We start from the raw sequence: 57,671 nt of genomic DNA, 5'->3' as shown, positions 1-57,671 counted from the left end.
AAAACATACGACCCGTCTGGAATTTCAGCCGCAAAAACGTCACCCTCGATACGTGTCAAAGGTGCCTCCGTGTCGCCCACAATCGCGACCACATCAACAGCATCAGGTTGCAATGTCGTAACCCAGCGCCGGCCGCCGCTTTCATGCGCCCCTAGCACGCCAAACGGATCAGGATGATTGCCAGCATTCAACATTTGAATTGCATCCACCGTCAAAAACGCAGGAAGAGCCGTTGTCGTCACTGGTGCCTTAACCATCTCGCGCCTCCCCTTAACCTCTCGTTAACGTCTCGCGCAAAAATGTTAGCGTTAACAGCAGAAAACATCAATGATATTGCGCGCCCAATGCGTCGTCCAATCCCTACTCTCCCCCGCGCACTCGCCGCAGAGCCGATAATCTTTTGCGTATCTCCAAGTGTTGGTGAAAACCTTGCCCACTGCAAGAAAATATCCGCACCAGACATCGCCAATGCTCTGTCCCGCACAAAACCTTATCCACGGATAAGGTTTTCTCACCTCACTTTCATTGATGACAAATCCGGTATCAACGTGCCCGAGACAACAGCTTATTCAGGCGGCCGCTGGTTAGCGATTGCTTGGCGCAGCTTGGCGAAATGCGCTGTCGTCCCGCGAGAATCGCGCATTGCCAAAAACGCATCTAACGCTGGAAAACTCGCGATTGCTTTGTCGGTATCAGCATCACTCCCGGCGACATATAGTCCCGATTTCACCATCAATGACGCGCGATCATATTGCCCCAAAAGATGCCTGCCCTGCGCAATCAATCCGTTTTCCAGATCACTTGCTGCTTCCGGCAGTGATCTGGACACAGACCGCAGCAAATCAATCGCCGGAAAACGCCCACGCTCCGCAATTTCCCGATCCAGAACAATATGGCCATCCAAAACGCCACGCAGCATATCTGCTACCGGCTCATCCATATCCGAACCGGCCACCAATACACAGAACACGGCGGTGATATCCCCCGCATCACCAGCCCCCGGACCTGCACGTTCACAAAGCGCTGCAATCGCTGGCCCCGTAGACGCAGGGTAGCCACGCAGGTTTGCATTCTCCCCACCGGCCACAGCCAGTTCCCGATGGGCCTCACAAAATCGCGTGACCGAATCCACGAGCAATAGCACCTGCTGGCCCTGATCCCGAAAATACTCTGCAACGGCCATTGCACTAGATGCACAACGCCGCCGCACTTGCGGCGCCTGATCGGACGTTGCGGCAACAACGACAGTGCGAGACATGCCATCCACGCCCAGAATTTCCGTGACAAAATGTTGAAGCTCGCGCCCCCGCTCACCAACAAGCGCAACGACAATGACATCTGCCTGCACCGTTTGAGCAAGATTTCCCAATAAAGTTGACTTCCCGACACCCGAACCAGCGAAAAGACCGATTCTTTGCCCCCTCACAATTGGCAAAAACGTATTGAACACAGCGAGGCCGGTTTCCAAACGCTTTCCCAATTTTCGACGCGCGTGCGCTGGCGGCGCGGCCGTCTCTACGCGAACCCGGGTTAAGCCAGGCAATAATGCGCGACCATCTAAGGCATTTCCATTTGGATCGATCACTCGCCCAAGCCACGAGTCGTTGGGTGCAAAAAACTCGTCTCCATCGGTGCGAACCCTATCGCCAATGGAAACTCCCGTTGCACCTAACTCTATAAGAACAAACACCGAATTTCTGTTCAATTTTACAACTTGGCCGATTTGCGCACCTTGGGATGTTTGCACGACGACACGGCTCCCTAGACTCGTAGCGCCCGCCAAACCCGTGACTTCGACCGTACCGCCAGAAATCTCGACGACACGCCCCATCTCAAAAACAACGCTCTGGCGAGAGATGTGTTGTGCCGCGCATTCACTAATATTTTGAATCATTTTTGCCCTGACTTGGTTAACTACAACCTCTTCTTAAGGAATCACCCTTAATGCTTTGTTGAAGCCGATGAGGAAGACCCCGAAATGTACCAAAATATAAATATTTTTCAGACATCTGTTTCCATGGCGAAACATGCCGGCGCGCGGCAAGCCGTTATTGCGAGCAACATCGCAAATGCTGACACCCCTGGGTATCGCGCGCGCACAATTGAAAATTTCGCCACGACTTATAACGGCGGGCTTGAGACAGGTGTAAAAGCGACGCGTGCAGGGCACCTTGCTCAGGACACAAATGCAGCGACACAGCGCGCCATCACATATTCTACTGCCGAACCGGCCCCAAACGGAAATTCGGTTTCGATTGAAGAAGAACTGCTTAACGCTGTCTCTGTATCGCGAGAGCATGATCGGGCTTTAGCGATTTACCGGCACGGGCTTAACGTCATCCGCACAGCATTGGGACGTTAATATGTCAGATTTCAGCAATGCAATGACAGTCGCCACCAGCGGTATGAAAGCCCAGTCAGCCCGTTTGCGGCATGTCTCTGAAAACATCGCAAACAGCGACACCCCCGGTTACCGGCGCAAAACGATCTCCTTTAGCGAAATCGTCAAACAAGGCGACCAAAGTGGAGCCGTTAAAACAGGTCGCGTGCATCTGGATCAATCATCGCTTTCGGAAATTTACGACCCGTCAAACCCGCTTGCCGACGGCACCGGTCACTACAACGGATCAAACGTGAAACTTCTCGTCGAAGTCGCCGACGCCCGTGAAGCGCAACGCAGTTATGAAGCAAACCTCAAGATGTTCGATCAAATCAGGCAAATGTCGACTGCCCTGATGGATTTACTTAGAAAATAAAGGATAACTAGAATGGATATTCAAACCAACCTTGTCGCACAGAACTATGCGGCTGGAAAAATGGCGATTGCGCCGACAGAGGCCTCTGGAAACGGATTCCTGAATGTCGCCCAAGATTTTCTGTCAACGCTGCAAGCATCTGAAAAGACAGCAATGTCTGCAATGACATCAGGCGCTGATCCGCATGCGTTAGTGCAGGCATTGGCACAAACGGAACTGGCTGTTCAGACTGCGGTGACAGTGCGCGATAAGGTCGTCGAGGCCTATCAGGAAATTCTGCGTATGCCAGTCTAATGTCAGAATCCGAATTTTATGACGTGATGCGGCAAGGGCTTTGGATTGCTTTTGTCGTATCAATTCCGATTTTGACTGTCGCTTTGATTACGGGCCTCACGATCGGCCTGTTTCAGGCGCTGACGTCGGTGCAGGAAATGACACTCACATTCGTGCCAAAACTGGCATCAATTATCGGAATTTTCTGGATCACAATGGGCTTCATGTCCGAAACGCTTGTCGGGTTCTTTCAGAACACGCTTATTCCACTCATCGCTGGAGGGTAAACGATGGAAAATGCCACCTACGCTGGAATCACCCGCCAACACGGTCTGATGTCTGAAATGCGTACAATTGCCAACAATATTGCAAACGCGTCCACCACTGGGTTCAAGGCCGAAGAGGTCGTATTTTCAGAACACGTCAGCCGTCTTGGTGGCGACCACGCGTCACTTTCGATGGCGACAGCGAATGTCCGAAATACCGTCCTGTCACAAGGTGGTTTGGCCCAAACTGGTGGTCCGTTTGACCTTGCTATTGAGGGCGAAGGGTTTTTTCTTATCGACACGCCAAACGGTGAACGCCTCACGCGCGCGGGCGCTTTCACGCCCAGCGGAAATGGCGATTTGGTCACAATGGATGGCCATCCGGTTTTGGACGCGGGTGGTGCACCGGTTTTCATTCCGCAAGGAGCCGGCGCAATCGGGATTGCGCCCGACGGAACCATTAGCGCGGGCGGTAACCCGATAGGTCAAATCGGCCTCGTTGTCCCTACTGATCCACTTAAAATGATCCGTGAAGGTGGCACCATGTTTAACCCGCAAGGGGACTATGACGCCGCAATCGACGGTCGCATGATGCAAGGCTTCCTCGAAGAATCGAACGTCAATCCAATCACCCAAATCAGCCGCATGATTGAAGTGCAGCGCGCTTATGAACTTGGTCAAAGTTTTATGGAAAATGAAGACGAGCGTATTCGCGGCGTCATTCAGGCCGTCGGCCGTTAACCAACAGGAGAAATCTCTATGCGTGCTTTAAAAATCGCAGCGGCAGGTATGACTGCACAACAGATGCGGGTCGAGGTTATCGCGAACAACCTCGCGAACATGAACACGACCGGCTACAATCCCCGACGCGCCGAATTTGCGGATCTACACTACCAGCAACTCGCCCGTTCCGGCACGATAAACGCATCGGACGGGACGGTTTTACAAACAGGTGTTCAGCTAGGCCTCGGTGTTCGGGCCAGCTCGGTTTCCGTTATGTTAGGCCAAGGCTCGCTCGGCCAAACAGGTGGCGATCTGGATCTGGCAATTGAAGGGCAAGGTTATCTCGAAGTGACACTTCCCAATGGCTCTGCCGCGTTCACTCGTGACGGCGGCCTCAAACGAACTGGTGACGGGTTAATTGTGACATCTGACGGTTTCCCTGTCGTGCCTGACATCACTATCCCGAACGATGCACGCTCTATTTCGATCAACGCCGAAGGCGAAGTCTATGCATATTTCACCGACCGCGTGCAGCCCGAACTCTTGGGACAATTCACGCTTTCAGGCTTTACCAACCCCAAAGGGTTAGAGGCGATTGGTTCCAACCTTTTCCTTGAAACGCCGGCATCGGGACCGTCCGTGGTAGCAACGCCGGGTCAGGATGGTCTTGGCGTTTTGCGGCAAGGTTACTTAGAGGATAGCTCGGTCGATCCGGTGCGTGAAGTCACCGACCTGATCGAGGCCCAGCGCGGTTATGAGCTAAACTCAAAAGTCATCACCGCCGCCGATCAAATGCTCAGCTCTATGGTGCAAATCCGATGATCCGCATTATTTTCGTCCTCGTCTTTTTAGGCTCGACTGCGGTCGCCGACACGGTTGTTGCCGCGCGCACTATTCCGGCCCAAACAATCATTTCGCCCGAAGATATCGTCGTACGAGAAGGGACAATTGCAGGCGGCGAGGCTGATCCGCTTTTGTTTGTCGGCATGGAATCCCGCGTTGCCCTATATGCTGGTCGACCTATCAGAGCAGCGGACGTCGGTTTTCCAGCCGTGATAGAACGCAATCAAATCGTGCCTTTGATATTTCAAAACAGTGGCCTCAGGATTGCGACCGAAGGTCGGTCACTAGGGCGCGCAGGGCCCGGCGAAATCGTGCGAGTAATGAACCTTGAATCACGAACTACCGTAAGCGCGCGTATCGGCGCCGACGGTATTGCCTATGTATTTCAGTAAGGATTTCTCATGCGCTATATTGCATTGATTTCAAGCCTCTTTCTTTCCGCTTGCTCAAGCACACCGATAGGTCGGCCGCCGGAAATGACGCCGATCGAGGCAACCGCAGACCGCGCGGCAATGATCACATACGGTTTGCCCGACCGAGTTGAGACATCGGGCTTACCGATTTCGGCGTCATCTTCGCTTTGGACGCGTGGTCGCGCTTCATTGCTTGGCGATAGGCGGGCGATGCAGCGAGGTGACATTTTGACCGTCGTCATCGAAATTGACGACAAGGCTGAAATTTCAAACTCCAGCGATAGGGGGCGAACGGCCAGTCAATCGATGGCAGTACCACAGTTATTAGGCATCCCACAGCGCGCCGATGCTCGTTTGCCTGACGGAGCAAGCATGTCCACAGCGGTTGAACTCAATTCAAGCAGTTCTTCTGAAGGCAACGGATCAGTGCGGCGCAACGAAAAACTGACGCTACGTGTTGCTGCAACGATCATGGACGTCTTGCCAAATGGTGTCATGTCCATTGCAGGGCAACAGGAAGTGCGCGTCAACTTTGAGCTAAGGGAACTCTTGGTTAGCGGCTTTGTCCGCCCAGCAGATGTCACGCGACAAAACGAAATCACTTATGACAAGATAGCGTCTGCGCGAATTTCTTATGGTGGCCGCGGTCAAATAACTGACATGCAACAGCCGCGTTACGGACAGCAAGCGGTCGAAGCTATGCTTCCGTTCTAATAAAACAAAGGGTCACCACGATGAAGAAAATTCTATTACCTCTCGTATTACTGCTCGTCGGTGTCGGCGGGGGCGTCGGCGCAGGTTTGTTTCTCTTGCCTGATGAGGCTGGTCCGACCGAAACACTTGCGGCAAATCCATGTGGTGAAGCACCACAAGACGGTCACGCAAGGCCAGTAAGTGCAGCTGCGGTTGATAATCATGGTGACCCAATCGTGAATGAGTATGCCAAACTGAACAATCAATTCATCATCCCAATCGTAGATGACGGAGCCGTTAGCTCACTCGTTGTGATCGCATTAAGTGTCGAAGTCGGACCAGGTCAGAAAGAAGACGTATTCTTGGCGGAACCTAAATTACGCGATGCATTTCTTCAGGCAATGTTTGATCATGCAAACATCGGCGGATTTTCAGGAAACTTTACAAGCGCGCAAAATCTTCGCCCGTTACGCGAAGACCTTGTGCGGCGCGCAAAGTCGATTATTCCCGGTATCGCAAAAGACGTGTTGATCATGGATATAGTGCGTCAGGATGTATAATCGGCACGGCGGGCCGCGTCTTTCTTCGCGCCCGCCTTGCGTGCACGCTCCAACGCAGCGACGGCCTGATCCCGCCCAAACGCACGTCTTACCGCCTGAAGGCAGCGATCTTGTACGACTAAACAACGAGCCAATTCCGAGTTGATAAGCCGCCTGCGTTGCTCGACCCATATGAGCCACTGACTGTCTGCACCTGCGACCAGAGAGGTGTCAGCCAGACCAAGGGTGGCAACAGCCCGCGCATTTCGAGACAAATAAAGAGATTTCAGCGTCGCTCGCAACTCTGTTTCGCGGGCTTTAGCCACAGCCATTTCGCTCTGTGCGGCAAGCAAGGCGACCGAGGTCAAGCGCGACAGCTGTGCCAGATCCTTCTTCATTGTCATATGTGCCGCGCCTTTTCACGCATGCTTTCTGCAAACCGGATGGCGGCTGCAACCGCAGCGTAATCGTCCGGCGCAATCTCTGAACCGATATCAACGGTGGCATATAGTGATCTTGCCGTAGGAGGATCAGAGTGAATTGTAACACCATGCTGCATCGCAGTTTCACGAATACGCGCCGCGATCTCGTCCACACCTTTTGCAACACAAAGTGGCGCGCCGATACTGTTTCTATCCCATTTCAACGCAACTGCGTAATGTGTCGGGTTCACAATCACAACATCTGCTGTCGGCACATCCGCAAGCATTTTGTTCATGGCAAGCTCGATACCTTTCTGGCGCCTTTGTTGTTTAAACATGGGATCGCCCTCGGACTGCTTCATCTCGTCCATCATCTCTTTTCGCGACATCCGATGTTTGCGTTGATGCTCTGCAAACTGCCAAACGTAATCTATAATGCCGATGGTGGCTGAGACGGCCAAAACGATAAGCATCAGCCCGACTGTAAGTCGCCCCAACTCGACAACAATCATGCCTGGCGCGAGGTGCATTGTCGCAATAATCCTGTCCATCTGACCTGAAAGGTAGATCCCAAGAACGACACCATAAATCACGAGTTTGGCAAAACTTTTCACAAATTCAAAAAGGCCCTGCCGCCCAAATTTGTTTTTAAACCCCGATATTGGTGAAATCCGCGAAAGCTTTGGAACAATTTTATCCGGCGCAAAGATGATTGCGCGTCGCGCGATCAGACTGAGCAAAGCAAGCAAAGCGGGAATTACAAACCATGGCGCCATATTCATGGCAACCGAAGCCATGATTCCAATCAGAAGCGGGCCTGGGTTTCCCGAAAACATTGATAGGGCAATTGCGTCTGCTTGATCCAGAAGTGTTTTGAGCGCAGAACCCGTTGCAATCAGTGTCCCCCCCCCCAATGCAGCTACAGCAATAACCATTCCTCCATAACTTGCGGCGGTTGTCAGGTCATTGGACTTGGCTGTTTCACCCTTTTTACGGGCGTCATCCAATTTCTTTTGGCTGGCTTCAAATTGCTTGTCATCATCTGCTTCTTCGCTCATCAGCCTGCCTCAAATGGGGCGACAATAAATCCGCTTAGCGCCTCCATCCAGATCGACAACAAGACTGGCGACGCAATCAACATCAACAATAGCCCCCCTGCGGTAATTGCGGGTGCGCCAACAAATGAAACCATCAACTGTGGCATTGCCTTATTGATCACACCAAGCGTCACATTATAGATCAAAGATGCCACCACAAATGGTCCGGCAAGCGTGAATCCCAAAGCAAAGGTGCGCGATACCTCCTGCACACCAACAGTCATCATCAACTCTGGCTCTAGCAAAATACCAAACGGCAGCATGCGGTAGCTTTCAAGCATATAGGCGGCAAATTGAACGTGTAGTCCCAGTAATGTTGCAAGCGCCAGTCCACCAACCACCAAAATCCGACCCATCGCTGGTTGCGGATCGACGCCCGCGGTGCCGCCAAAAATTTGCGACAACGATGTCGATTGCGCAGCAACACTGCCAGCTATTTGCAATGCAAAAACAAAAAACCGCAAGCCAAGCCCAAAAAACAGTCCAGCAATAACTTCGGGTCCAAGCAACTGAAGATAGGCAAATAGACTGTCGGGCCGCATCCCAACCTCGATATCCATTGCGGGTGCAACAATCATCGTAAACGCGAAAGTAATCCCCAACCGAAGTCTTAACGGAACTGATTGTTCACCAAAAACGGGCAAAACTGCCATCATGGCGCCAATTCGGACAAAGACAGCCAGACCAAGCCATAATGTCGCTTGGGTCAATGGCACGATGCTTGCGAGGTCTGATATCATGCCGCCGGCACCAGCCCGACCAGCGCGGGCCTTGCGTCGATGCCGATTTCCTCAAACGATAACACGGGGTTCATGATGCCTTTGGCAGTCATAACGGTTCGTAAAAATCTACGCCGACGCATGGACGTGACAACGGCAGCGTATGTGCCAGCACTTGCCGCCTGCCCAAGTTTGGCGGCGATTCCGTCAGCAAGTTCGTTAAACCTATCAGGGGGAAGTGCGACATCGCCGCCACCCCGATCAGATCGAATTTCATAAGTAGAGAATGTATCTTCCCACTCCGGCGCAAGTTGTACCAAAGGAATTGTTCCATCAGCACGACGCATTTCAGCAACAAGTTGAAAACCCAAACGCTGGCGAACGTGCTCGGTAATGCCGTCCACGTTTTGATGTAACTGGCGACCTTCAGCGGTTGCCTCTAAAATCAACGCCATATTACGCACGGAAACGCGTTCTTCCAGAAGTAACCTCAAAACAGCTAACAAGACATCAACTGGCACTTTGTCCGGAATCAATTCATCCAGCAGTTTTCGATTTGCTTCTGCCCGATCAGGGTCCGACAGGTTTGTCATCTCGTCTAGCCTGCGACGCAACGCTTTATGGGTCATCAATCTGGGGAAATTTCGTTTCACCACTTCTAAAAGATGTGTTGCAAGGACTTCTGCTGGTTGCACTGTCGTGAGACCTGCAATTGCCGCAGATTCTTGAGCAGATGAAGGAATCCGACGCGCTGGCGCGCCATAAACAGGCTCGTTTACGTTGTCACCGGGCAAGTCTAGCGTTGAATCGTCACTCAGCAGGACCAGAATTCGTTCTGGCATCAAACGATCCCGTACTTGCTCTACCCCATGGACCCGCACGACATAATGCCCCGGCGGCAATGTGGCGTTATCGGTGAGACGTATTCGGGCAACAAAACCCCAAAAGCGATTGCAACATGGTTGCGCATATTTGCAACCCTAGCGTCCAATCCGGTGCCTGGATCAAGCACCATTTCCACCAGATCCGGTGCAAATTCAACATGAATATCATCCAGATCCAGCATATCACCCATTGACGTTTTTACGGGCTGGGCAGCCTTGGGTGCGTTCTCTATGGCTGTCGCGGCGGCGTCTCGCTTGGTCGCATTACTCGCCGCATACGCGCAACCACCCAGCGTTAACGCGCCCAACATGAAGGGTAGAAACGGAAGGCCGGGCACTAAGGCAAAAAGACCCATTAAAATCGCGACGGTTGATAACGCGGCTGGATGTCTGCCGAGTTGAGCAACAAGCGCCAGGTCCGTAGCGCCGGTTGCACCGCCACGCGCCAATAACAAAGCAGATGCAATTGAAATGATGACCGCGGGAATTTGGGAAACAAGCCCATCCCCGACGGTTAAAACCGCATAGGTTTCAAATGCTTGGCCAATTGGCATGCCATGCATCGTCACCCCGATTATCAAGCCCATAATCAAATTTAGGGCCGTAATCAGCAATCCTGCAATTGCATCACCTTTTACAAATTTTGATGCACCATCCAGCGAGCCGAAAAACGTTGTTTCCGCTTGTTCGGTTTCGCGCCGGCGTTTTGCTTCGGCATGGTCAATTGCCCCTGCGGACATATCCGCATCAATCGCCAATTGCTTTCCAGGCATAGCATCTAGCGCAAATCGTGCACCGACCTCTGCCATGCGCGTGGCACCTTTGTTGATCACAACAAAGTTTACGATCAACAAGACACAAAATACCACCAAGCCAAGCAAAACATTGCCGCCCATGACAAACATTGCGAAACCTTCGATGACGTCACCAGCCGCACCTGTGCCTGTATGTCCGTCACCAATAATTAACTTTGTCGATGAAACATTAAGCGACAGCCTTAACATCAACGAGGCCAAAAGGACCGTTGGAAAGGCCGAGAAATCTAACGGCCGCTCAATAAATAGTGTCACCGTGAACATCAAAATTGCCAAAGCAAAAGACGCGGCGAGGCCGATATCCAAAACCCACGATGGAACAGGTAAAATCATCATGACGATGATCGCCATCAGCGCCAGAGCAAGCAGGATCGTTGGCTGAAAAATTTGTCCGAAGGCGTTTTTTGTCAAAGTGAAATGCCATTTAGGCCAATGCCATTTGCATTTCGGATAACTTGTCGCCTTACCGACGCCCAAAATTGGATCTTAAAAACTCGAATGCCAAACATGATTCCGCGCCTTCTGCTGCGATTTGTTTACACTTTAGTTTCCAAGTCTTTAAAAAGTGTAAGCAACAAAATTTGCACGGACACGGACGCCACCATCGAAGCAGAAAGAGAGGTGCTGATAGTCACGGTCAAACGCAGGCTCAGTTCAATGGATGTGCTCGATGCTTTGACCACCTCTTCATTATCTGCGGCCTGTCTGCGTTCAAAAGATCGGCCAATGGCGTGAAATTTATCGCGTAGAGGGATAGGGGGTCCCTCTCGACAGAATTGCCCTGCAATTCGCCTGCCGGACAACAGTCGGGGCTAAAGCTGCGCTCATCGCCCCGGGTTCACCGTGGGAAAACGGCTATTGTGGAAGCTTCAGTTCCAGACTTGGAGATGAACTGCTCAACGGCGAGGTATTCTGTACGTTCCGCTCAGATAATATCCGCCTCCTTCGCTATCTTGACGGACAGGTCATCTCGTTGCGGGACGGTCTGGCGTTCAATCATGCGGTGAACTAAAGGGGCGCCCTCTCCGCGATGCAGAGCCCTCAGACGTTCCCCAAGGGCTGTGTCCGCGTTTGTGCGTCGTTCATTGTGACGCACATATTCGCCCCATGTAGGGACGTGATAGCTCTCGCTCCAATGCTCGGGATTATGGAGGTCGCGCAACAGGGCCCATCGCTGCGCCCCGTCGCGGATACGCACCCGTCTGCGCTGGCTCATCACCGTCAAAAATTCAGGAACATCAGATTGGGCGATTTCATAATCGACCATGACGAGCACCGGGCCGCTTCGGTATTTTAAATCAAAGTTGGTTGGTGGCTCTTTGAACCTGTTTGAGGGGTCAAGATCAAGACCAGCAAACTCTGGTAACGGCAGCCGGAGCCCGATCAACGCACCAATAACGAGCAGACCTGCGGCAATCATTAAGGCGGTATCTGCGCCAGCAGTTTGTGCAATCGAGCCCCAAATCAGACTGCCCATTGCCATGCCGCCAAATGCACCGGTTTGATAAAGTGCGAGCGCGCGCCCAACCACCCAACGCGGCGTCGAAAGCTGGATAGTTACGTTGAACATTGATAAGGCCAGCACCCAGCACCCACCTGACACCATCAGGGCAATGCCCGAAATTGCGACTTGTGTGCTGAGGGCAAGCGTCAAACATGACGCGGCAAAAAGCGTGAAGGCGCCCCTGGCGATAATCTCGTTGTTAAACCTGCTTCGCAGGCCTGCGTTCATGAGCGCACCACCGACCGCCCCCAGTCCAAAGCAGCCGAGCATAATCCCATAGACAAAAGCGGTTGAATTAAGGGTTTCGCGAACGACAACTGGCAACAGCGCCAACAGGACGATGGCGCACAGGCCAAACCAGAAACCGCGCAGGATGACCCGCAGCAGGTTTGGCGACATCGCAACGTATCGCAGGCCCGCCGAGAACGCAGAGCCAAAAGGTTCGCGTGGCAAATGGGTGTCCAGCGGTGGCGATTTCCAACGTAATAAGACAAAAATAATCGCGATATAACTTACCGTGTTAACCGCAAACGCCGCTGCAGCACCCGCAATTGCCACGATTGCACCACCTGCCGCGGGGCCGATACTACGCATCAGGTTAAATCCCATGCTGTTCAGCGATACTGCCGAGGGCAATTCCTCGCGTGATACAATATCGCCCATCGTCGCCTGCCATGACGGGTTATGTAGGGCAGTGCCGCAACCAATAAGGAACGTAAACGCCAGCAATAGCCACGGCGAAAGCCAGCCTGTGAATGCCATGATTGTCAGGACTACGGACACCACAAACATAAACACCTGTGCGATCAGCATCACCCGCCGCCGGTCAAAATTGTCCGCAAACACACCCGCCAAAAGCGAGAAAATCATAATAGGCAGAGCAACAGACCCTTGCACCAATGCGACCATATTTTGCGAATCCGACAGTGATGTCATCAACCATGCCGCACCAACCGCTTGCACCAAGCCGCCAAAGTTCGACACCAAAGCGGCGATCCAAAGCGATCGAAATGTTTGATTTTTGAATAATTTGAGTGGTGAGATATGGTCTGACACGTGGCACCCGACTGACATTGCTTCCGTCGTTGGTAAGACTTTTCCGCCTTACCTGTCGAGGTTTGTTTTTAAAAGGGAGCTCAATTTGCCAATAATGTGAGACCAAGATTGACCGGTGCAGCAGTGGATAGATTTACATGCCCCTCGGCCGAGCATCCCGATCTGTGTTTCCCACTTTTGCTGCACGCCCGCCTTGGTTTGCTGACGATCTGAAAATGCGTGCGCCGTCGGATTTGATGCGTTGTAGGGCGATCGAGGCGTGAAAACGCGGTTGATACGCTATCGGTATGTTTGGCGACCCCGCGTTAGGTTTCTTTTGTTTCCCTTTACGAAAGGTCGCCGCAGTCATTACTGCTCGACACACCTTATGACGGGGTGCCACCGTTTTCGGGGAAAAAGCATGCGGCAGAATGGGTGTCAGGTGCTAGATCGGGACGCATTTTGCGGCATTTATCCTGCACTTTCCAACAGCGCGGTGCAAACGGGCAGCCGTCAGGAATAGCCAGCGGCGAGGGCAATTCGCCTTCCAGCTTGATCCGCTCTTTCTTTTTACGTGGATCCGCCTGCGGCGTCGCAGATAACAATGCCTTGGTATATGGGTGGAACGGCGCACTGAAAATTGCATCGCGACTACCGCGCTCGACTGCACGGCCCAGATACATCACAATCACCTCGTCAGCGACATGGCGGACGACGCTTAGGTCGTGCGAAATAAACAAATAGGCCAGTTGCAGCCGCTCTTGCAGGTCAAGCAGCAGGTTCAACACCGAACTCTGGATCGACAGGTCTAGCGCCGACACAGGTTCGTCCAGCACCAGTACTTTGGGGTCCAGCATCAGCGCGCGGGCGATGGCGATCCGTTGGCGTTGCCCGCCCGAAAACATATGTGGGTAGCGCTCGAAATGCTCGGGCCGCAACCCGACCAACCCCAACATCTCGCGGGCTTTCGCCGTGCGCTCGCCGCTGCTCATATCGGGGCGATTGATCTTTAGCGGTTCTTCCAGAATGGTCCCGACCCGTTGGCGCGGATTCAGCGATCCGTAAGGGTCCTGGAAAACGATCTGCACCGATTTGCGCAATGACGCCCAGTCCTCCGGCACAACCGGTTTCCCATCCAAGGTGATCGACCCTGCTGTCGGTTCTTCGATCATCGTGACCAATCGCGCCAGCGTGGATTTTCCGCAGCCGCTTTCGCCCACAACGGCAAGGGTTTTGCCGGGATAGAGGTTGAAATCCACCCCCGCGACGGCCTTGAGCGTGCGCGCCTTGCGGAACAATCCGCCGCTGACGGCATAATGTCGCTCGAGTGCTGTTGCTGTCATTACTGGATCTGTCATGACGCAGCCCTCTTATTCATATTGAGCGGATAAAAGCACCGCGCCTCATCGGTGTCGCCGCGCAATGGCGGCGGGGCTTCAGCCTTGCATCTGGCATCAGCAAACTGGCAACGCGGCGAGAACAGGCATCCGGCAGGACGGTCAAATTGGCCCGGCACAACACCGGGGATCGTGGGCAAGCGGCGCTCTGTTGCGCGTTCCGGCAGGGCGTCCAATAGCGCAGAGGTATAGGGGTGATGTGGTGTCTCGAACAACGGCACAACCGGCTGTTCTTCGATCTTTTGTCCCGCATATTGCACGCTGACACGTTCGGCGGTTTCGGCCACAACGCCCATGTCGTGCGTGATCAGCACAAGGCCCATGCCAGTCTCATCGCGCAAGGATGCCAACAGGTCAAGAATTTGCGCCTGAATAGTCACATCAAGCGCAGTCGTGGGTTCGTCCGCAATCAACAACTTGGGCTTGCAGGCAATCGCCATGGCGATCATCACGCGCTGGTTCATGCCGCCTGACATCTGGTGCGGAAACGCTGACAGCCGTTTTTCCGGGTCGGGGATACCGACCTGTTCAAACAACTCGATTGCGCGCGCGTGCCGTTCGCGCCGCCCCATACCCAGTTGCACACGCAGCGCCTCGCGAATTTGCCAGCCCACGGTAAAGCATGGGTTGAGCGACGACATTGGCTCTTGAAAGATCATTGCCAGATCGTTGCCGATAATCTTGCGGCGGGCTTGCGGGCTGATTGTCAGCAGGTCATGCCCGTCAAACATCAACTCGTCGGCAGTCACCGTGGCAGTCCATGGCAAGAGGCCCATCAAGGCGAGCATCGATACGGATTTGCCAGAGCCACTTTCGCCCACAATTGCCAGAATTTCGCCGTTGTTCACGTCTTGATCAACACTATCCACGGCACGGAATTTGCCGGACGCGGTGGCGAAATCAACACTTAGGTTTCGGATGCGTAATAGGGTCATGAACTAGCTCCGCTTCAGTTTCGGATCAAGCGCGTCGCGCAGCCCGTCACCCATCAGGTTAATCGCCAGCACTGTTACCAGAATGGCAATACCGGGGAATGTAACGACCCACCAAGCACGCAGGATGAATTCGCGGGCTTCGGCCAGCATTGTGCCCCATTCAGGTGTCGGCGGCTGCGCGCCCATGCCAAGAAACCCAAGAGCCGCCGCGTCCAAAATCGCGGTCGAAAACGACAGGGCAGCCTGCACGATAATCGGCGCCAGACAGTTGGGCAGCACGGTGACAAACATCAAACGGATAACGCCAGACCCCGCCACGCGGGCAGAGGTGACATAGTCTTTCTGACGCTCGGATAGCACGCTGGCGCGGGTCAAGCGCACGTAATGTGGTTGCAACACAATCGCGATGGCGATCATCGCGTTGGTCAATGACGGGCCTAAAATCGCGACCAGGACCAGCGCGAGCAATAGCGATGGAAACGCCAGCACAATATCCATGATCCGCATGATGATGCTATCAAGCCAACGTGGTGCAAAGCCCGCGATCAGACCGATAATAATCCCGCCTGTCGCCGCAATGCTGACCACAACCACGCCAACAAAGAACGAATAGCGCGCGCCAACAATCAACCGTGACAGCATATCGCGGCCCAGCGGATCGGTGCCTAGAATATGGGTCCACGACCCGCCCTCTTGCCAAACCGGCGGCTGCAACGTGGCACTGCGGAACTGCGTCGTCGCATCATGTGGTGCAACCCAAGGGCCGAAAAATGCAAGGAAAGTGAAAATTGCAAAGATCCACAATCCGATTACCGCACCGCGGTTTTCGCGGAAATAAAACCAGAACTCACTTAGGCGACCGGGCCGCGCGTGAATGTCAGGTGTTTGGTCAATATCGGTCATTCTAACGCTTCCTGATCTTGGGGTTGATGACACCGTAAAGCATATCAACGGTAAGGTTCACGACCATCACCATCACGGCAATCAAGAGCAAGCCGCCTTGCACAACGGGGTAATCGCGGCGGAAAATACTGTCGACCATCCATTTGCCAATGCCTGGCCAGCTGAAAATAGTCTCGGTCAGGATCGCGCCAGCCAGCAATGTGCCAACCGACAGGCCAATCACTGTAATAACAGGGATCAGCGCATTGCGCAGCGCGTGCACGCCATTGATGCGAGTGGGCGACATGCCTTTGGCGCGGGCGGTACGGATGTAATCCTCGCCCAAAACCTCTAGCATCGCAGAACGGGTCTGACGCGCGATCACCGCCAAGGGAATCGTGCCAAGTACAATCGTTGGCAAAATCAGATGCCGGACAGCCGAGATAAATGCACCCTTTTGCCCCGAGGCAATACTGTCGATGAGCATGAAGCCAGTCGCATTTGGGAAATAGTAAATCAGGTCAATGCGACCCGACACTGGTGTCCATTGCAGGTTGCCTGAGAAAACGATGATCAGCAAAAGCGCCCACCAGAAAATTGGCATCGAATACCCGATCAGGGCCGTCGACATCAACGCGCGATCTGCGAATTTGCCACGGTTGACGGCCGCGATCACGCCAGCAGGCAAACCTAGCACCACCGCAAAAATCATCGCACAAATCGACAGCTCAAGCGTCGCAGGGAATAGGGCGAAAAACTCGTCCCAAACAGGGCGCTTAGTGACAAACGACGTGCCAAGGTCGCCTTGCAGCACCCCTGTGAGATAATCCCAAAACTGCACATAAATCGGCCGGTCATAGCCAAACTGCGCGGTCAGCTCGGCGTAGCGTTCTGGTGATACACCGCGTTCGCCGGCCATGACTTGAATAGGATCACCGGGCAGTGCGCGGATAAAACTAAACGAAATTAACGTAACCCCGACGAATGTCGGGATGAAGGTCAGCAAGCGGCTTAGGACATAATTCAGCATGAGAGGATCATAAGCTCCTTAGGGAAATGGGTCAGTGTCTCGTACCCATTTTCTGTAACTAACACATCGTCTTCGATTCGCACGCCGAAATTACCTATTTCATATAGGCCCGGCTCGTTGGTGTAGACGGTGCCAGCGGGCAGCGGCATGTGATTGCCGCGCACGATATACGGGGCCTCATGCACATCGCGGCCCAATCCGTGCCCGGTTTTGGTGCGAATGCGGTCGGCAAAGGGCGAGGCCTCTAGCACCGACGTCACAACATCATCAATCTTATGGGCGGTCACACCGGCACGGGTCACGGCCAAGCCTGCCATATTGGCGGCGAGCACGGTCTTGTAAACTGCGCGACCTTCGTCTGTCACATGGCCCAGAAAAACCGTGCGGGTAATATCAGCGGCAAAGCCGTTCTTTCGCGCGCCGAAATCAACCAGCAACGCATCGCCTGCTTTGACATGATAGTCTGGTCGCGCATGGGCATGGGGCATCGCAGAGGCATCACCCGCCACGACAATCGGCGAGAAAGCCAAGCCGTCCGCGCCCTCGTCAAATAGCGTCTTGATCAGCATTTGCTCGATCTGCGTTTCAGTTTGGCCGAGTTTGACGCTGGCTAACGTGCGGTGCAACGCGCGTTCGGAAATATCTATGGCCTCTTGCATCGCGGCAATATCGGCGCCGGTCTTGATCATGCGCAGGCCGGAAATTTCGCGTTCTGCGTCGGTAATTTTCAGCGACGGTTGGGCCGCCAACAAGGCGTGGTGCACAAATACGCGCATGACCTGACCCTCGACGCCCAACGAGGCAATGCCTAAATGATCCATCAGCGCCGCAAAGGCATCGGCATACCCGGTCTGATCGCGCCAGTCGAAAACAGCACCGTCAAAACCGACTGTATCCCAACTGCCCAATTCAAGGTTCGGCACCAGTGCCGCCGCAGGGCCATCCGCAGGCACAACCAGCAGAAACGGACGCTCGTGGCTCATGAAATTATGTTCAATGGCACGGGTGAAATTCGGACCGGGCACCAGTGCTACGGCATCAATACCCAAATCAACGGCCACACGGGCATAGTCGGACAGACGATCATTTAATGACTTTGACACGGGCATCGGCTCCATTCGGATTTCAAAACAGGTGAGGGCGGCGCATGACACGCCGCCCTCGAATTTACCAGCCGCTTATTGCGACAGGCCAACCTGATTGAAGATATGGCCACCCAGCGGGTGAACAACATAGCCTTCAACTTCCGGACGCATGGTCATGTAAACGACCGAATGTGCAATCGTTGCCCAAGGCGCCTGATCCTTGAAGATTGCCTGCGCTTCTTCGTAAAGTGCAGTACGCTCAGCTTGCGTTGGCAGAACCTTGGCTTGCTGGATCAGCGCGTCGAACTCTTCGTTACACCATTGCGCACGGTTGGCAGCACCAACCGAATCACAGCCCAAAAGAACTGCAAGGAAGTTATCGGGATCACCGTTGTCACCTGTCCAACCAAGCAGCACGGCACCGTCACGATCCAGCTCGCTAGAACGGGACAGATACTCGCCCCACTCGTAGGATACGATCTCGACTGTGACGCCAACCTTAGAGAAATCTTCCTGCATCAATTCGGCCATACGGCGTGCGTTGGGGTTGTATGGACGCTGCACAGGCATTGCCCAGATTTTCAACGTCAGATCGGTAACGCCTTCAGCCTCAAGCGCGGCTTTTGCGGCTTCCGGATCGTAAGCGTCGTCAACGGTGTTTTCATCGTAAGACCACATTGTTGGCGGGATCGGGTTCTTGGCGATTTCGCCAGAGCCTTGGAAAACCACGTCAATGATCGCCTGTTTGTCGATTGCCATGTTCAGTGCTTTACGCACGTTGGCGTTGTCGAAAGGTGCGACTTGGGTGTTATACGCAAGGTAGCCGACATTCAGGCCTTCCTGCTCCATGACGACAACGTCTTCGGCGTCTTTCATCGCCTGAACATCTGCCGGGCTTGGATATGCCATTACATGACATTCACCAGCCTGCACCTTCTGATAGCGCACAGAAGCATCGGGCGTGATCGCAAAGATCAGGCTCTCGACCTTGGCTGCATCACCCCAATAGTTGTCGTTACGCAGATAGCGAATGACCGCGTCTTTTTGGTAGGCTTGGAACGTGAACGGACCAGTGCCGATTGGCGCTTGGTTCAACATTTCAGGTGTGCCGGCTTCCATCATCGCGTCAGCATATTCCTTGGACACGATAGACGCAAAATCCATCGCCATGTTGGCAATGATCGGTGCTTCTGGACGAGTCAGGTTGAACACAACGGTGTAATCGTCAACCTTTTCAATGCTCTCGATCAGCTCTGGCATCGACATGCTGCCATAATATTCATAGGTGCCGCCGGAAACCTCAAAGTAAGGGTTCTCGGAATTGCCCTGACGATCAAAGCTGAAAATTACGTCGTCCGCGTTGAAATCGCGTGTCGGCGTAAACTGTTCATTTGAGTGAAAGCTGACGCCTTGACGTAGATTGAACGTCACGGTCATGCCGTCCTCGGACACGTCCCAGCTTTCTGCGAGACCTGGAATAGTCTCTGTTGTGCCGGTTTTGAACTCGGACAAACGGTTGTAAACCGGGTGGCTTGATGCGTCAAATGTGGTTCCTGACGTATAAAGCGCAGGGTCAAACCCTTCAGGCGAACCTTCCGAGCAATAAACCAGCGATTGCGCCTGAGCTGCAACGCCGAGCGTGCTAAGTAGCATGCCGGTGGTCATGATTTTTTTGATAGACATAATCAGTTCTCTCCTTGTGAACGTGTGTTAATCTGCAACGGTTAATCGTGCGCCGTTGCAGTGAACGGGTATCAGCGCCGAAGTGGCAGCATTTCATTTGATTCAGCAATAGAGGCGGCACCTGCCAACGCAATATCGCCCGATTTATCGTAGTGCATGCGGCCAACCCATAAGATACGCGCAGGTGCTGCCGTCTTGTTGGACCAGCAATGCGGGGTCGTGCCTAAATAGTGTAGACTATCGCCCGGACCCATCAGGTATTCACGTTCGCCAACGACCTGTGAAATTTCACCCTCTAGAATATAGATGATCTCTTCACCGACATGATGCACCACCTCGGACGCGTAACCAGAAGGCACGTTAATCACAAACGACGTCAACTCGTGACCCGCATGCTCCGCACCGATCTGCTCGTATTGTATCGAAGAGCCGGTGACCGCAAACTTGGGACGTGCGCCACCACGGGTCAAACTATCCACGGCGCGGGCAGTGTGAATAAAGTAGCCGGCATCAACATCCAAGGCTTCGGCGATCTGGCTTAACGTGCCTAGAGTGGGTATCGCATTTCCGCGCTCGACCTGACTAAGGTAGCCCACCGAAACGCTAGAAGTCGTCGACAATTGCTGAAGCGTCATCGACAAACGATGGCGCAGCTTGCGCATACGGACACCCAGCCCGTCAGCCGTTTCCGGCGCAATCGTGTGCGTGACGTTTTCTGACACTTAAGCCCCCCAAGGACATGCTTGTGCAGCCCTACGCGCAAGCTTGGCTTGATCGCAGCCTTGGGTCAACAATAATAATTATTCTCACGGCGTAGAATTGTTCTGGCACGAGCACAGCGAACCAACACAATCCGACCCACGACAAGCAACGCTTCAAAAATAATATACCTGCTTCGGACACGGAGCGGAGGGGATGAACGAAGGAAGCCCAGCTGGGCCGCAGGACGGCGGGCAAACTGCCCTCACCAACCCGCGAGATGGGCGCATGTGCTCACAGATTTAACCTCAAGGCCCCTGCAACACTGGAGGGCGCTTGGGGCACAGGTCAGTCGACGGGGCGGGATACGTTATCAGTCACGAAGGTGCGATTTCTAACGGTCAGCCACAAGATTACACAGATTGTACCTATCACGACCAGTAGAACGCCGTAGTTCCGAATGAGTTCGTGCGAATTATACGTCACGATTTGAATTCCAACGGCCCCCATGAGGGTTCCACTGAACTGAATTAGGGCGGCCGCAGACCCAGTGTCATGCTCCTGTTGGTCAAGCAACAAATTGGCCCCCGGAACGCGCACAACGATCACCGCAATTGTTGTTGTCGCGGCGACAGCGGCGAAAATGAAGGGCGATATGTCCGCGAATGACAGCATTGCGACACCACCCAGAACGATGACCCCGAAGCACCCAAGAATAACAGTTTGCACCGCAATTACCCGAGAAAGTCGCAAGTATAATACAGGTCCAATCATCGCGCAGGCCGCGTTGAAAGCGAACATAAAGCTGAACATCTGTTCCGACATACCGAACCCGTCGACATAGACGTAGGCCGCAATCCCGATGAAGGACAGAAGGCACATCGGCGCTGCGGAAAAGACAACCAATAGGTAAGCGAACTTTGGGTTGACCAACACCACCCCCAGCCGATTCCATGATTTGAGGAACGACCCTGTTGATTTTTTTTCAAGTGTCTCGCGGTATTGCGTGACAAGCACAGTCACGAAACCGCCGAACACAGCCAAGGCCACAAACATCATGTGCCAGGATGCTATTTTGAGCAGAAACGCCCCCAAGATCGGCGCAACCATGGGTGCGATAAGCACCAGTGACATGACGGTTGCCATAACACGCTCGCGTTCACGACCATCGAAAAGATCCTTCACAATAGATGTTCCGACAACCGTGATGCCCCCGCCAGCGAACCCTTGCGGAATTCTGGCGGAGATAAGCGTTTCGACATTGAAAGACGCCGCGCAAAGCAAGCTGGCGGTGACGTAAATCCCAAGGGCGGCAAATAGGATCGGTTTACGGCCCGCTCGTTCACTGAGTGGCCCCCAAAACAACATACCGATGGCAAAGGCGATCAAGTAGGCTCCAAGGGTAAGGTTGATCAAGCTGCGATTGGTCGAAAATGTCTCGGTCATTTGGGGCAAAGCAGGTAGGTAAAGGTCCATCGTCAACGGCGGAAATGCCCCGAGGACAATCAATAGAAAGAGCATGCCTTTCTTACCAAGGTTGGGCTGTTCAACGTTCATCGTCTATGTCCTGTCGTGCTGGCCGGATATTGTGCCAGATATCTAAAATTCATGATCCATTATATGGGGCCGATGCATCACCCACCCATGCGCGGCAGGGCGTCATCATGTTTAATCAGATGGTGCCAAACGAGCGCCATAGCGATATGTCCAGCAACCAAAAGGGCAAGCGTCCATGTCATTGTGCCGTGCCAGTCCTCAAGAGTTTTAGTCAAAGCGATCGCTGTTTCTCGCGCAGGGAAGATTTGTATCCGAAGATAACTGAAACCGCGCGTTCCGCCTGCTGATGCAATAAGCATGATCGCAGGAACTGCAACCATCAACAGGTAAAGTCCAACGTGACCACTAATCCAGCGCGACCCAATCTGCCCGACTGGGGAGGTCGGCGCGACATGTTTATCAAGCCCCAGATACCATGCAGCAAAACCAACAAGAAAAGCGTCGTTCCCAACGTCGCATAAGAACTCCATAGGGCATCACGCAGTGTATTTTCACGTGGTAGCGCCCAATGTGGACCCGCAGATAGAAGTTGCGCGGCGAACAGCGCTGCCATCCCCCAATGTAGGGTTCGGCTGACCAGGCCATAACGGATCGAGTTATCGTATAGGTTGGTCACAAAACTCTCCATTATAGTTGATCTGTAGACCCTTGCCGCATTGGACACACGATATGGTGCTCGACATATGCTGCCTTGTGATTTCGAACAGCATCGTCGTCGGCCTTGAAATAATTTACCCTAAAAACGCTTCGATGAACGTGCGAATGCGTGCGGCGTTCACGCCTTGATCACTGCGCCCGACACGGGACACACTGCGCAGATCGACGCGGCTGCCGTCGGCTTGGGGTGTTACAACCAGAACAATGTCATCAGCGAAATAAAACAGTTCTGTGCGGGCCGTTGCCTCGAACCTTAGGCTTTCGGGCGCGGACGACGCAATATGCCACCCCATGTCTTCGGCAATAATTAGGGCACGACTAAACGCATCCTCAGCCGACATATCCGTTACAATTGGGGCTATGTCTGGATAGGCGCTTTGCTGAATTCCGGCAATTTCTTGGCCGCCATAGACGAGGCTGTTTGTTGCGTCCGGACGCGTGTCATCCAGCACCATAAATTTCGGAGGGTTCTGCATATCTGTCGTGATATCGTGAATAGGCGCGGCGCGAACGGGCGGATCAAGTGTCGCCCCGATCCATGGCACAAGCAAAGCCGCGCCCATGACGAATGCGGTGCCGGATTGCAGGATGCCACAGCGTTCTTTTCTGACAATGTGAACAATGAGGGCCAAAAAGCCAACGCCTACCGCGATGAACGCAATCAGGTAAAATAACTGCGATAAAAGCCGAACCCTTGAATAGGTGCCCAAAGCCCAAGCCGTGCGCCGAAAACAATGAGTAGCTCAGCCGCGACAGCCAAGATCGCAGCACTCAGCGCTATCTTTCCGAAATGAGTGGAAGTACCTGTGTTATCGTGGTGCGGGGCGTTCGTTTGCGTATTTGTCATTTGTCGCGTCCTATTGGAGTTGATTGCATATTATCTAGTATTGTTAACTGACTTTGCCGTCGATTAGCATGCTAACTATTATCGTGACAACACATGAATTCAATTTACACTTTCTACTTCATTTCGCGGTTCTTATCGAAGAACGGCTTCGCCAGTGCCTCTTGTCTGACGTAGGCGCCTATGAAGCCAAATTGGACCTGTCACGGTTGTGTGCCGCCTCTGGCGCTCGTTTAAGCTACCATCCGTTTGAAAGAGACCGGGCCTTTACAGTCCAGTGCTGAGTGATGTCGTCGCGGATTGTAGAAGCTGTTGATGTATCCGAAGATTGCCATCTCTGCCTTCCTGCGGGTTTCCCATGTATCGCGCCAGATCAATTCCGCTTTGATGGTTTTGAAGAACGTTTCAACGGCCGCATTGAAGCTCCTATATTCGTCAAGTTGCGATTTGATCTGTTTTCGATACACAGAGCTGGCTGTAGATTTCGCGGACGATGTAGCGTTTCAGGCATCGAATTATCTCGCTTTTGCTCTTCCCGTCTTTCGTGCGTTTCTTGACATATGCAAGTGTCGGTTGGTGGCTTCGCATTCTAACGATAGCAACACGATAGAGTGCTGCGTTGGCCTGTCGATTGCCGCCTCTGTTTAACCGGAAGCGGTGTGTTTTGCCGCTGGAAGCTGGGATTGGGCAAACACCGCAGAGCTTTGCCAATGCTGCTTCCGAACGGATGCGCGTTGGGTCGTCGCCAACGAGGATTAGCATCTCTGCGATTGTCAGTGTTGCTATCCCATGAGATGCCATCAGGTCTGGTGCGCGTTCGGTGACAAGGCGTTCCAGTTCCTTGTCGTGGGCAATAATTTCTTCATGCAGCCACAGCCACCGGCGCGCCAATGCCCGCATGGCGGCTTTTGCTGAGGCCAATGGCGTGTCGATATCGCCAGGCCGAAAGGCCGCAATATGCCGGATCAACGCGACTTTCCCTCGAATTGGATCCAGTGTTTCCCGAAGATCAGCAGGTGCATTAATGATCAACGTCTTCAGCGTTACCATCGCCTGTGAGCGTGATTTAACGCCAGTATCGCGTGCAATCTTCAAATGTCTGATCATTTCGGATGACCCTGTTTGTGTCTTGGGTCGCGCTGTTGCCTGCCCAGAAAGAACGGATCGTGCAGCGCCCTCTGCGTCCAAACTGTCTGTTTTACCTTGCGTGTATCGCAGCTGTCGGTTTGGTCGTGTGACCTCAATGACATTGTGGCCTTGAGCCAACAAAGACCGGGATAGGCCCGCACCATACGAACCAGTCCCTTCGATTCCGAATGCTAGAACGCCCCCAAAAGACTGTGACCAGCGTTCCAGCTCCAAATACCCTTTGGGATTGGTGGGTATAGATAATGCGGCCAAACGGGTGCCTTGCGTATCGATTGCGACGGCAACATGTGTTGCTTTGTGTGTGTCGATGCCAATAATGATTGGATGTGTAGTCTTCATGATGCCCTCATTGCTAAGAATGCCCAGGCACCGATCCGAGGGGACAGGACTGTGATGGTACGCTGACCGTCAGGCTCCTATAAAGTCACATCTCGCCCGTTGCCGGGGCGACTTGACGGTCGACACGTCAACGCAATGACACGCAGTCAATCGTAGCATGGGTCAGGCCATCAAGCCACAATACCATACTCACAATCATAGCAGTTGCCTTTTCCACTCATCGATACCTTGAAGCCGCGCTGGCGCAAGATCTTGAACAGCGTTACGATCCGCGGTCCGTGTGGTTATTGCAGCCTTTGGGTAGTGACCTGAATGCAATGACCAGCGCTGAGATCGCCAGATCACGCTTGATGCGGTTACTCACCGCCTAGCCGATGACGCGGCGAGGATCAAATCTAAGATCACAGCCAGATACAAGCACCCTTTGCGCATCCAGATATAGCTAATGTCAGCTGCCTACTTTTGGTTTGGTTCGCTTGCAGTGAAGTTTCGATCCAGCAGGTTTGGCGCAGTGAGACAGTTTCTGAAAACGATCCGACGGATCGTTTTCTTGTCGAACGCGGTCCCTCGAAACATTCAACCATGGCGAGCTCGCTCCTGCGCGTGACACGGTGATTGCGGCAGCGCGTGCTCCAAAGGTCAGCGGTTAAACTCGGCATATTTTTCTGGCTTGGAGCGATCTCTCCGTCGCTTTGGAAAGAACGCATCATTGGCAACTATTTACCCAACATAAATGTGCAAATACGGATCAATCGGCCAGATATTTACGCAGCGCAGCCTCTGTTCCATCTGCCCAGATCAGGTGCAACCAGCGCGTAAAGCTGTTGGAAAATCGCGAATTCTGGGCTAGGTCGCCGTAAAACTGGTGTTGATCGAGCCATGTTTGCGGGTCACGCTTTGCGGTTTTCGCAGTTGCTGTTAGCGCGTCCCAAAACGGGTCGTTGGGTGCGATCGCACTTGCATCCTCGCGGGTGCCAAAACACATCCGCGCCCAAAGCGCTTCAATGAGCGCTACGCCGTCTAGCGGTGTGTCATGCGCAATCGCATCGCGTATAATCGGATGCAAGAATCCTGGATGACGCGATGATCCATCAAACGCCACACGGCGCGTAGTGTCGTGGATTTCAGGGTTTGCAAGGCGGGTTTCGATTAGATCGACATAGGCCTCCGGTGACATATCCGGCACGCCGCCCACATGTGGTACGATTTCTTCAATTTCTATTTTGCGGAATAGACCCCTTATTAGCGGGTTCGCCATCGTACCTGCGATTGTATCAATCGACATCAATTCACCTGGTGTCGCAATGATCTGGTGACCGGCGTTCAAAATGCGCAGCTTCATCGTTTCATATGGGTGGACGTCATCGGTGAAGGTCGCACCTGCTTTGTCCCAATCCGGACGTCCGGCGCAGAATTTATCCTCGATGACCCATTGGCGAAAGTTTTCGTGTGTGACGGGCGCGGCATCTTCGATGCCGAACTCGCGGGCCAGCGCCAGTTCTTTGGGTCCGGTTGCGGGAACGATGCAATCGACCATAGAATTGGGGAACGTAGCGTGTTCGTCAATCCACGCAGCCAAGTCGGGATCGGACAGACGGGCGAGTCCCACGACTGTTTGGCGCAATACATCGCCGTTGCCTTGCACGTTGTCGCAGCTTTGACAGGTGAAGGGCGCAACCCCGTTATCGCGGCGCATACGCAGCGCTGCGACAATCGCACCAAAGGCGGTTTTAGGGGTTCGTGGATTGGCCGTATCAAACGCTATATCGGGATGATCTGCGTCGAATCCACCCGATATTGATTGGTAATAACCGCCTTCGGTCACTGTCAGTGCCACGATACGAATGGCTGGTTCTGATATATGGGCGATCAGCGGTGCGTTGTCGGTGGCAACAGGAATAAAGCCGATCATCGCACCTGTGACTTCGGCTGATTTTTCATCAGGGCCAAGTTCAATTAGCGTCGTAAGGCAATCTTGCGCGAGAATTTTTTCGCGTTGCAGTGCATCTGCGGGGCGCACACCCGCGCCCAGGATAGCCCAATCGTGGGCAAGGCCGAGATCCATCAGGCGATGCAAATACCATGCTTGATGGGCGCGGTGAAAATTGCCCAGCCCGATATGCACGATCCCTGCCGACAGTTCATCATGCGCATAGGCTGGCACACGCACATCATCGTGCAAATTAGACAGGTTTTGCAGGGTCAATTTCATCAGTTCATCCACTGTCCGCCATCGACGTTATACGTCTGTGACACGATATAATCAGAGTCAGACGAGGCGAGAAACACGGCCATGCCTGTCAGGTCAGCGGGCACCGCAAATCGGCCCGCTGGCACGGAGGCTGCGACTTCTGCTTTTTTCTGTCCGGGTTTTTTGCCTTCTAGCTTGGCAAACATCGCATCGACGTGATCCCAATGATCGCCGTCAACTACGCCCGGTGCGATGGCGTTGACGTTGATACCGTGTCTGATCAAGTTCAGCCCCGCCGATTGGGTCATGGAAATAACGGCTGCTTTGGTCGAACAATACACCAGCACCAACGGTTCGCCCCGTCTGCCGGCCTGCGATGCCATATTGATAATTTTGCCGCCATGGCCCTGCGCGATCATCTGCTTTGCTGCCGCTTGCAAGGTGAACAAAGTGCCTGCCACGTTGACGGCATATAGCCTGTCGAAACTTTCACGGGTGATGTCGACCGTTTCTGACGCATCGAACAACGCCGCGTTGTTAACGACGATATCGATTTTTCCCGCGTGCGACACAACGGATGTAATCGCGGCATCAATGCTGGCTTGATCTGACACATCTATCTGGACTGGATAGGCGCCATCGCCCAATTCTTGCGCCGTCTCAGTCGCAGCTTCGAGATTGATATCTGCGATTGCCACGATAGCTCCTTCGGACAGGTACCGTTCCGCAAATCCGCGCCCGATACCGCGTGCCGCCCCTGTAATCAGGGCAGATTTTCCATCAAGTTTTTTCATACCTGACGCAGTCCTTGTGCGTCGAATTTATGCATCTTGGTCATATCGGGTGTCAGATAGATGATGTCGCCATGTCGCGCCGCAATGTCGCCGGAAATGCGCACGGTCATCATATCCATAAGGCCGGTTTCATGAACGTGGATAAACGTGTCAGAACCCAGATGTTCAGCCACACCAACTGTGCCTTTCCACATGCCCTCGGACTTGGACACGCTGATATGTTCGGGCCTCACACCAATGGTCGTGGCCCCGTGTTTTTGCGCCTCTGCACCTTCGATCAAGTTCATCTTAGGTGATCCGATAAAACCGGCGACGAACTTGTTCCTTGGGGCGTGATACAGATCCAGCGGGCTGCCGACCTGTTCGATCACACCAGCTTGCAGCACGACAATTTTGTCAGCCATGGTCATAGCCTCGACCTGATCATGAGTTACATAGACCATTGTTGTCTTTAGTTTCTCATGCAGCTCCATAATCTCAAGTCGCATGCCGACGCGTAACGCGGCATCAAGGTTCGATAGGGGTTCGTCAAACAGGAACGCCGCCGGTTCGCGCACAATTGCACGGCCAATAGCCACGCGCTGACGCTGACCACCTGACAATTGTCCGGGCTTGCGGTCAAGGTAATCTGTCAGGTTCAGCGCACTGGCCGCAGCGTCAATTTTGGCATCTTGGGTGGCCTGATCAAGCCCTGCCATCCGCATTGGAAACGCAATATTTTTGCGCACGGTCATATGCGGATACAATGCGTACGATTGGAAAACCATCGCCAATCCGCGTTTCGCGGGGGCCAGCTGGGTCGCATCCTTATCGTCGATGCTGATATGACCCGACGTCGTATCCTCAAGCCCCGCGATAAGCCGCAAAAGCGTGGATTTACCGCAACCCGACGGCCCGACAAAGACCACGAATTCACCTTCGTTGATTTCAAGGTCCAGTGGCGGAATAACTTGGACATCGCCAAAGCTCTTGGTGACTTGGTTGAGTTTGATCTGGCCCATTATTTTACCGCTCCGAATGTAAGCCCGCGCACGAGCTGCTTTTGTGAAAACCAACCCATGACGAGGATCGGCGCGATGGCCAGTATCGATGCAGCCGAAAGTTTTGCGTAAAACAAACCCTCCGGTGCAGAAAAGCTGGCAATGAATTTGGTCAAAGGTGCTGCATCAACCGTGGTCAGCAAAATAGTCCAGAACGCTTCGTTCCATGCCAAAATGATGTTGAGCAGGATGGTTGATGCGATACCCGGCAATGCCATCGGTGTCAGAACATACAGGATTTCCGATTTCAAATTAGCCCCGTCCATCCGTGCAGCCTCTAAGATTTCACCCGGAATTTCACGGAAATAAGTGTAAAGCATCCAAACGATGATCGGCAGGTTGATAAGCATCAAGACCACAATTAACAAAATTCGGCTGTCCATGACGTCAAAGTATTTTGCCAATAAAACCAGTGGATAAAGCACGCCAACCGCTGGCAGCATTTTGGTCGACAGCATCCACAGCAACACATCCTTGGTACGGTTTCCCGGCACGAACGCCATTGCCCATGCAGCAGGAACCGCGATCAGGATACCCAGCAACGTGGACCCCACAGCGATGATAATAGAATTCATGAGCGCCTTGGGATAGTTTGAGCGTTCCTGAACGGCGGTGTAATTTTCGAGGGTCCAGTCAAAAAAGAACCAGACGGGGGGATCTGCGATTGCTGTGGCTTCTGTTTTGAACGACGTCAGAAACGTCCACATAATCGGGAAAAACATCAATAACCCAAACGTCCACGCCAGGGCCGTCCACATGATTTTTTGCCGCGTTGGAATTGCACGTGCCATAATAGTTCCTCCCCCCTCAGTTATCGAGGTTCTTACCGACAATCCGCATCAGGAAAATCGCGATGATGTTTGCAAGGATGACGGCAACGATACCGCCGGCGGACCCCAGCCCGATATTCTGGCTTTCCAATACGCGCTGATAAACCAGGTAGGTCAGCGTGCGGGTGCCGAATGCGCCATTGGTCGTGACGAAGATTTCAGCAAAAATAGATAGCAGAAAAATCGTCTGGATCAGGATCACGACCGTGATTGCACGGCTAAGGTGCGGCAGAATGATAAACCGGAACCGTGATAGAATTGGAGCGCCGTCCATTTCCGATGCCTCTAATTGTTCACTGTCCAGAGACTGCACAGCCGTCAATAGGATCAGCGTTGCAAATGGAAGCCATTGCCATGCCACAATGATGATGATCGACAAGAGTGGCGACTGACTTAAAAAGTCATAGGGTTGCAGTCCAAAAAACTTGTATCCATATGAAAACAGCCCGTTATCGACGTTAAAAAACATGTTTTTCCAGACCAGCGCCGACACTGTTGGCATCACAAAGAATGGCGCGATGACTAAAATGCGCACGATACCTTGGCCAAACATCGGCCGGTCCAGCAGGAGGGCCATCAAGACGCCGCCGATAATCGTGATCAGCAAAATGCCTCCCACCATCCACAAAGTCGTAAAGAGCGACGACAAGAAAGAGGATGAAGTCAGAAACGATGCGTAGTTGTCGAATCCTATCCATGCATCGAACGGTTTGTCGCTGCGCATCGGCAAATATTCTGAAAACGAAAAGTAAAGTGTCATACAAAGTGGGACCAGCATCCACACGAGCAGCACGAAAACGGCTGGTGCGATCATAATGCGGGCGGCAGATCGTGACTGTGCTGTTGCCATTGTGAACCTCTTATTTCGGGTTTGAGTGCCAAACTTGCGGAAACGTCAACTTGTGGTGTTTGCGTAAATTCCAGCAATCGTATGGGGGGATCAGGTGGCGTGAAAACGCCACCTGAAAAAGTGCTAGGTTAGTACCCAGCCACTTCCATTTCTTCGACAGTTAGCTCTTGCGCTTTTGCAAGTGCCTCTTCGGCTGTCTGGTTGCCGGCAAGCGCATCCGAAAACTGTTGACCGGCTTGGTTGGCGATACCAGCAAATTCAGGGATCGCGACAAACTGGACGCCAGTATAGGGCACCGGCTGGATCGACGGGTTCGTCGGGTCAGCCGACAGAATAGATTCCAGTGTCATCTTTGCAAAAGGTGCTGCATCAAGATAATCTTGGTTTTCATATAGCGATGTCCGTGTCCCGGGAGGCACGTTCGCCCAGCCTTCGTTGCCAGCGACCAGCCCGGCATAGCCTGGACCAGTGGCCCATGAGATGAACGTCTTGGCTGCATCCTGTTTTTCGGAGGATGTCGGGATCGCCAATGACCATGCCCACAACCAGTTGCCGCGCTTGCCCAAACCATTGTCTGGTGCCAGAGCAAAGCCGACTTTGTCCGCAACAGTTGAATCCGCACCCGTTACGAAAGATGCCGCGACGGTCGCGTCGATCCACATGCCGCACTTACCCTGCTGAAACAATGTCAGGTTTTCGTTGAAACCGTTGTTCGCCGCACCAGCGGGACCGGATTCGCTCATCATGTCGAGGTAGAAATTGATCGTCTCGGCCCACTCCGGGCTATCGAACTGTGCATTCCATTCTTCGTCGAACCAACGCGCGCCGAACGAATTGGACATCGCGGTGAGGAACGCCATGTTTTCGCCCCAGCCCGCTTTGCCGCGCACGCAGATGCCGTTGATGTCATTCTCGCGGTCGGTCATCGCGGCGGCTGCTTCGCGGATAAATGTCCACGTCGGTGCATCCGGCATCTCCAAGCCAGCCGCTTCCATAAGGTCGGTGCGATACATAACCATCGACGATTCACCGTAGAAAGGTGATGCATAAAGCTCACCGTCTACCGTAAGGCCACCAGAAATGGCGGGCAGTAGATCATCGGCGTTGTAATCATCCGCCATGCCTTCGTTCAGCGAAACGAGCCAGCCGTTTTTAGCCCAGATAGGAACTTCATACGTGCCGATTGTCATGACGTCATACGCGCCGCCGCCAGTGGAAATATCCGTCGTCAGGTTTTGACGCAGCACGTTCTCTTCCAGCGTGACCCACTCAACCATGATGTCGGGATGCTGCTCGTTGAACGCGTCAGTCAGTCCCTGCATCCGGACCATATCGCCGTTGTTTACGGTCGCGATTGTAATTGAAGTTGCATGGCTCTCAGCGGCTGCGATGCCAGCTGTTAGGCCAAAGCCGGCCACACTCGTGAGTAAAACTCTCTTAATAGACATTCGGTATCCTCCCTTTTTTACGTGTGTAAAGATTGAGGCGAAGGCAAACTTAAGTCAACAAAAAAATTAACGCATGAATTTTCTGCATTGCGGCGTTGCGTGGCTTTACGCGGATTCACGCAGTTTGAGATACCCATCAAAAAGAGTAATTTGCGGCGTATCGTCAATCACATCGCCGCGAATGATTTCAAGCAGACGGGAAACTGCTTTCTTGCCAATGGCATCTGTGTTTTGCGCGACAGTTGTCAAAGACGGGTTCAAGTAAGAACACAAAGGGTAATCGTCATGTCCAGCAATGCGCAACCCACCCTTCGATGCGCGCCCAGGCACCAGCCCATGCCGCGATGCGGCACGAATGGCGCCGATGGCAACACGGTCATTTACGCATAGAATCGATCTGTCCATCAGCCGCCCCTGCGCAAACACATCGTTAAGAACGGCCTCGCCGTGATCTTCAAAGTAACCTGTCTGCCCGATAGATTGGGTGCCAATAATCTCGGGCTTGTGGCCCAGACTCTGCATCGCACTCACATACGCGGTTTCGCGCTCCAAGGCGTTAAAATTCACACGGGGCATTGCAAGAAACACAGGCGGCTGCCCCATACGGCACAGATACTCAGTTATTAACCCTGTGCTTTGTGTATGGTTCGTTCCCACAAAGTCCACATCTGGCATGACCTTGGGACGCGAATCCATCAAAACAAATGGAAGGCGTGATTTGAGCCGCGAATAGACTGCCATATCGCTATGATCACCTAATGGCGACACTATTACTCCATCCACATTCATCGACATAAACGTTTCAGCTGCACGGGCCTCAATTGCCGGATCGGAGTGCGAACATTGGGTAATGACGGTCATCCCCGCTTCCATCGCAGCAAACTCGATCGACTGCAAAAGCTTGGTAAAAAATAGATCGTTTAGGTATGGAATAATCACACCAATGATGCCCGTGGTCTTACGGTTCATCCGTGTCGCAAAGAAATTCGGGACATACTCAACCCGCGCCAAACCTCTTTCTATCTTGGCAACAGTCTTGGGTTTAACTCGGCTCGGATCTTGAAAATATCGTGACAATGTTGGACGCGACACACTGATCGCATCTGAAAGTTCCAGCATTGTATTGATACGTGGTTTAGTCAACGTGATCGCCCCCCAATTTCACTATACCTACCATGGCTACTTCGGAGTACAATATATTTACACCTGTAACAGTTTTGCTTTTATAGATGATATGTCTTGAAGCGACCATCACCAGATATCTCGAAATAATACACAACACTTTTTACACTTCCCGCCCTCCTCTCTCGATGCCACGCACGCGAAACAAAGGGATCATGAAATTGCAATTGGCGTGACCGGCAGAAGTCCTCGAACCGAACAGCGGCAAGTCCGACGCCGGATTGATCTATAAGTACGCGATGCCCTTCGCCCAGAGCTAATTTACGCAGGCTCCATTCTGGAAATGGCCAATGTGAAAGCCAACAAAACTTGAGCAGAATTGTAGGGAAGCACATAGGATTGTTTGGCGCGAATACTTTGCGCGTCGCCGATAGTGCTATTGTTGCTGAAATCTGACCTATTCAATAGCTTTCGTGATCTATTTTAATGCTTCCAACTTAGGGTCGAGTGCCCGCACAGGATCAGGTGTCCCGTCGACGAACCCGTCAGTGACGGATGCGGCAGTCGGCTTGGTGACAAGGCTGATTACAATGAACAATAGTGTCGAGACTGGCAGGCCAAGCACGCCGGCATTCAGGCCAAACAGGTTGTTGCCGGTCAGATACATCGAGATAACGAAGACGGCGCCCCCCAGGATAGATGCCAACGCACCCATGGCCGTGCCGCCCCTCCAGAAAAAGGCACCGACAATCGCGGGTACCACGACTACCAGACCGGCTGAGGCTGCGACCGAGAGTACCGCGATCATGGAGAATTCGGCTGCCGCGAAGATCAATGCAAGGATCGAGATCACCGGAATCACGAACTTGCCGATCATCAGCTGATGGCGGTCGTCCTGAGACCCGCCCATGTTGCCATAAACGTCGCGAGCAAAAATCGACGACAGCGTCAGCAGGATTGAGTCGATGGTCGAGACGGCGGCGGCCAGAATGCCCACCATCACAATCACACCCAAAACCGGCGGGACATAGTCTGACGCCAGCAGGGTCGCGGTCGCGAGGTCAGGCTGCTGTAGCGTTGGGAAGGCGACGAAGGCGGCAAAGCCCCAGATCACCGACACGATGGTGTAGATCAGACCGAAGCACAAAAATATCAGCAGCATCCGGCGCAGCGCCACAAGGTTTGCCGGCATGAACAGGCGTTGGCTGACCTGCGGGTTCGAAATAGAAAAGAAGAACCAAGGGAGGGTCAGACCTAAGAAGGTCTTGAAGCTGAAAAGGCCCGGCCCGGGGACCTGCAACATTTCCGGCGCCGTTTCGGCGATCGTGCCAAACATGACGGTGAAGCCACCCAGTCCCTGTACGACCAGAACCGCCACCATGACCGAGGCGACAATCATCACCAAAGCTTGGAGGCTGTCGGTCCACATGACGGATCGGATGCCGGCAATATAAGAAAAAACGATCGCCAGCGCGGTCGCAATTACGATGCCCGTCATGAAAGAAATACTGCCATCGGTCATGCCCGACAGGAGATACCCAACACCCGACAACTGCACGGCGGAATAGGGGATCAGGAAAACAAGGCTGGTGATCCCCGCTGCAATCGCGACGCTGCGCGAGCCATAGCGGTGGCCCAGCATCTCTGACGGAGTGACGTAGCCGTACTTTTTGCCCGCCCGCCAGAACCGCGGCCCGAAGATGGCGACCAACGAGACGCCGGCGAAATAAACAATCTCGAAACCCAATGCGCCGACGCCACCGCGATAGGTCAAACCGGCGAGGCCGATCATCATGAAGGCGGAATAGGTTGTGGCCGAATAGCTGAGGGCTGATATAATTCCGCCCATCGACCGGTCACCAAGAAAGTAGCCCGACATCGAGGTCGCTTTTCCCTGCCGCGAGATCCAGGCGACACCCAGCGAAATGACGATATAGATGAAGATGCCGGTCACGACATAAGAGGTGTTCATCTGTCATCCTCGGTAAAGCCCGCCATGGCGGCGGCATTAAAAAGGATGATGGCGATGCCAGCGACGCACCAGAACAGGAAACTGCCAGTCCAGGCAGCAATCTGTCCGACAAAAAGGTATGGCACAGCGTAGCAAGCGATTATCACCGCTCCGATCAGCAGTAGCGCAATCTTGCGAAGCATGTTCGTCTCCTTTTGAGATATGAGTCAAAATGGTCTGTTGCTGATCATCGCAGCTGGTGTTGCGGGACACGGCTGTAGCCCGGAACATCAGTTTAATGCATTTTGTTTGGGTAGTCAGCCCACCAATCAGCATGACGGTTGCACCGATGGTGCTGAGCCATTGCGACGACAAGCACGTTCACTTTTTTTATTCTTTTCCACCTTGTCTTGTCATAAGAGCCCTAAGCCCAAGTATCCGTTCAGGTCATAGGAAAGACGAGGACGACCTTACTCCTCTACGGTCCATCACGACCGAGCGGGAAACGATCCGATCATCGCCGTCACCCAGCATAAATGCAGTGCCGGACGACGGTTCCTGTATAAAACAAGAGCCAGGCTCTCTATACGACAAGCAGGAAGTGTTAAAACGGGCGGCGATCCGTTGACCGTCAGTGTTATACAAAACATGATCCCGAGAGGTTTCTTTGCAGGCCAAAGCCGGTGAGGTTTGCCTTCATCGGTGCCTAGAAACAAGTTTGGCCCGTAAAATCTCTCTACCATATCATGCAAGTTACATCTCGTGGGTTCCGTGCGCGGCGGATACGTCCAATGCGCCACCGACAGCGCCCCTGTCGGCCGATCGCTTTGCAAAGGATGATGTAGTGCTGTTAGCCCACATTCGTGAACAGCATCGGCTTAGTTTACAAAGCTACGGGCGGCCCCGAATGGCTGAAGAACTGCACGGCGGATTCAACCGGACGTCGCAACACCTTCGTTTATATCCTGTTTGAGCAGCCGGTCGAGTGCCTCTGCAGGCGTTTGCCAGTCGAGCGCTTTGCGTGGCCTGGTGTTCAGGGCATGGGCGACAGCGCTCAACTCTTCATATCCATTCAGGCGGAACTGATCTGGCGGCATCGTAGGAAAACACGCCGTCAGGCTGAAGGCGCGATACTCCGCTATTAACGGTTTTCAAAATCCACGCAGTCGCCACTCATCGCTCGGAGGCAATAGCCCCTCGGCTTTCGAACGAATGGCCGCATAAATGAAGCGAGAAACCGGAACGTAAGTGGAACAAGATCGCAAGTTGATTTATCACTTAAAACCTTTGCGCCAATTGCCATTTAATGCGCGCGAGCCCCATTTGAAGCGCGAGACCTAAGAAGACGTAGCCCATGTCAAAAATCCAAGGATCGTAAATCAATGAGGCCTTGATCGATTGCCCAAGGATCGACAATACGGTGCCGAGTGCAAAACAAGCTAGGCCAAACCGCCCCATCAATGCGATAGGCCAGACCCAGTTGCTCGCGGAAAGGTGGGTCACCCAGTTTTGAGTGGAAAGGAAATAAACTAGTGCCAGAATGTGCAATAACCGCGGTAGGGCAAGGAAAGTTTTGTCGAAATTCGTGACGTAAAACGGAAAGCCGAGGTCGCGCAAGAATGACAGGCCTGCGCGTCCAGTGCTTTGAACAAAGCCAATCTTCATCCATGCAAGAACAAGAACCAAGATTACCAAAGCTGTCCATTTCAGCCAAGGCACGTTGGGCACAAGGCGTTCACCCGATTTCAAGCGCATGCCTGCGGCCAAACCTATCGCAAACAAAAATTGCCAAGCGAATGGATTAAAGAACCAGCCGCCGTCGTTGGGAAACGCGGGGATATTCAAGCGAGTTTCGCCTGTGAAGACCCACAAAAGAAAAGAACCGCCGAGCATTACCCAGATGTTACGATGCGCCACCACAATCAAAACTGGCGTCATCAACAGCAACACCGAATACATCGGTAAGATATTGAGGTAGCCGAATTGATGCCCCAAGGTGGCGATCCCGATAGTCGCCTGAACCGGCGCTTTCATCCATGGGCCGACGTTATTGATCTGCCACATTTTGTCGGCACCAAACCAAAAGGCTGCGCCCAACATGATCGTCAAACTGATCATAGTGATACCAACATGCACCGAATAAAGCGTCCACGCCCTGCCCCAACATTTCAGAACCGCACGCCAAAGCGGCAAGCGCACAAAGGCCATCGGGTAGGCCATGCCCGCAGCCATCCCTGACATGAACACAAAACCCTCGGCAGCGTCCGAGAAACCGAAATTGCGGTTTGTGAACATCTCAAGCGGGTTGCCCGGGACATGGTTGATAAAGATCATCACCAGCGCAAGCCCGCGAAAGAAATCGAGACGCGGATCGCGTATTGAGGCAGCTGGAGTGATTGGGGGCGACGTTTCGGACATATTAGGCTATTTTTCCTGCCGTACTGGCGTTGGGTGTGGCGGTGATGTCTGCCCATTGGGCCGCCAGCTGTCGGTAGTCCGTAATGACCGCAGGCACCGCAGACTCTTCCGGGGTGGTAAAGATCGAGGGCTTTGATGGCAATGATGTGAACCAAATCGTCAGTGGTGCCAAAACAAGTGGCACCCCGATCGGCAGGACCCAAAACATGAGGCTAGGCGCGAGGTTATGCGTGAGGAAAATCACCGCGATGCCACAAAGTTGTATCCACCATCCTGCGGCAAATGCTTCGGAGAACGTAAGCCGTCCATCGCCGCGTGTCTGCGCAGGCCAGCCGCTATCGCGTCCGCTGAGAACCTGAAGCACGGCGCGCGTTTGCCACATCAGCATGACTGGCGCATTAATTGATGACAACGCAAGTTCGTACAACATACTGCGCAGCGACGTAAACGCGCCGCCGAATTGTGCGACCCGTCCCCGTAGTACCGCATCTAACAAGATGAGCACCTTGGGAAGCACCAAAAGGCCGAACACACCGACCGCGACGCCAACAGCCTTAGAGGTCTGGTCGGATGGAAAAACAGGGAAAAGCTGGAACGGCTCAGGAAAGAAATCAGGCTCTGGCGCAGTCGCTGATGCATAGAGATTGGATGCGAGAAACATCAACCAAAACACAGGAGCGATATAGCTCAGGATTCCTTGGAAAAGCCCAAACCGTGACCACGCCTTGAGGCCCGGTGCGGAAATGACGCGGATGTGTTGGAGGTTTCCCTGACACCAACGTCGGTCGCGTTTGGCAAAGTCGATCATGTTTTCAGGGCCCTCCTCAAACGATCCGCCGAGGTCAGGATCAACACGTACCGACCAGCCGGCACGCGCCAAAAGCACGGCTTCGACGTAGTCATGGCTGAGGATATGGCCGCCAAAAGGCGGCGGACCAGATAGTTCGGGCAGCGCACAGCTTTCTGCGAAAGCGCGGACACGAACGAGTGCATTGTGGCCCCAGAAGGGCCCGGTGACGCCCTGCATTGCGGCCTGACCTTGGGCAAATACAGGTGAGTAGAACCCCGCTGCGAACTGCATAGCGCGGCCAAACCGTGACCGCGCAGCTGTGACGCGTGGCAAGGTTTGCAAGAGACCCAATTTAGGCTCTGACTGCATGCGGCGCACCATCTCTAGGATGGTGGCCCCGTCCATCAAGCTATCGGCATCCAGAATTAGAGCGAAGTCATAGTTAGCGCCCGAGGTTTCAAAAAAGTCTTGGATATTGCCCGCTTTGCGCCCGATATTGCGGCGGCGGCGGCGGTAATAAAACCGTGGCGCTTTGCCCGCAGCCTTGCGCGCGTCTTGCTGGCGATTGTCCCACAAGTGAACAAACCAGCGTTCTTCTTCAGCACCCAGTTGGTCATCTTGCGTGTCGGACAGGATGGCAAAGTCAAAGTGATCGGTCATGCCATATTGCGCTATCGCGTTGTCCATGGCCGCAACGCGGGCGAAAACAGCGCTGGGATCTTCATTGTAGACAGGCATCAAAATGACTGTGCGGGCAGTGATAGAGCTTGTCATTAACGCGGCGGGTTTGCGGGCTGAAATCAACCCCTCGACTGACTGCATCGCACCCCAAGCCAACCAGAAAGTGGTGATAAACACCAAAATGGCCCGCACACCGTCCACCCATTGATAACCGTCAGCTGCACCAAATTGTAAAAACAACGCGGCAGCGCCAGCCCCAAGACCAATGCTTACTACCAATGCAAAAGCACGCGCCGAAAGCACGCCGCCGGAGAAGTTTTTACGGGTCATCAGTTAGCGCCCGCCCGCCCCTTGGCCAAAGATGCCGAGGCTCAGTAAGCCGAGCAGACGGTTAATGCCGCTTGCCGCGGAATCGTTTGCTTTGGTGCGCGGCACTTCTAGTATCTGCCGTGGCATCGCTAAGGGCGCGTCCGGCAAAGAGCCGTCGCGTAAAATCAGTGCTTTGCGTGTTTCGAACGCAGATGCATCCGTCATAAAAGAAGAACTTTGAACGTTCATTCGCGTATCCATTGGTAAATCCAAGTTTCTGTCAGCTTGCGTCCATAACCCGCGACATGCGCGACGAGTTCCACAATGCGTTCTTCTTTACCGTCGACATCAATGACTAGACGCCACTTCGTGGTGTCTTGGATTCTTGATAAGGCGATGTGTTCAATTTTGCCGGATGATAAAGTGACGATAGGCTCCATCTCTGCGTCATCGGGTAGTTCAGCCATAAGACCACCATCAAAGTCGATCACAAACTTGCGCAGCGAAGACTTGATGTCAGAGACGCCAGAGGTGCCGCCCTGCCCCGCAAGTGTGTTGACAATCCAAGCGCGGTCGCCGTCGCGATCGGTGCCAAGCGCACCCCAACGCAAGCGGTAAGAATACTCGCGGCTTTCGCCAGCACGCGGTTTTTCTGCGGGCACCCAAAAGCTGACAATGTTGTCGTTTCCTTCAAGATCAGACGGAATCTCAACCAAGCGGATAGCGCCTTCACCCCAGTTACCCTGTGGTTCAACCAAGACCGACGGGCGATCGTGATAATGAGCGCCAGCATCCTGATAGTCACTAAAATCACGGTCCCGTTGGATCAAGCCAAAGGATTTTAGATTCGGTTCATTGAGATAAGTGCTGGCCAGACGCGGCGGGTTATTGAGCGGACGCCACAACACATCCCCATCAGTACGCACCACCATCAAAGCGTTACTATCGTGAACCTGAGGGCGATAATCGTCATAGGAGTTACTATTTTTCTCGTCGAATAAAAACATGGACGTTAATGCGGCCACGCCCAACTGCTCCACATCACGGCGGAAGTGCAGTTTTGCAGTCACATCAATGGTCGTTTCTGCACCCGGACGAATGACAAAGCGGTAAGCGCCAGTGCACGACGGGCTATCAAGTGCCGCAAAAAGAACTACGCCTTCTTGACCCGCTTTGGGACGTTCCAGCCAGAAATCTGAGAAACGTGGGAATTCTTCTTCACCACTAAGACCCGTGTTGATCGCAAGGCCACGCGCCGACAGGCCATAGCTATTATCGCGGGCCAATGCCCGGAAATAGGATGCACCGACAAAGGAGACGAGTTCATCGAACGCATCGGCTCGATTGAGCGGTGTGTTTAGACGGAAGCCTGCCACACCAGGCAGCTCGGTATGCTCGCGCACTTGAAGGGCGAGGTCACCGTAATAAAGGAAATCGTCCGTGGTAAAAACCATCGGCGTCTGAAACCCGTCAACGACCTCATGTATTGCGACGGTTTGTGTGTATAGCCAGCCTGGATGAAAGGCATGCAAGCGGAACAAAACATCGTCGCCCTCCCAACGGGCACGTTTGGGGTTAAATTGAATTTTGCGATAGCCGTCGTAATCAAGGTTCGAAATGACGTCAGGCGCGTCAACCGGTGCAACATAGTCGACTTTAGCGGCCTCGTGCATGCGTGCGTCGAGCCAGTCAAATGAAAATTGTTGAGGAGTAAGGGGTGCTGCCGGCAGAGCCTCACGCCCGTTGGGATCAATTTCGGTCGTCGAGAGAGGTGCCACAACGTCCTGCGCGAACGCGCTACGCCCGAAAGCGATAACAGCCACTGAACTGCTAAGCGTATTCAGGAGGGAGCGGCGGCTAAGACGGTATTGGCCCGTTTTGATGAGCTGAGATTTTACAGGCATTAAACTCAATATTCTTCTGAATTGCGGTTTACCGCACAGGCGACTCATTCACGAGGCAGATCCATTTTAAATAGCCATTACCCCGCGTTTGACTTCTCTGCCAGATAAATGTGTCGAATTGCTTGAAAACAGGCGACTTTTCGCAGACGCGAGCCGCATTACTAAAAGTGAAGTGGACCGGCAGATTTGGACAGCTTGATGCGTTGCGCGGTGAAAGGACTATGCAGGAGGTCTAGACGAGCACCAGCTACATCCGACGCAGGTGAGCACTTGGACGCGGCAAGTGATTAAAGGCTTGGCAGAAATTTTCTCTGACAAGGTTCAGAAAGCTGAGAACAAGGACGGCGAGATAATGATATTTGCGTCGAGATCGGCCAGTTGGCGGTCCTTTACCTACTACGCGCCCGCAGGCCTCGATGCTGGTCCTCGGCACGATGCCACCGGTGCGGCGACTGATGGGTATCATGGAGCAGCTTAAGATCTGGCGTTATCTACTGCAAAAGCTGCCGATCACGCGGCCAATGAAGTTTGGTGCAGCGACATCACCTACATTCCAGTGAAAAAAGGTTTCCTATATTTGGTCTAGATCAAGAATTGGGCGACGCACAAAGAGGTGTATCGGTGGCTGTCAAAAACGCTGGACGCCAGCTTTCGAGGTGATGCACTGGAAGACGCCATCGCCAAATATGGCAAGCCCGAGAAGAACTTGGCCGCTTGATCTCATGACAGTCCTGTCCGCACATTTTTATGACGAGCATGTCTCATGCCCCCATGTGGCGAAATAGATTCGAAAACCTTTGGGTTTGCTGAGGAGGCCGATGCCTATGCGCACCATTCCAGCGGGAAGGCAGTCGGTAAAATCGTTATTGGTGTCTAAGCCTGCCTCGATGGCGATACATTAAGATAAGAGAAATCTGCGGTATATCAGTCCGCGCCTTTTTGCATAGGGATTCTACCCTCCCTACCAGAAACAGGTCATAATTATTAAGAAAAAGGACTGTATTCGGAGATTGATAGGGGGTCATCAGAACCTGTCACATGATGCAATTGCCCCGAGCAGCCTAACACAATGCTAAAGCTACAACTGGCTTTTCCTCGATAGGCACTAAGCTTTATGCTGAGGTGCCGAGTTGCATGGTCTCTTGTGCCATATCAGCCGCGAGTTTCAAGATATCGCCTCGAGGCGTTCCGCGAAGCAATTCGACGCGCAACGCGGATATATTGGCTTGATATCGCAGCGCGAGGCGCTTTGGGTCCGCAGTTGATGGTAGTTCACCCGAGGCACGGGCTGCCTCGAAACTCTCGGAGAATTCAACGCACATTTGATCAAGGTATTGCTTTGATGCGTCAGCGATTTTGGGATCGGTTGATGTGGTATCAACAATCGTTTTCATCAACATACAGGCCCGCCGCGCAGGATCGTCCTGCGCAAGATCTGCGTAGTTTTGAAACTGCGCAGCTAACCCAGTAAGCGGTGTTGCAGCCTTGGCCATTTGGGCACGAAAGCCAGTGCGAGATGCTTCAAAGTAGCGCTCGATTGCCAGAAGGTAGAGGTTTTGCTTGCTGTCAAACGCGGCATAAATGCTGCCGGGTTTCATGTGCAGCGCCACTTCCAGATCCTTGAGCGATGTTGCGTGATAGCCCTTGCGCCAAAACAAGGTCATGGCCGCATCAAGTGCGGCGTCACGATCATAATTTTCGGCGCGGGCCATAGCTTATCCTTTCATTTCGGCAAGTTGCGACAGAATATTGGTGTAGTTTTCTACGCCCTGCGCCCCTGTAACAAGATGTTTGCGGTTAAACACCATGGCAGGCACGCCGGAAATGCCTTGTTGTTGCCAGAACTGTTCAGCGCTGCGGACGTCATTGGCAAAGCGCTGATCGTCAAGCACGGCGGCGGCTTCAACACGGTCCAGCCCGATTTCGGCGGTAATATCCGCCAGTACTGCATTGTCAGATAAGTCGCGTTGATCAGTGAAATGGGCGGTGAATAGCGCCATTTTCAGATCATGCATGCGGCCTTGGGTGTTCGCCCAATGCAGAAGTTGATGAGTGTCGAATGTGTTGTGCATGCGCGAGTCTTTGGTCCACTCGAAATCAAATCCGAGATCGGCCGCCAGTGCTTTCATCTGCTGGCGCGATTGCTCGGATTGTTCGGGCGTGCTGCCGTACTTTTCCGTAATGTGCTCGCGGGTGTTCTGGCCTTCGGGCGGCATTTGCGGGTTCAATTCAAACGGATGCCAATGGATTTCGTGGTCGGTGCCAGCGGCGTCCAGCGCGTTTGCCAGTTGGCGATACCCGATGATGCACCAAGGGCACATGACATCAGATATTATATCGATACGGAGGGGCGTCGTCGTAAAAGTCATTTTTCTTCCTCAGATTATCACGTCGCGATCGCCCGATAGCCAAAGACGAAAGTCATTTAGGTCGAACAAGATCGAAATCGTATTCATGATCAACAAGATCGTTAGATAGGTGTCATATGCGCCATCTGCAAAAGGTCGTGCAAACAAAAGCATCAAAACAAGAGGCACCCAGCCAACAATGTGTCCGACACTCACCAAACGTGTCAGCCCTCCGGCGTAGGAGACCGCAACCTTGCTCAGGACAATGCCCGAAAAGGCCAGTATCGCCACCACAACACCAGAGGGTTGACTCAGGAACGCGAGGCTGGCGACATTGGTGAGTCCAAGTGCAACGAGCCAAACTTTGACCCACATCGGCAATGTGGCGAGCGATTTAAGCAATGGCACCGCTGGTTTCGTATTCATTTCGTTTGTCACTATCTGCCGTTGGGCATCGTTTGCGGGGGCGGCACGTTCTGTCAAGGAACGCGCCGCTGTTCGTCTAACACCGGCACTTGAGGTGCCGGCTGGCGGAATTATTCAGCAGCGACGGCTGCCTTCTTTTCCCAAGCAAACTTTTGGAACACTTGGTCAACAGGGGTTTTTGCAAAGTGGTTGGTGTAGTTTGACATCAGTTTTTGCGCAGCGCCCAGAATGATCTCCAAGATGTTCGTCTCGGTAAAGCCTGCGTCCAAGAACGCCTGTGTGTCAGCATCGGCAACAAATCCACGATCGCGTACCAACGCCAAAGTGAAGGTGCGGAGAGCTTCAAGTTTCGCAGTCGGCAGCGGTGTTTCGTTGCGCAATGCTTCAGTGATCGCATCGTCAATTTTCATCATTTTGGCGATGCCGGTGTGAGCTGGGACACAGTAGTGGCAGTTGCTTTCGACGTTGATTGTCTGCCAAACGACGGTTTTTTCTTCGTCGGTCATGGATGTCGCCATGAACTGCTGGTGGGCAAAGTTATACGCGGCCAACAACGGTGGGGCTGCGGCCATAGTGCCGTGCAGGCCCGGAATGCGGCCGTTGGCTTTGAGTGAAGTTTCCAAGAGCGGCTTGCCGGCCTCAGGTGCGGATTCGACTGTATGGATCGGGAAGTTAGCCATGGTGTGTCCTTTCAAGGAGCGAAGTTCTGTGTTCGATGAAACTGATATAGGTAGGATTGAGTGATCACTCAAGGTGTTATTTGAGCGATCACTCAATAGTGAGTGGCGAGCTCAAGCACGAAGCATCGCAAGTAGCCAGGGCCGGACTGTGGTCGTCAGTGGACGCCCGAAGGTCAAGCCCACAGGGTAGGCTGTAATGAACGCGTTTCTCCAAAGCGTATTCACGACTCTCATATATCCAAAGCCCTGCATTGCGCGATCTTGTGCGCCATATCACATTACCTCAGGTCTATCGCGGCGGGCCGCCAGTGCTCGGCAACGAAATCGTTCTTGTAATGAAGGCCAGCTCGCTCGCAAGCGCCGTTACCGTGGTGAAATGGCTGGCGCTGCCCGCGCCTTCGCCGCCCGCACGTATGCGCCCTTCGAGGTCTTTGCAGCGGCAGGGTGTTTGCTATCTTCTCTTTGGTCTGGTTCTGACCATAATATTTGGCGCACTGGAGCGGCAGGTGGCAGTTCCCGGGCTTCACCGTTGATAAGCAGCAAATAGAAGGAAAAAAATGACGAAAGACACTCTTCTGATATCTGCCACAGGCTTGCGGAAATCCTATGGCTCATATCTGGTTATGGACGGCATCGACCTTCAAGTTGCCGAAATCCGAGGCTCATGATTGCGCAATGTCGTTACTGGAACGGGTCCAGATGACCGATCGCGCCCACTATTACCCGGGCCAACTTTCAGGCGGTCAGTCGCAGACAGGGTCATCTTCATGGATGGTGGCAGCATCTTTGAAGAAAATACCCCGACCGAGTTTTTCGAAAATCCAGCAGAAACCCGCACGCGGGCCTTCCTCAATCGCATCAAACATCACTGAAAGTTTCGGAGACAAGACATGACCAAAGCCATTCAAGCCCCCATCGTACTGGAAGCGCAGGACGTACGAGATCACCTTTCAAAGGTCGACGCGCTCGGCGCCATGCGGGCGCTCTTTACCAACCTCGGTCAGGACAGGGCCGTTCAGCCGGCGCAGACAGTCACCCTTTTACCCGGCGATAGCGGGGATTTTATCACGTATCTGGGTGCCAGTGCAGAACCGAATATCTTTGGTGCCAAGCTGTCGCCCTATCTGCCGCAACCGGACGGCCCAATCATCACTGCATGGACGCTCCTGATGTCTGCAAAGACCGGACGCCCTCTGATGCTGTGTGACTCGGGCAAGTTGACGACGCTACGCACCGCGGCAACCACTGCTCTCGCTGTCGACCTATTGGCTCCTGCACAGGCAAAAACACTTGCCATCATTGGTGCAGGATCTGTCGCGCGGGCGCATCTGGAACAGGTGAAAGGTCTGCGCGGCTGGGATGAAATCCGAGTATTTGCACCGAGCCTGACAAACGAAGATGCGGGCGCAAAATGGACCGCGCTGGATGACCGTATCCGCGTTGAAGACAGTGCCGAGGATGCCGCCAAGGGGGCCGATGTCGTTATGCTTTGCACCTCTTCCGGCACACCAGTTCTCAAGATTGAAGCCGTCGCACCCAACGCGCTCGTGACCTCCATCAGCACCAACGTTGCTAATGCGCATGAGATTGATCCGAAATTCCTTATGCAGGCAGACGTCTATTGCGATTACAGCACTACAACGCCCTCATCAGCGGGCGAGATGAAGCTGGCGGCGCAAGCGGGGTGGTCCCCTGACAGTATCCGCGGTGATCTTGCTGGGCTGGTCTGTTCGCGTTGCCCTGCGCCAACGGGCGACCGTCCAGTCTTTTTCCGTTCCATTGGCTTGGGGCTTGAAGACATCTTCATGGCTCATGCAATCTACAACGCAGCAACGTGCTGAAAACCTAAGAGGGATAGTCAAATGAATATTCAACCTTTCGGCGTCGAAATCTGGATGAATGAGTTCGAAAATACCTGCGAGCTCAACCTTGCAGAGACCTGCGTGGCCTCCATCACGCTTGGTGAGCTGATCGATATTGCAGGAATTCGCGATACTGTCCTCGACGATCTGTCAGGCATGAAGATGTCTTATGGTGCTATCGAAGGAAGCGACCGGTTGCGCGATGCCATCGGCGGTCTTTATGAAAATCAAAGCCGCGAGAATATCATCACGACCCATGGAACAATTGGGGCGAACGCGCTTGTTCACCAGACATTGATCAGCCGAGGCGATCACGTGATTTCGGTGATACCAACCTATCAGCAGCATTACTCAATCCCTGAAAGCATCGGTGCTGAAATCGAGCTTTTGCACCTGCGTGCTGAAAACAACTTCCTACCAGACCTCGACGCGTTGCGCGCGATGATGCGGGCGGACACCAAGCTAATCGCGATCAACAACCCTAACAACCCGACAGGGGCCTTGATGGATGCTGCGCTGCTCGGGGAGATTGCAGCAATTGCACGTGAGGTCGGCGCTTGGTTGCTTTGCGACGAAGTTTACCGTGGGACCGATCAGGTTGGCGATGGCTATACCGCTTCTGTCGCGGACATCTATGAGAAGGGCATCAGCACAGCTGGCATGTCCAAGGCATATTCGCTCGCGGGATTGCGTATCGGCTGGATCGCTGGTCCACGCGAATTCCTGGAAGACGTCATGATCCACCGCGATTACAATACGATCTCAGTCGGTCGTATTGACGAACATTTTGCCGCGATTGCGCTTGAGAACAAAGGTGCGATTATCGCACGATCACAAAATATCACGCGCAATAACCTGGCCATCCTACGCGATTGGGTAAATGGTGAATCTCTGATCAGCTGGGTTGAACCCCAGTCAGGCACAACAGCGCTGCTGCGTTACGATTTGCAAATACCCTCGCGTGATCTGTGTGTGGCACTATTGGAAGAGGAAGGCGTTATGCTCACCCCGGGCAGCGTAATGGCCATGGAGGGCTGGCTGCGCATCGGGTTTACCAACCCTGTGGAGGATCTGAAAGAAGGCCTTGGGCGGATCAGCAAGTTTCTCGTACGCCGGAAAGGATAACGGATGGACGACCTTCCTGCAGACTGGATCGCTGATGCTGTGGCCTTGCGGCAAGACCTACATCGCCACCCGGAACTGTTGTTTGACCTCGCACGAACCGCAGGGATCGTAGCCCAAACCCTGCGGGGTTGGGGATGCGATGAAGTCGTCGAAGGTATCGGGCGCAGCGGTGTTGTCGCTGTGATTAGAGGCAGGAATGCGGGCCCGACAATTGGGCTTCGTGCAGACATGGACGCGCTGCCAACGACCGAGGCGACGCAGCTTCCTTACGCATCTCAAAGCGCTGGTAAGATGCACGCCATCGCACAGAGGTTTGGTTTAGAAGCAGAGGCCTTATATCTGCGCGATTATCCGGTCGCGTGGAATGACCAGAAGACGACTGAATTTTATACAAGGAAAGTCTCACGACTAACCGCACCTTTACACATACCCCCCAAAGCGGACGCCGACGTCGGCGCGTCAATGTGACGCAGCCAGTCATGGCGACCACTCACGGATCGACCGGCATTTCGCTAAATGGAATAATAGGCAGGGGAAACGAAGAGAAGGTGCGTGGCTTGCAGACCCTTTAAATGCGTAGCCGCTCGTCGCACATGAGCGGGTCTTTCGTTTCGTGAATACGCCCTCACGTGTCAGTAACCGTATCGCCAGAGCGCCTGTTTTGGATAGTGTCGCTGAGACGGGATAACTACTCTTCATTCATCAATTCGCCGCGTAGTTTTTGTTGAATTCCGCGACTAGAGCGCACTACTGCGTTCTTCCAAAATTGATATAATGCCAATTGAATCACTCACATTCGCCTTATTTTAGACAAATTAGGCAACAGGTGGTCACTGTAACTCACAAAGTATGGAACTTTTACAGCCTTGAGGACTTTATATAGGTAACGTGAGTTTATTTCATACTCAGTAACCATTGCACATGCACGTTTTGGTTGTATACGTTCGTCAAACCGAAAATTTCGAGGTGATTATGAAGATTTTAGCTGTCGATGACGATGATTATATTCTCGAAATCTTGACCGTGCTTGCAGGTCGCTCTGGTTTTACGGACTTTACTACTGCGCTGTCTGGGGAAATTGCGCTCAAAATCCTGAACCAAGGCGATGTCGTTTACGACTGCCTGTTGCTTGACATTAATATGCCCGGCATTGACGGGATCGAGCTTTGTAAATTAGTCCGAACTCTGCCCGCGTATCGCAAGACGCCAATTCTGATGCTGACTGCTATGTCTGAGAAGGATTATATTGACCGCGCGTTTCAAGCGGGTGCATCCGACTTTATAAACAAGCCATTTGAAATCGCTGATCTCACCGCCCGCCTACGCATGGCCGAAGAACTGTTTATTGCACGACAAGAAGCGGCAGCAGCTTTATCGGAGATAGGCGCATATGGTTCCGATGATGCAAATAAACACGGACCCCTTCTATTCGATCGAATCCAGATGGATGAAATCGAGAATCTCGTCGAATATGATGCCTTGGGCAATTATCTATTACAACTGTCACGTTCCAGTCTTGGCGGATCACAGGTTCTAGCGGTTAAAGTCGACCGGATAGAGGCGATCCATGCCCGAGCTTCGGTCGAGGAGTTTCTGTACACACTCACCGAAGTCGCGGATGCTATCGGTCAGGTGCTGCGACCAAACGGCTATATGATGACATACGCCGGAAACGGAGCGTTCGTCGCGATAACCAACAGGGCAACTCTTGAACCGTCTGGCGACCTGGAGACGGAAATCCAGAGTATTCTCGACGAGAAAAATACCGAATACGATAGCGGAGATCCGTTAGATATAGATGTCTCCATCGGAAATCCAATACGGCCCAACGCAAGTCAGACCCAAGGTATTCGAAAGACCTTCCAGCGTGCGATCGCGCGTGCTGAAAACCGTTCGCTCAAAAAGGGTAGCAAGCCACGCCAGATAAACATTCGTCGGGTCGTTCGGTAATCAGGCTGTAGTCACTGCCGTTCCGACGGGATCACCTTTGGGATCAAGTCGGAACGGCTGATTGTCAGTCGGTAGATTTGGTAGGAATGGTGAACCAGAAGGTAGTATTGCCGGCATTCTCGCTGTCAAAACCGATGGAACCGCCGGTCTGCTCTACTATCTGCTTGGCAATATTCAGCCCAAGACCGGTTCCTCCTCTGGCACGAGTCGACGAATTTTGAGCCTGCGAGAATGGTTTGAATATCTGGTCGCGGAAAGCATCCGGTATGCCAGCGCCCGAGTTCATAACTGACACCTTGATTGCCTTTTCAACCCGTTCCACCAACACTTTGATTCGGCTGCCAGTTTCAGCAAACTTAGCCGCGTTGGTCAAAAAGTTCGCCATCACTTGATGAAAGCGTTTCGGATCGACACATCCTGTTACTGATCTGTCTTTGCACTCAATATCAAATAGAACACCATATTTATCTGCATAGGCCATGTTCGCCAATACGGCCTCTTCGATCAAACCGATGATCCGGTTTGATGTCGGCTCAAACGACATACGGCGTGCCGAGAATTTCTCGAAATCCAAGATATCGTTGACGAGCGCATGAAGACGTTTGCCATTCTCTTGGGCAATGAAAAGTAAGCGCTGGGCCTCGTCGGAAAACGGTTCGTCCTCCATCGACGAAAGGAGCGTCAATGACCCGAGTACAGATGTTAGCGGTGTCCGCAATTCATGACTTACTGTTGCAACAAACTCGCTCTTTACGTCGTTTAATCGCCGCGGTTCGGTCACATCAACAATCTGGGATATGAAGTGATCTGGATTTCCATCAGCGTCTTTCACAATGCTGACGCTCAGCAACCCCCACATGACCTCTCCGCTGGCTCGGATGTAGCGTTTCTCGACCTGATAGGAAGTAATACTATTGGCTTTCAACAACTCGAAGTGATGAGTTTCCGCATCCAGATCATCCGAGTGCGTCATTGATTGAAAACTCGAGGTCAACAATTCTTCTTCGGTATACCCAAGCAGATCGCAAAGAGCCGGGTTCACACCTAGCCAACGACCGTCAAGACACATAATAGCCATGCCGATCGGCGCATTGTCAAAAGTGGACCGGAATTGTGATACACTCCTGCGCAGATCATTTTCAGTCGTTTTCTGCTCTGTGATGTCCGTCATCGCGCCAATGACGCGGATCACATTGCCGTCCCGGTCCCGGCTGGCGACAGCTGCATCCGTCCGCATCCAAAGCCACCGCGATCCGTCTCTTGAGCGTATCCGGTACTCGCAATTGGCGCGTTCTCCTCTTTTTTCTGCACAGATTCGAATGGGTTCCAGCGCCGTTTCAAGATCTTCGGGATGGACACGCCCGCGCCATTCTACCTGCACATCGAAGGTATCCGAAGAGTCCAGTTCCAACAGTTGTCGCCAGATGTCTGAAACGATCACTGTATCGTCAACGGGATTGTATTCGAACACTCCAATATGCGCGCCTGTGATCGCACTGTTGGCGCGAGCCAGTTCATTCTTGGCCAAGCGGGCCTCTTTCATATCGTCGGTAATGTCGCGCAGAACGAGAACGTGTTGCCGGCCACTGTTGGCATCGTGCCATTCCGACAACTGAAGCACGAGCGGGATAAATTTTCCGGTCTCGCGCCGTCCCATTAAGCCCTTGATAATAGCGTCGATGGCGGGCGGTTTGATATGTCCGGTCAGCTCCTCGAGGGAGTCGACTAACAAAATGTCACTGACAGGCCGCCCGATCAGTTCATCGTCCGGATACCCTAACAATCGGTGAGCAGCGCTATTGCAATGGAGAATCGCGCCATCCAGCCCGAATATCAGTACTGGAATCTGAATATGCTTGAATGCATTTATGATTGGTAGTTCGTCCATCTTGGTCCCATCTCTTTCAAGGTTTGAAATCATTCAATCAAACTCTCAACCTAACCCACGCGGGATGTGAGGTTGCTTCATTAGCTAAAGCTTCCTCATTCATAGCTATTTTACGGAATGCAAGCGCGCCCGTATAAATGGAGATTTAAGCAGTCGATACGACCCACTCTCCAAGTGAATTCCACCCCATAGTGCAACTTTAGTTTTCAGATTAACACTAACTAAGATTGATTGTAATGCCTTACAATTGCACGTTACTTCATGACATTTAATGAATAGTCGCTTGATAAAGACGAGGACGCGTGTGCTGCAATGAAACGGGCGGCATATTCGAGCCGATTTTGTGGAAAACGCCGTATTGCGGTCGCAGCAATTCCGGCTTTCAATTCGGAGCAAGCGCTTTTCTTATCAAGCTCTTTGCATTTGCCGCGATGAAGGACGAACCTTGGCGAGTTTGCGGAGGTTTTGAGCGGTTGGGGCGGGTAAAAATTCGTCTTTCGCACAGTTCGAACCGCGCGGTCGGAGCCGTCTCAGCCCGAAGATGCGTTTGAGATGGGCGAAGATGATTTTGACCTTTTCCCTTAACCGCATTGAGACAGCATATTGTTTAGCCTTAGCCCACTTAGGGACGAAATATTGCTACGTACGCGAGATGGAAACCCAGCCGCGCAAGATGCTCAATTTTCTGACAGGCCGCCAACGGCTAATCATGATAACCGACCCACCGCTTGAGCTCCATGACATTTGCATTCCTCGCATCACCCCTTTGGATCAATCGCAACTGCCAGCGCGGTAAACTCGGCCAACTCTCCCCGCCAGATCTGGGTATCAAAGCAAAAGGGCCGCCCGTCTTGATCATAGGTGATCTGCTCCAGTTCGATACCCGCATTATAGGACGCAAGCCCGAGAAGCTTGGCTTCATACTCCTGAATGGATCGCATGCGGATGACTATTTCACCCGTTGTCCCGGTTGTGTTGTAGTGTTTTTTGAACAAAATCATCGTTGATTGCTGCAGGTCCAGATCCATAAACCCGGGAAACCGTTCGGCAATAGCATATTCAACTTCGACAAACGTCGGATGATTATGGATCAAAAAGAGCCGAGTATATTTGAAAATATCAGATCCCGGCTCTACGGCTAATGCCGCCGCAAGCGTCGAATCGGCCTTGATCACAGCAGCATCAATCAACCTGATCGTTAGTCCGATATCATCTGTTTCCGCGGTGGCTGAAAAGCTGACCATACTGCCGATGTCATATCTCAACCGCTTGGGAGAAACGAACCGACCTTTTCTACCCGAGCTATAGGCGAGCCCCTCTATTTCGATGGCCACCAACGCGCGGCGGGCAGTCATCCTACTGACTTTAAAGAGTTCTCCAATCGCACGTTCGGTCGGCAAAGCAGCATGTTCAGCAAACGTCCCGTTGCGAATTTTCTGCCGGATATCGTCCGTAATACGTTGGAAGTGGGGAGTATGTTCTTCGATGCTTTGATCAGGATTGGGTCGAGGTTGATGAATACGTCGACTTTATGATCTGGTACAATCGCATCGACAGGCGCCAACGCTAGAGGCCTGCTCTGCAATGCGAAGTCGACCTTGCCCCGTCGTTTCGAGCCGCCACATTTCAAATGCTGCATCCGCAGCGAAGAACATCACGGGCGGGAAGCGGTCTTTCGCTGCAAGTGCGCGGGCCTTTGGGCGATTTGGAGAAAGCAGCCGTTCAATGTGAGGTCAAAGCCACAAATGCCGCAAACGATCTAATGTCGACAGTAAGCCCAGATTGCGTGATGCATGGATGTATGCTGTCACGAAAGAGGCAAAAACGAGCGTTTGTTGAACAAAGCGCCTGGCTTCTTCCTCCCATTCCTTTTTCTCACAACAGGGGCTGACCTGCACGGGGTGCTCTTGGTCGTTGTGATCCTTCCACGTGTAATCCCATGACACCCCAACACCAGCGAGAAACATCCTCAGCATAAGATCTGACCGTATTTACTCAGAAATATCGTGATGAATCACCCGAACCAAGTCAGATCGCCGCATGACCGACAATCCTAAAACACTGAATTTTAGAATGAATCTGGTCAGCGCGAGTCGATATTGATAAGTAATTAATTAATGAGTTTTAGATCAGAAATAGAAAGTTAAATATCCCGCTATGAACCAACAATCTCTCGATAAAGTAAGTCCGTTTACTAAAATCCGTACGTTACGTGGGGGCCGTTTAACAAAATGGAAGGGGAATGTTGCTTCAATTGCTAACGTTGTGGGCATAGCAACTGTATTCACCGGCCTATCTGTAGGTACCGCTATTGCCGAAAATGAATGTGGCCCAAACGGTGCTGGGCCTACAGCTATTATTTGCGGGCCTGCGAACTATGCAGCTAGCGGTACCTATCCAAATTACCCAACGGGTATTATTTATCAGAATCAAGATAGTTTAACATTAACTCTAAATGATGCTGATGCCACGCTTTCTGGGAATGGTATCCGAGTTTATTCCACGGGACAGAATACCGGTGATATTGTCGTTGTAGGGGAACGATTTTCCTCAATTTCCACAACTGGGAAAAGTGGCAGGGGGATTTGGGCCTCAAATTTTGGCCCTGCTGGCGATGCGTATGCAAGTATGTCTGAAGCCGCAGGGAGCTTTCAATCTACTGGAGATTTTGCTTACGGCATTCTTGCCCAAATCGAAAATTTATCAAACTACGGAAATGTATCCGCCATAATGAATGGCGGTTCAATTGAAACGACTGGCTACGCCAGCGGGGCCATTTACGCATACAACGAGGGCCTTGGTTCGGCAACTTCGGAGATGTCTAATGGCATTATTAGTACAACCGGATTATATTCTGACGGTCTCTATTCTAATATAACCAATTCAGGAAATTTGGCCGATGCGACCGCCACACTTATCGACGGTGATATTGCTACGGCAGGTCAGACTTCTTCGGGTGTGGGTGCCGAAACAATAGGCTTTGGTAATGTGACGACACGGATGGATGCTGGCTCTATCTCCACAAGTGGCAAAGATTCCCATGGGCTACTTTCCCTGATATCCAACGCAGACAGCACGGCGGTGGCAAGGGCAACCTTGATGACTGGCGAGATAGTGACCGCTGGAGAGGGTTCCTATGGTCTCTATGCGCTTAACAATGGCCTCGGCGCAGCCTTAGTGCAAATGGACGGCGGCACCGTGATCACAACAAGAACCGGCTCTCACGGGTTGTTTTCCGAGATTAAGAACGTGACCTCGATGGCAACTGCGACAGCAGTACTGACAGCGGGGGAAGTCAAGACCACAGGGGATGGCAGCCATGCCATCCTTGTAAAGCATTCGGGCTTGGGTAACATCGAGGTCTCTACTGTTGGGATGGGCACAATTTTGACTACAGGTGCGGAAGCACACGGCATTACGACTGAGAATCTTAATGCAGATGTAGACAACATCGGCACGACCACGATTACCATTGGCAACGACATCACGGCAGGCGGCGACGGTATCAATGTACGTTCGGCCTCAAGCGGCCTGGTAACTATTACTGGGAATGGCAACATCGCCGGCGGCGACGATGTGGGTGACGACGGCATTGATGTAGAGGCGCAAGGCGCGGTTAACATTGACGTCAACGGAACAATCACTGGAGATCCCGGCATTGTAGCTAACAGCGCTCTTGGCTCGATTGGCATTGGCGGGATCGGCAATGTGACCGGTCTTATTGGCAATGGTATCGAAACCAATATTACTGGCGGCGCGGCGACTGCTGATATCACCATTGCGCGTGATGGCATCATTACAGGCGGAGACAACGGTATCCTGGCAACCAATGCAGGCAGCGGCGATATCAGCATCACTGTCAACAAAGCGGTTAACGGCGGCACTGGTTACGGCATCAACACCAGCACGATTGCGGGGGCCAATACGGTCCTTACGCTCAATGCAGGCGCGGCCGTAGGCTCAGCCGCGGGCTTGGGTATTCTCAACAATGTTGGGGACAGCACCACGGTTGTAAATGCAGGCGCATCGGTTGCAGGCACGGTTTCTCTTGGCGACGGCTCTGATACATTGGTTATCGCGACCGGAGCTGACATCACGGGTGTTACACTCCTAGATGGCGGTGATGACACCGCGGTAGCGGATACCTACATTGATGCTCTGACCCTGCAGGGCCAGACTTTGAGCCAGACCGGTACATTTTTAACCAACTGGGAGAACATAACCGTTGACGGCGGCTCCTTGGATATCACCGATGGTGATCTGACTGTTGGCGATGATGCGGGCACTGGTCTTGTCCTGACCAACGCGGGTGTTTTTAATGCTGGTACAGCTCTGGCGCTGACGGGCAATCTCGCAACATCTGCTGGTGGGACCTTTGATGGCACTGGTGCTGGTGCTGGTATCTACTCGGTGAGTGGATCAGTTGTGAACAATGGCATCATCACAACGCAAGACGACGCGGTTGGCGATGTGATCACGGTTTCCGGCGACTACACCGGCACAGGTACACTTTTGGTGGATGCCGACTTTGCATCCGATACGTTTGACAAGCTTGTTATCGAAGGCAATGCCACTGGCACGACGCAGCTCGGTGTCTCAGACGTTACGACTGGCGTGGCGACAGGGAACGACATCCCGATCATCACTGTCGCCGGCACATCTGCTGCCAGCGACTTTGTCTTGGCGGGCGGTCCTCTGGCAGTTGGCGCGCTTGACTATGACCTTGAATATGAACCCGGTGCCTTTGTTTTGCGATCACAAGGTGTGAATGGCACGGGGGCGGTCTATGAGGCGCTTCCGGCTATTCTCGGTGGCTTTAACCATATGTCGACACTGGAACAGCGTGTCGGCCAACGTCAGTGGGCTTTAGGTGATGCAACCACTGGAGATGCCCAACCATCAGGATCATGGGTCAGACTGCAAGGCAACAGCACAAACCTTGAGGCTGATACAGGCACAACCAGCTCTATCGATACCTGGGGTCTGCAAGCCGGTATCGACTTCAATGTTGAAGAAGGCGAGGCAGGCCATTGGGTTCTGGGTGTTACAGGTCAATATGGCAGCTCTAACGCCTCTGTGGCGAACGCACTTGGCTTTGGTGATATCGACTCCGAAGGCTACGGCTTAGGCCTAACCGCGACTTGGTATGGCAACAACGGCACCTATTTTGATGCTCAAGGCCAGGTCAACTGGATCAGCAGTGATCTGTCCTCCTCGACCGGTGGATCGCTGGCCACAGATGAAGACTCCACAGCTTATGCGCTAAGTGCTGAAGTCGGCCATAGGTTTAAGGTGAGCGAGACTGGAACATGGATCCCGCAAGCTCAGCTCGTTTGGGGTCAGGTTGATGCTGGAAACTTCACCGACAGTGCAGGCAACGCAGTGGATCTCGGATCCAATGACCGCTTCGTTGGTCGTCTTGGTTTGGCCTATGAGGCTGATAGCCTGACGGCAGGTGGCAACAGCCAGAAGCTGTATGCTATCGCCAACATCATACATGACTTCGACGCCTCCAATTCGGTTGATGTTGCTGGAGCAACCCTCACGTCCGACGCTAGCCAAACTTGGGGTGAGATCGGGGTTGGTGGCTCCATGGCTTGGGATGAGAGCAAGACCCTTTACGGTGAAGTCTCCTACGCTCAGTCTTTCGACAGTTCTGACAGCGATACTTTCTCGGCCTCTGCAGGCCTCCGCATTCAGTGGTAAGGTAAGGTCCACCGGCAGGTTACCACCTGCCGGACACTAAACAGCGATAACCCGCCCCTGTGCTGTGTAGCACGGGGGCGGGTTTTTTTGCGTGCAAGGGGTGTCAAAAACGACCGTTT

54 protein-coding genes and 6 pseudogenes (1 of these 60 running past the window's edge) are annotated in these 57,671 nt (G+C 53.0%); 17 read left to right on the top strand and 43 right to left on the bottom strand.

Features of this window, described 5'->3' with window-relative positions; all coding sequences use genetic code 11:
- Positions 1-257: the start of a 1,4-alpha-glucan branching protein GlgB gene (glgB, locus tag ACXLHR_RS00300; protein ID WP_458789570.1), read on the bottom strand. Its footprint begins 1,945 nt before the window's first position; 257 of the gene's 2,202 nt are visible here — the first part of the coding sequence; its start codon is at positions 255-257; its stop codon lies off the left edge, out of view.
- Between the two features lie 308 nt (positions 258-565).
- Positions 566-1,894 (bottom strand): FliI/YscN family ATPase, encoded by a 1,329-nt coding sequence (locus ACXLHR_RS00295; protein ID WP_458789569.1) that lies wholly within the window; start codon positions 1,892-1,894, stop codon positions 566-568.
- A gap of 84 nt (positions 1,895-1,978) precedes the next feature.
- Between ACXLHR_RS00295 and ACXLHR_RS00290 the strand changes: the two genes are divergently transcribed.
- From ACXLHR_RS00290 to ACXLHR_RS00250, 9 genes are read left to right on the top strand one after another with little or no spacing between them, the layout of a single operon-like run.
- On the top strand, positions 1,979-2,362 hold the full coding sequence (locus ACXLHR_RS00290; protein WP_458789568.1) for a FlgB family protein: 384 nt from the start codon (positions 1,979-1,981) through the stop codon (positions 2,360-2,362).
- Between the two features lies 1 nt (position 2,363).
- Entirely contained in the window at positions 2,364-2,756 is a 393-nt protein-coding gene (gene flgC / locus ACXLHR_RS00285) for a flagellar basal body rod protein FlgC (RefSeq protein WP_458789567.1), read from the top strand.
- 12 nt (positions 2,757-2,768) lie between these two features.
- A complete protein-coding gene (fliE, locus tag ACXLHR_RS00280; RefSeq protein WP_458789566.1) occupies positions 2,769-3,050 on the top strand; it encodes a flagellar hook-basal body complex protein FliE in 282 nt (93 codons plus the stop codon).
- Entirely contained in the window at positions 3,050-3,316 is a 267-nt protein-coding gene (locus tag ACXLHR_RS00275; protein ID WP_458789565.1) for a flagellar biosynthetic protein FliQ, read from the top strand. Before fliE ends, ACXLHR_RS00275 begins: the two co-directional genes overlap by 1 nt.
- Before the next feature lie 3 nt (positions 3,317-3,319).
- Positions 3,320-4,036: a flagellar hook-basal body complex protein gene (locus ACXLHR_RS00270; protein WP_458789564.1), complete on the top strand. Its 717-nt coding sequence runs from the start codon at positions 3,320-3,322 to the stop codon at positions 4,034-4,036.
- Positions 4,037-4,054: 18 nt separating this feature from the next.
- Positions 4,055-4,840: a flagellar basal-body rod protein FlgG gene (gene flgG / locus ACXLHR_RS00265; protein ID WP_458789563.1), complete on the top strand. Its 786-nt coding sequence runs from the start codon at positions 4,055-4,057 to the stop codon at positions 4,838-4,840.
- Positions 4,837-5,253 (top strand): flagellar basal body P-ring formation chaperone FlgA, encoded by a 417-nt coding sequence (flgA, locus tag ACXLHR_RS00260; RefSeq protein WP_458789562.1) that lies wholly within the window; start codon positions 4,837-4,839, stop codon positions 5,251-5,253. The genes flgG and flgA overlap by 4 nt, the downstream gene beginning before the upstream one ends.
- Before the next feature lie 9 nt (positions 5,254-5,262).
- Positions 5,263-5,988 (top strand): flagellar basal body L-ring protein FlgH, encoded by a 726-nt coding sequence (gene flgH / locus ACXLHR_RS00255; RefSeq protein ID WP_458789561.1) that lies wholly within the window; start codon positions 5,263-5,265, stop codon positions 5,986-5,988.
- 20 nt (positions 5,989-6,008) lie between these two features.
- The gene (locus tag ACXLHR_RS00250; RefSeq protein ID WP_458789560.1) at positions 6,009-6,527 is read left to right on the top strand and encodes a flagellar basal body-associated FliL family protein; all 519 of its coding nucleotides are present in this window, start codon (positions 6,009-6,011) and stop codon (positions 6,525-6,527) included.
- Here ACXLHR_RS00250 and ACXLHR_RS00245 read toward each other — a convergent pair.
- From ACXLHR_RS00245 to flhA, 4 genes and pseudogenes are all read right to left on the bottom strand, one after another.
- The gene (locus tag ACXLHR_RS00245) at positions 6,515-6,910 is read right to left on the bottom strand and encodes a hypothetical protein (RefSeq protein ID WP_458789559.1); all 396 of its coding nucleotides are present in this window, start codon (positions 6,908-6,910) and stop codon (positions 6,515-6,517) included. The genes ACXLHR_RS00250 and ACXLHR_RS00245 overlap by 13 nt on opposite strands.
- Positions 6,907-7,986: an EscU/YscU/HrcU family type III secretion system export apparatus switch protein gene (locus ACXLHR_RS00240; RefSeq protein WP_458789558.1), complete on the bottom strand. Its 1,080-nt coding sequence runs from the start codon at positions 7,984-7,986 to the stop codon at positions 6,907-6,909. Before ACXLHR_RS00240 ends, ACXLHR_RS00245 begins: the two co-directional genes overlap by 4 nt.
- On the bottom strand, positions 7,986-8,765 hold the full coding sequence (locus ACXLHR_RS00235; RefSeq protein WP_458789557.1) for a flagellar biosynthetic protein FliR: 780 nt from the start codon (positions 8,763-8,765) through the stop codon (positions 7,986-7,988). Before ACXLHR_RS00235 ends, ACXLHR_RS00240 begins: the two co-directional genes overlap by 1 nt.
- Positions 8,762-10,794, bottom strand: a pseudogene (gene flhA, locus ACXLHR_RS00230) (flagellar biosynthesis protein FlhA). The gene ACXLHR_RS00235 and the pseudogene flhA overlap by 4 nt, the downstream one beginning before the upstream one ends.
- A 147-nt stretch (positions 10,795-10,941) precedes the next feature.
- Between flhA and ACXLHR_RS00225 the strand changes: the two are divergent.
- On the top strand, positions 10,942-11,178 hold the full coding sequence (locus ACXLHR_RS00225) for a hypothetical protein (protein WP_458789556.1): 237 nt from the start codon (positions 10,942-10,944) through the stop codon (positions 11,176-11,178).
- A gap of 40 nt (positions 11,179-11,218) precedes the next feature.
- Positions 11,219-11,455, top strand: a complete 237-nt coding sequence (locus tag ACXLHR_RS00220) for an integrase core domain-containing protein (protein ID WP_458792435.1) — start codon at positions 11,219-11,221, stop codon at positions 11,453-11,455.
- Here ACXLHR_RS00220 and ACXLHR_RS00215 read toward each other — a convergent pair.
- The 25 genes and pseudogenes from ACXLHR_RS00215 to ACXLHR_RS00095 form a co-directional block, all read right to left on the bottom strand.
- Entirely contained in the window at positions 11,369-13,021 is a 1,653-nt protein-coding gene (locus ACXLHR_RS00215; RefSeq protein ID WP_458789555.1) for an MFS transporter, read from the bottom strand. The genes ACXLHR_RS00220 and ACXLHR_RS00215 overlap by 87 nt on opposite strands.
- Positions 13,022-13,368: 347 nt before the next feature.
- Positions 13,369-14,340: an ABC transporter ATP-binding protein gene (locus tag ACXLHR_RS00210; protein WP_458789554.1), complete on the bottom strand. Its 972-nt coding sequence runs from the start codon at positions 14,338-14,340 to the stop codon at positions 13,369-13,371.
- Positions 14,337-15,314 carry an ABC transporter ATP-binding protein gene (locus ACXLHR_RS00205; protein ID WP_458789553.1) on the bottom strand — a complete coding sequence of 326 codons (978 nt, stop codon included), beginning with the start codon at positions 15,312-15,314 and terminating at the stop codon, positions 14,337-14,339. The genes ACXLHR_RS00210 and ACXLHR_RS00205 overlap by 4 nt, the downstream gene beginning before the upstream one ends.
- Before the next feature lie 3 nt (positions 15,315-15,317).
- On the bottom strand, positions 15,318-16,217 hold the full coding sequence (locus ACXLHR_RS00200; protein ID WP_458789552.1) for an ABC transporter permease subunit: 900 nt from the start codon (positions 16,215-16,217) through the stop codon (positions 15,318-15,320).
- 1 nt (position 16,218) lies between these two features.
- Positions 16,219-17,226, bottom strand: coding sequence for an ABC transporter permease subunit (locus ACXLHR_RS00195; RefSeq protein ID WP_458789551.1), 1,008 nt, complete (start codon positions 17,224-17,226; stop codon positions 16,219-16,221).
- A complete protein-coding gene (locus ACXLHR_RS00190; protein ID WP_458789550.1) occupies positions 17,220-18,329 on the bottom strand; it encodes a M24 family metallopeptidase in 1,110 nt (369 codons plus the stop codon). Before ACXLHR_RS00190 ends, ACXLHR_RS00195 begins: the two co-directional genes overlap by 7 nt.
- A gap of 75 nt (positions 18,330-18,404) precedes the next feature.
- The gene (locus tag ACXLHR_RS00185; RefSeq protein ID WP_458789549.1) at positions 18,405-19,994 is read right to left on the bottom strand and encodes an ABC transporter substrate-binding protein; all 1,590 of its coding nucleotides are present in this window, start codon (positions 19,992-19,994) and stop codon (positions 18,405-18,407) included.
- A 71-nt stretch (positions 19,995-20,065) separates the two neighbouring features.
- Positions 20,066-20,716: a helix-turn-helix domain-containing protein gene (locus ACXLHR_RS00180; RefSeq protein WP_458789548.1), complete on the bottom strand. Its 651-nt coding sequence runs from the start codon at positions 20,714-20,716 to the stop codon at positions 20,066-20,068.
- 325 nt (positions 20,717-21,041) lie between these two features.
- The gene (locus ACXLHR_RS00175) at positions 21,042-22,250 is read right to left on the bottom strand and encodes a Bcr/CflA family efflux MFS transporter (RefSeq protein ID WP_458789547.1); all 1,209 of its coding nucleotides are present in this window, start codon (positions 22,248-22,250) and stop codon (positions 21,042-21,044) included.
- 77 nt (positions 22,251-22,327) lie between these two features.
- Entirely contained in the window at positions 22,328-22,720 is a 393-nt protein-coding gene (locus tag ACXLHR_RS00170; protein WP_458789546.1) for a cytochrome b, read from the bottom strand.
- Between the two features lie 261 nt (positions 22,721-22,981).
- Positions 22,982-23,539: a DUF1499 domain-containing protein gene (locus ACXLHR_RS00165; RefSeq protein ID WP_458789545.1), complete on the bottom strand. Its 558-nt coding sequence runs from the start codon at positions 23,537-23,539 to the stop codon at positions 22,982-22,984.
- Between the two features lie 29 nt (positions 23,540-23,568).
- Positions 23,569-23,754, bottom strand: coding sequence for a hypothetical protein (locus tag ACXLHR_RS00160; protein ID WP_458789544.1), 186 nt, complete (start codon positions 23,752-23,754; stop codon positions 23,569-23,571).
- Between the two features lie 230 nt (positions 23,755-23,984).
- A pseudogene (locus ACXLHR_RS00155) lies at positions 23,985-24,170 on the bottom strand (IS3 family transposase); the annotation flags it as partial.
- 16 nt (positions 24,171-24,186) lie between these two features.
- Positions 24,187-25,239 (bottom strand): IS110 family RNA-guided transposase, encoded by a 1,053-nt coding sequence (locus ACXLHR_RS00150; protein ID WP_458789543.1) that lies wholly within the window; start codon positions 25,237-25,239, stop codon positions 24,187-24,189.
- Positions 25,240-25,433: 194 nt separating this feature from the next.
- A pseudogene (locus ACXLHR_RS00145) lies at positions 25,434-25,749 on the bottom strand (DDE-type integrase/transposase/recombinase); the annotation flags it as partial.
- A gap of 238 nt (positions 25,750-25,987) precedes the next feature.
- Entirely contained in the window at positions 25,988-27,451 is a 1,464-nt protein-coding gene (locus ACXLHR_RS00140; RefSeq protein WP_458789542.1) for a mannitol dehydrogenase family protein, read from the bottom strand.
- Entirely contained in the window at positions 27,451-28,224 is a 774-nt protein-coding gene (locus tag ACXLHR_RS00135) for an L-iditol 2-dehydrogenase (RefSeq protein WP_458789541.1), read from the bottom strand. The genes ACXLHR_RS00140 and ACXLHR_RS00135 overlap by 1 nt, the downstream gene beginning before the upstream one ends.
- Positions 28,221-29,225 carry an ABC transporter ATP-binding protein gene (locus ACXLHR_RS00130; protein ID WP_458789540.1) on the bottom strand — a complete coding sequence of 335 codons (1,005 nt, stop codon included), beginning with the start codon at positions 29,223-29,225 and terminating at the stop codon, positions 28,221-28,223. The genes ACXLHR_RS00135 and ACXLHR_RS00130 overlap by 4 nt, the downstream gene beginning before the upstream one ends.
- Positions 29,225-30,055: a carbohydrate ABC transporter permease gene (locus ACXLHR_RS00125; RefSeq protein ID WP_458789539.1), complete on the bottom strand. Its 831-nt coding sequence runs from the start codon at positions 30,053-30,055 to the stop codon at positions 29,225-29,227. The genes ACXLHR_RS00130 and ACXLHR_RS00125 overlap by 1 nt, the downstream gene beginning before the upstream one ends.
- 16 nt (positions 30,056-30,071) lie before the next feature.
- A complete protein-coding gene (locus ACXLHR_RS00120) occupies positions 30,072-30,944 on the bottom strand; it encodes a carbohydrate ABC transporter permease (RefSeq protein ID WP_458789538.1) in 873 nt (290 codons plus the stop codon).
- Positions 30,945-31,072: 128 nt separating this feature from the next.
- On the bottom strand, positions 31,073-32,392 hold the full coding sequence (locus tag ACXLHR_RS00115) for an ABC transporter substrate-binding protein (RefSeq protein ID WP_458789537.1): 1,320 nt from the start codon (positions 32,390-32,392) through the stop codon (positions 31,073-31,075).
- Between the two features lie 105 nt (positions 32,393-32,497).
- On the bottom strand, positions 32,498-33,535 hold the full coding sequence (locus ACXLHR_RS00110; RefSeq protein WP_458789536.1) for a LacI family DNA-binding transcriptional regulator: 1,038 nt from the start codon (positions 33,533-33,535) through the stop codon (positions 32,498-32,500).
- Between the two features lie 457 nt (positions 33,536-33,992).
- On the bottom strand, positions 33,993-35,468 hold the full coding sequence (locus tag ACXLHR_RS00105; RefSeq protein ID WP_458789535.1) for a sodium:solute symporter family protein: 1,476 nt from the start codon (positions 35,466-35,468) through the stop codon (positions 33,993-33,995).
- 14 nt (positions 35,469-35,482) lie between these two features.
- Positions 35,483-35,668 carry a hypothetical protein gene (locus tag ACXLHR_RS00100; RefSeq protein ID WP_458789534.1) on the bottom strand — a complete coding sequence of 62 codons (186 nt, stop codon included), beginning with the start codon at positions 35,666-35,668 and terminating at the stop codon, positions 35,483-35,485.
- A gap of 729 nt (positions 35,669-36,397) precedes the next feature.
- The gene (locus ACXLHR_RS00095; RefSeq protein ID WP_458792570.1) at positions 36,398-36,562 is read right to left on the bottom strand and encodes a hypothetical protein; all 165 of its coding nucleotides are present in this window, start codon (positions 36,560-36,562) and stop codon (positions 36,398-36,400) included.
- Here ACXLHR_RS00095 and ACXLHR_RS00090 point away from each other — a divergent pair.
- Positions 36,533-36,689 (top strand): annotated as a pseudogene (locus ACXLHR_RS00090) (IS3 family transposase); the annotation flags it as partial. The gene ACXLHR_RS00095 and the pseudogene ACXLHR_RS00090 sit on opposite strands and share 30 nt — an antisense overlap.
- 54 nt (positions 36,690-36,743) lie before the next feature.
- On the opposite strand, the gene ACXLHR_RS00085 reads toward ACXLHR_RS00090, so the two are convergent.
- The 9 genes from ACXLHR_RS00085 to ACXLHR_RS00045 form a co-directional block, all read right to left on the bottom strand.
- Entirely contained in the window at positions 36,744-37,883 is a 1,140-nt protein-coding gene (locus ACXLHR_RS00085) for an OpgC family protein (RefSeq protein ID WP_458789533.1), read from the bottom strand.
- A gap of 1 nt (position 37,884) precedes the next feature.
- Positions 37,885-39,684 carry a glucans biosynthesis glucosyltransferase MdoH gene (gene mdoH / locus ACXLHR_RS00080; RefSeq protein WP_458789532.1) on the bottom strand — a complete coding sequence of 600 codons (1,800 nt, stop codon included), beginning with the start codon at positions 39,682-39,684 and terminating at the stop codon, positions 37,885-37,887.
- 3 nt (positions 39,685-39,687) lie between these two features.
- Complete coding sequence (locus tag ACXLHR_RS00075) at positions 39,688-39,912, bottom strand: hypothetical protein (RefSeq protein ID WP_458789531.1); 225 nt, start codon at positions 39,910-39,912, stop codon at positions 39,688-39,690.
- The gene (locus ACXLHR_RS00070) at positions 39,909-41,567 is read right to left on the bottom strand and encodes a glucan biosynthesis protein (protein WP_458789530.1); all 1,659 of its coding nucleotides are present in this window, start codon (positions 41,565-41,567) and stop codon (positions 39,909-39,911) included. The genes ACXLHR_RS00075 and ACXLHR_RS00070 overlap by 4 nt, the downstream gene beginning before the upstream one ends.
- Positions 41,568-42,679: 1,112 nt before the next feature.
- The gene (locus ACXLHR_RS00065; RefSeq protein ID WP_458789529.1) at positions 42,680-43,279 is read right to left on the bottom strand and encodes a TetR/AcrR family transcriptional regulator; all 600 of its coding nucleotides are present in this window, start codon (positions 43,277-43,279) and stop codon (positions 42,680-42,682) included.
- A gap of 3 nt (positions 43,280-43,282) precedes the next feature.
- Positions 43,283-43,936, bottom strand: coding sequence for a DsbA family oxidoreductase (locus tag ACXLHR_RS00060; RefSeq protein ID WP_458789528.1), 654 nt, complete (start codon positions 43,934-43,936; stop codon positions 43,283-43,285).
- 9 nt (positions 43,937-43,945) lie between these two features.
- Positions 43,946-44,341 (bottom strand): hypothetical protein, encoded by a 396-nt coding sequence (locus tag ACXLHR_RS00055; protein ID WP_458789527.1) that lies wholly within the window; start codon positions 44,339-44,341, stop codon positions 43,946-43,948.
- 110 nt (positions 44,342-44,451) lie between these two features.
- Complete coding sequence (locus ACXLHR_RS00050; protein ID WP_458789526.1) at positions 44,452-45,021, bottom strand: carboxymuconolactone decarboxylase family protein; 570 nt, start codon at positions 45,019-45,021, stop codon at positions 44,452-44,454.
- A 743-nt stretch (positions 45,022-45,764) separates the two neighbouring features.
- Complete coding sequence (locus ACXLHR_RS00045) at positions 45,765-45,887, bottom strand: hypothetical protein (protein WP_458789525.1); 123 nt, start codon at positions 45,885-45,887, stop codon at positions 45,765-45,767.
- A 24-nt stretch (positions 45,888-45,911) separates the two neighbouring features.
- On the opposite strand from ACXLHR_RS00045, the gene ACXLHR_RS00040 reads away from it, so the two are divergent.
- The 4 genes and pseudogenes from ACXLHR_RS00040 (at position 45,912) to ACXLHR_RS00025 (ending at position 49,958) form a co-directional block, all read left to right on the top strand.
- Positions 45,912-46,862 (top strand): ornithine cyclodeaminase family protein, encoded by a 951-nt coding sequence (locus ACXLHR_RS00040; protein ID WP_458789524.1) that lies wholly within the window; start codon positions 45,912-45,914, stop codon positions 46,860-46,862.
- 21 nt (positions 46,863-46,883) lie between these two features.
- Positions 46,884-48,008 (top strand): aminotransferase, encoded by a 1,125-nt coding sequence (locus tag ACXLHR_RS00035; protein ID WP_458789523.1) that lies wholly within the window; start codon positions 46,884-46,886, stop codon positions 48,006-48,008.
- A 3-nt stretch (positions 48,009-48,011) separates the two neighbouring features.
- Positions 48,012-48,308: pseudogene (locus ACXLHR_RS00030) on the top strand (amidohydrolase); the annotation flags it as partial.
- 621 nt (positions 48,309-48,929) lie between these two features.
- Entirely contained in the window at positions 48,930-49,958 is a 1,029-nt protein-coding gene (locus ACXLHR_RS00025) for a response regulator (protein ID WP_458789522.1), read from the top strand.
- 64 nt (positions 49,959-50,022) lie between these two features.
- Here ACXLHR_RS00025 and ACXLHR_RS00020 read toward each other — a convergent pair whose 3' ends face one another.
- From ACXLHR_RS00020 to ACXLHR_RS00010, 3 genes and pseudogenes are all read right to left on the bottom strand, one after another.
- Complete coding sequence (locus ACXLHR_RS00020) at positions 50,023-51,846, bottom strand: sensor histidine kinase (RefSeq protein ID WP_458789521.1); 1,824 nt, start codon at positions 51,844-51,846, stop codon at positions 50,023-50,025.
- Positions 51,847-52,254: 408 nt separating this feature from the next.
- Positions 52,255-52,464: pseudogene (locus ACXLHR_RS00015) on the bottom strand (IS5/IS1182 family transposase); the annotation flags it as partial.
- A 140-nt stretch (positions 52,465-52,604) separates the two neighbouring features.
- Positions 52,605-53,303 (bottom strand): GntR family transcriptional regulator, encoded by a 699-nt coding sequence (locus ACXLHR_RS00010; protein ID WP_458792434.1) that lies wholly within the window; start codon positions 53,301-53,303, stop codon positions 52,605-52,607.
- 1,171 nt (positions 53,304-54,474) lie between these two features.
- On the opposite strand from ACXLHR_RS00010, the gene ACXLHR_RS00005 reads away from it, so the two are divergent.
- The gene (locus ACXLHR_RS00005; RefSeq protein ID WP_458789520.1) at positions 54,475-57,552 is read left to right on the top strand and encodes an autotransporter family protein; all 3,078 of its coding nucleotides are present in this window, start codon (positions 54,475-54,477) and stop codon (positions 57,550-57,552) included.
- Positions 57,553-57,671 lie beyond the last annotated feature (119 nt).

It is taken from the genome of Yoonia sp. MH D7 (genome assembly GCF_054439475.1).
Note: the sequence above shows the minus strand (reverse complement) of the source record. Positions and strands in the feature narration are given on the sequence as shown.

Bases quoted from the DNA above. Each gene is read 5' to 3' on its own strand.
- ACXLHR_RS00295 (WP_458789569.1), bottom strand. From the start codon at position 1,894: ATGATTCAAAATATTAGTGAATGCGCGGCACAACACATCTCTCGCCAG.
- ACXLHR_RS00290 (WP_458789568.1), top strand. From the start codon at position 1,979: ATGTACCAAAATATAAATATTTTTCAGACATCTGTTTCCATGGCGAAA.
- flgC (WP_458789567.1), top strand. From the start codon at position 2,364: ATGTCAGATTTCAGCAATGCAATGACAGTCGCCACCAGCGGTATGAAA.
- fliE (WP_458789566.1), top strand. From the start codon at position 2,769: ATGGATATTCAAACCAACCTTGTCGCACAGAACTATGCGGCTGGAAAA.
- ACXLHR_RS00275 (WP_458789565.1), top strand. From the start codon at position 3,050: ATGTCAGAATCCGAATTTTATGACGTGATGCGGCAAGGGCTTTGGATT.
- ACXLHR_RS00270 (WP_458789564.1), top strand. From the start codon at position 3,320: ATGGAAAATGCCACCTACGCTGGAATCACCCGCCAACACGGTCTGATG.
- flgG (WP_458789563.1), top strand. From the start codon at position 4,055: ATGCGTGCTTTAAAAATCGCAGCGGCAGGTATGACTGCACAACAGATG.
- flgA (WP_458789562.1), top strand. From the start codon at position 4,837: ATGATCCGCATTATTTTCGTCCTCGTCTTTTTAGGCTCGACTGCGGTC.
- flgH (WP_458789561.1), top strand. From the start codon at position 5,263: ATGCGCTATATTGCATTGATTTCAAGCCTCTTTCTTTCCGCTTGCTCA.
- ACXLHR_RS00250 (WP_458789560.1), top strand. From the start codon at position 6,009: ATGAAGAAAATTCTATTACCTCTCGTATTACTGCTCGTCGGTGTCGGC.
- ACXLHR_RS00245 (WP_458789559.1), bottom strand. From the start codon at position 6,910: ATGACAATGAAGAAGGATCTGGCACAGCTGTCGCGCTTGACCTCGGTC.
- ACXLHR_RS00240 (WP_458789558.1), bottom strand. From the start codon at position 7,986: ATGAGCGAAGAAGCAGATGATGACAAGCAATTTGAAGCCAGCCAAAAG.
- ACXLHR_RS00235 (WP_458789557.1), bottom strand. From the start codon at position 8,765: ATGATATCAGACCTCGCAAGCATCGTGCCATTGACCCAAGCGACATTA.
- ACXLHR_RS00225 (WP_458789556.1), top strand. From the start codon at position 10,942: ATGCCAAACATGATTCCGCGCCTTCTGCTGCGATTTGTTTACACTTTA.
- ACXLHR_RS00215 (WP_458789555.1), bottom strand. From the start codon at position 13,021: ATGTCAGTCGGGTGCCACGTGTCAGACCATATCTCACCACTCAAATTA.
- ACXLHR_RS00210 (WP_458789554.1), bottom strand. From the start codon at position 14,340: ATGACAGATCCAGTAATGACAGCAACAGCACTCGAGCGACATTATGCC.
- ACXLHR_RS00205 (WP_458789553.1), bottom strand. From the start codon at position 15,314: ATGACCCTATTACGCATCCGAAACCTAAGTGTTGATTTCGCCACCGCG.
- ACXLHR_RS00200 (WP_458789552.1), bottom strand. From the start codon at position 16,217: ATGACCGATATTGACCAAACACCTGACATTCACGCGCGGCCCGGTCGC.
- ACXLHR_RS00195 (WP_458789551.1), bottom strand. From the start codon at position 17,226: ATGCTGAATTATGTCCTAAGCCGCTTGCTGACCTTCATCCCGACATTC.
- ACXLHR_RS00185 (WP_458789549.1), bottom strand. From the start codon at position 19,994: ATGTCTATCAAAAAAATCATGACCACCGGCATGCTACTTAGCACGCTC.
- ACXLHR_RS00175 (WP_458789547.1), bottom strand. From the start codon at position 22,250: ATGAACGTTGAACAGCCCAACCTTGGTAAGAAAGGCATGCTCTTTCTA.
- ACXLHR_RS00170 (WP_458789546.1), bottom strand. From the start codon at position 22,720: ATGGAGTTCTTATGCGACGTTGGGAACGACGCTTTTCTTGTTGGTTTT.
- ACXLHR_RS00160 (WP_458789544.1), bottom strand. From the start codon at position 23,754: ATGACAAATACGCAAACGAACGCCCCGCACCACGATAACACAGGTACT.
- ACXLHR_RS00150 (WP_458789543.1), bottom strand. From the start codon at position 25,239: ATGAAGACTACACATCCAATCATTATTGGCATCGACACACACAAAGCA.
- ACXLHR_RS00140 (WP_458789542.1), bottom strand. From the start codon at position 27,451: ATGAAATTGACCCTGCAAAACCTGTCTAATTTGCACGATGATGTGCGT.
- ACXLHR_RS00135 (WP_458789541.1), bottom strand. From the start codon at position 28,224: ATGAAAAAACTTGATGGAAAATCTGCCCTGATTACAGGGGCGGCACGC.
- ACXLHR_RS00130 (WP_458789540.1), bottom strand. From the start codon at position 29,225: ATGGGCCAGATCAAACTCAACCAAGTCACCAAGAGCTTTGGCGATGTC.
- ACXLHR_RS00125 (WP_458789539.1), bottom strand. From the start codon at position 30,055: ATGGCACGTGCAATTCCAACGCGGCAAAAAATCATGTGGACGGCCCTG.
- ACXLHR_RS00120 (WP_458789538.1), bottom strand. From the start codon at position 30,944: ATGGCAACAGCACAGTCACGATCTGCCGCCCGCATTATGATCGCACCA.
- ACXLHR_RS00115 (WP_458789537.1), bottom strand. From the start codon at position 32,392: ATGTCTATTAAGAGAGTTTTACTCACGAGTGTGGCCGGCTTTGGCCTA.
- ACXLHR_RS00100 (WP_458789534.1), bottom strand. From the start codon at position 35,668: ATGCTTCGCAAGATTGCGCTACTGCTGATCGGAGCGGTGATAATCGCT.
- ACXLHR_RS00095 (WP_458792570.1), bottom strand. From the start codon at position 36,562: ATGCCGCCAGATCAGTTCCGCCTGAATGGATATGAAGAGTTGAGCGCT.
- ACXLHR_RS00085 (WP_458789533.1), bottom strand. From the start codon at position 37,883: ATGTCCGAAACGTCGCCCCCAATCACTCCAGCTGCCTCAATACGCGAT.
- mdoH (WP_458789532.1), bottom strand. From the start codon at position 39,684: ATGACCCGTAAAAACTTCTCCGGCGGCGTGCTTTCGGCGCGTGCTTTT.
- ACXLHR_RS00075 (WP_458789531.1), bottom strand. From the start codon at position 39,912: ATGAACGTTCAAAGTTCTTCTTTTATGACGGATGCATCTGCGTTCGAA.
- ACXLHR_RS00070 (WP_458789530.1), bottom strand. From the start codon at position 41,567: ATGCCTGTAAAATCTCAGCTCATCAAAACGGGCCAATACCGTCTTAGC.
- ACXLHR_RS00065 (WP_458789529.1), bottom strand. From the start codon at position 43,279: ATGGCCCGCGCCGAAAATTATGATCGTGACGCCGCACTTGATGCGGCC.
- ACXLHR_RS00060 (WP_458789528.1), bottom strand. From the start codon at position 43,936: ATGACTTTTACGACGACGCCCCTCCGTATCGATATAATATCTGATGTC.
- ACXLHR_RS00055 (WP_458789527.1), bottom strand. From the start codon at position 44,341: ATGAATACGAAACCAGCGGTGCCATTGCTTAAATCGCTCGCCACATTG.
- ACXLHR_RS00050 (WP_458789526.1), bottom strand. From the start codon at position 45,021: ATGGCTAACTTCCCGATCCATACAGTCGAATCCGCACCTGAGGCCGGC.
- ACXLHR_RS00045 (WP_458789525.1), bottom strand. From the start codon at position 45,887: ATGTTTGATGCGATTGAGGAAGGCCCGCGTGCGGGTTTCTGCTGGATT.
- ACXLHR_RS00040 (WP_458789524.1), top strand. From the start codon at position 45,912: ATGACCAAAGCCATTCAAGCCCCCATCGTACTGGAAGCGCAGGACGTA.
- ACXLHR_RS00035 (WP_458789523.1), top strand. From the start codon at position 46,884: ATGAATATTCAACCTTTCGGCGTCGAAATCTGGATGAATGAGTTCGAA.
- ACXLHR_RS00025 (WP_458789522.1), top strand. From the start codon at position 48,930: ATGCACGTTTTGGTTGTATACGTTCGTCAAACCGAAAATTTCGAGGTG.
- ACXLHR_RS00020 (WP_458789521.1), bottom strand. From the start codon at position 51,846: ATGGACGAACTACCAATCATAAATGCATTCAAGCATATTCAGATTCCA.
- ACXLHR_RS00005 (WP_458789520.1), top strand. From the start codon at position 54,475: ATGTCTGAAGCCGCAGGGAGCTTTCAATCTACTGGAGATTTTGCTTAC.